At 64.9% G+C, this 57,671-nt stretch carries 48 protein-coding genes and 1 pseudogene (1 of these 49 running past the window's edge); 35 read left to right on the forward strand and 14 right to left on the reverse strand.

The features are described 5' to 3' along the window. The 4 genes and pseudogenes from Q0319_RS04840 to bcsD form a co-directional block, all read right to left on the reverse strand. A pseudogene (locus Q0319_RS04840) lies at positions 1–286 on the reverse strand (UDP-forming cellulose synthase catalytic subunit); the annotation flags it as partial. Then, positions 283–1,056 carry a cellulose biosynthesis protein BcsQ gene (bcsQ, locus tag Q0319_RS04845; protein WP_299451318.1) on the reverse strand — a complete coding sequence of 258 codons (774 nt, stop codon included), beginning with the start codon at positions 1,054–1,056 and terminating at the stop codon, positions 283–285. The pseudogene Q0319_RS04840 and the gene bcsQ, both read right to left, overlap by 4 nt. Next, on the reverse strand, positions 1,053–1,694 hold the full coding sequence (gene bcsP / locus Q0319_RS04850) for a cellulose biosynthesis protein BcsP (RefSeq protein WP_299451320.1): 642 nt from the start codon (positions 1,692–1,694) through the stop codon (positions 1,053–1,055). Before bcsP ends, bcsQ begins: the two co-directional genes overlap by 4 nt. A gap of 46 nt (positions 1,695–1,740) precedes the next feature. Beyond that, the gene (bcsD, locus tag Q0319_RS04855) at positions 1,741–2,199 is read right to left on the reverse strand and encodes a cellulose biosynthesis protein BcsD (protein ID WP_299451323.1); all 459 of its coding nucleotides are present in this window, start codon (positions 2,197–2,199) and stop codon (positions 1,741–1,743) included. 347 nt (positions 2,200–2,546) lie between these two features. Between bcsD and Q0319_RS04860 the strand changes: the two genes are divergently transcribed. Beyond that, positions 2,547–3,827 carry a GGDEF domain-containing phosphodiesterase gene (locus Q0319_RS04860; protein WP_296468299.1) on the forward strand — a complete coding sequence of 427 codons (1,281 nt, stop codon included), beginning with the start codon at positions 2,547–2,549 and terminating at the stop codon, positions 3,825–3,827. Between the two features lie 175 nt (positions 3,828–4,002). On the opposite strand, the gene Q0319_RS04865 is transcribed toward Q0319_RS04860, so the two are convergent. Further along, a complete protein-coding gene (locus tag Q0319_RS04865) occupies positions 4,003–7,035 on the reverse strand; it encodes an Rne/Rng family ribonuclease (protein WP_299451327.1) in 3,033 nt (1,010 codons plus the stop codon). Between the two features lie 712 nt (positions 7,036–7,747). Between Q0319_RS04865 and Q0319_RS04870 the strand changes: the two genes are divergently transcribed. The 3 genes from Q0319_RS04870 (at position 7,748) to sppA (ending at position 10,491) form a co-directional block, all read left to right on the forward strand. Then, positions 7,748–8,743, forward strand: coding sequence for an RluA family pseudouridine synthase (locus Q0319_RS04870; RefSeq protein WP_299451328.1), 996 nt, complete (start codon positions 7,748–7,750; stop codon positions 8,741–8,743). After that, entirely contained in the window at positions 8,740–9,420 is a 681-nt protein-coding gene (locus Q0319_RS04875; protein WP_299451329.1) for an HAD-IA family hydrolase, read from the forward strand. Before Q0319_RS04870 ends, Q0319_RS04875 begins: the two co-directional genes overlap by 4 nt. Positions 9,421–9,504: 84 nt before the next feature. Next, positions 9,505–10,491, forward strand: a complete 987-nt coding sequence (sppA, locus tag Q0319_RS04880; RefSeq protein ID WP_296470375.1) for a signal peptide peptidase SppA — start codon at positions 9,505–9,507, stop codon at positions 10,489–10,491. A 52-nt stretch (positions 10,492–10,543) separates the two neighbouring features. Here the strand turns inward: sppA and Q0319_RS04885 are convergent, their stop codons facing one another. Both Q0319_RS04885 and Q0319_RS04890 read right to left on the reverse strand, forming a co-directional pair. Then, positions 10,544–11,269, reverse strand: coding sequence for an SAM-dependent methyltransferase (locus Q0319_RS04885; protein ID WP_299451330.1), 726 nt, complete (start codon positions 11,267–11,269; stop codon positions 10,544–10,546). Beyond that, complete coding sequence (locus tag Q0319_RS04890; RefSeq protein ID WP_299451331.1) at positions 11,266–11,883, reverse strand: Maf family nucleotide pyrophosphatase; 618 nt, start codon at positions 11,881–11,883, stop codon at positions 11,266–11,268. The genes Q0319_RS04885 and Q0319_RS04890 overlap by 4 nt, the downstream gene beginning before the upstream one ends. Positions 11,884–12,134: 251 nt before the next feature. On the opposite strand from Q0319_RS04890, the gene Q0319_RS04895 reads away from it, so the two are divergent. From Q0319_RS04895 to urtE, 31 genes are all read left to right on the forward strand, one after another. Further along, entirely contained in the window at positions 12,135–12,704 is a 570-nt protein-coding gene (locus tag Q0319_RS04895) for a DUF177 domain-containing protein (RefSeq protein WP_299451332.1), read from the forward strand. A 245-nt stretch (positions 12,705–12,949) separates the two neighbouring features. Continuing rightward, on the forward strand, positions 12,950–13,132 hold the full coding sequence (rpmF, locus tag Q0319_RS04900; RefSeq protein WP_296471142.1) for a 50S ribosomal protein L32: 183 nt from the start codon (positions 12,950–12,952) through the stop codon (positions 13,130–13,132). Between the two features lie 218 nt (positions 13,133–13,350). After that, a complete protein-coding gene (gene plsX / locus Q0319_RS04905) occupies positions 13,351–14,427 on the forward strand; it encodes a phosphate acyltransferase PlsX (protein ID WP_299451379.1) in 1,077 nt (358 codons plus the stop codon). After that, on the forward strand, positions 14,424–15,440 hold the full coding sequence (locus tag Q0319_RS04910) for a beta-ketoacyl-ACP synthase III (RefSeq protein WP_299451333.1): 1,017 nt from the start codon (positions 14,424–14,426) through the stop codon (positions 15,438–15,440). The genes plsX and Q0319_RS04910 overlap by 4 nt, the downstream gene beginning before the upstream one ends. A 22-nt stretch (positions 15,441–15,462) precedes the next feature. Continuing rightward, complete coding sequence (fabD, locus tag Q0319_RS04915; RefSeq protein WP_296471350.1) at positions 15,463–16,404, forward strand: ACP S-malonyltransferase; 942 nt, start codon at positions 15,463–15,465, stop codon at positions 16,402–16,404. A 180-nt stretch (positions 16,405–16,584) separates the two neighbouring features. After that, on the forward strand, positions 16,585–17,328 hold the full coding sequence (gene fabG, locus Q0319_RS04920) for a 3-oxoacyl-ACP reductase FabG (protein ID WP_299451334.1): 744 nt from the start codon (positions 16,585–16,587) through the stop codon (positions 17,326–17,328). 105 nt (positions 17,329–17,433) lie between these two features. Next, on the forward strand, positions 17,434–17,673 hold the full coding sequence (gene acpP, locus Q0319_RS04925) for an acyl carrier protein (protein ID WP_087779058.1): 240 nt from the start codon (positions 17,434–17,436) through the stop codon (positions 17,671–17,673). 141 nt (positions 17,674–17,814) lie between these two features. Continuing rightward, a complete protein-coding gene (gene fabF, locus Q0319_RS04930; RefSeq protein WP_299451335.1) occupies positions 17,815–19,044 on the forward strand; it encodes a beta-ketoacyl-ACP synthase II in 1,230 nt (409 codons plus the stop codon). 46 nt (positions 19,045–19,090) lie between these two features. After that, a complete protein-coding gene (locus Q0319_RS04935; protein WP_299451336.1) occupies positions 19,091–19,594 on the forward strand; it encodes a hypothetical protein in 504 nt (167 codons plus the stop codon). After that, positions 19,591–20,193 (forward strand): RNA polymerase sigma factor RpoE, encoded by a 603-nt coding sequence (gene rpoE / locus Q0319_RS04940; RefSeq protein WP_296471094.1) that lies wholly within the window; start codon positions 19,591–19,593, stop codon positions 20,191–20,193. The genes Q0319_RS04935 and rpoE overlap by 4 nt, the downstream gene beginning before the upstream one ends. A gap of 155 nt (positions 20,194–20,348) precedes the next feature. Then, positions 20,349–20,927, forward strand: a complete 579-nt coding sequence (locus tag Q0319_RS04945; RefSeq protein WP_299451380.1) for a sigma-E factor negative regulatory protein — start codon at positions 20,349–20,351, stop codon at positions 20,925–20,927. A gap of 11 nt (positions 20,928–20,938) precedes the next feature. Further along, entirely contained in the window at positions 20,939–21,958 is a 1,020-nt protein-coding gene (locus Q0319_RS04950) for a MucB/RseB C-terminal domain-containing protein (protein ID WP_296471097.1), read from the forward strand. A gap of 35 nt (positions 21,959–21,993) precedes the next feature. Next, positions 21,994–23,505 (forward strand): DegQ family serine endoprotease, encoded by a 1,512-nt coding sequence (locus Q0319_RS04955; RefSeq protein WP_299451337.1) that lies wholly within the window; start codon positions 21,994–21,996, stop codon positions 23,503–23,505. 223 nt (positions 23,506–23,728) lie between these two features. Beyond that, positions 23,729–25,522, forward strand: coding sequence for a translation elongation factor 4 (lepA, locus tag Q0319_RS04960; RefSeq protein WP_299451338.1), 1,794 nt, complete (start codon positions 23,729–23,731; stop codon positions 25,520–25,522). A gap of 37 nt (positions 25,523–25,559) precedes the next feature. Continuing rightward, positions 25,560–26,462, forward strand: coding sequence for a signal peptidase I (lepB, locus tag Q0319_RS04965; protein ID WP_296463929.1), 903 nt, complete (start codon positions 25,560–25,562; stop codon positions 26,460–26,462). A gap of 186 nt (positions 26,463–26,648) precedes the next feature. Next, positions 26,649–27,548 (forward strand): ribonuclease III, encoded by a 900-nt coding sequence (gene rnc, locus Q0319_RS04970; protein WP_299451339.1) that lies wholly within the window; start codon positions 26,649–26,651, stop codon positions 27,546–27,548. After that, positions 27,545–28,450: a GTPase Era gene (era, locus tag Q0319_RS04975; protein ID WP_296463931.1), complete on the forward strand. Its 906-nt coding sequence runs from the start codon at positions 27,545–27,547 to the stop codon at positions 28,448–28,450. The genes rnc and era overlap by 4 nt, the downstream gene beginning before the upstream one ends. Continuing rightward, complete coding sequence (gene recO, locus Q0319_RS04980) at positions 28,443–29,366, forward strand: DNA repair protein RecO (protein ID WP_296463933.1); 924 nt, start codon at positions 28,443–28,445, stop codon at positions 29,364–29,366. Before era ends, recO begins: the two co-directional genes overlap by 8 nt. A gap of 25 nt (positions 29,367–29,391) precedes the next feature. Continuing rightward, positions 29,392–30,150 carry a pyridoxine 5'-phosphate synthase gene (gene pdxJ / locus Q0319_RS04985; protein WP_296463935.1) on the forward strand — a complete coding sequence of 253 codons (759 nt, stop codon included), beginning with the start codon at positions 29,392–29,394 and terminating at the stop codon, positions 30,148–30,150. Beyond that, entirely contained in the window at positions 30,147–30,581 is a 435-nt protein-coding gene (acpS, locus tag Q0319_RS04990) for a holo-ACP synthase (protein WP_296463937.1), read from the forward strand. The genes pdxJ and acpS overlap by 4 nt, the downstream gene beginning before the upstream one ends. Before the next feature lie 8 nt (positions 30,582–30,589). Further along, positions 30,590–31,678 (forward strand): beta-N-acetylhexosaminidase, encoded by a 1,089-nt coding sequence (gene nagZ / locus Q0319_RS04995; protein WP_296463939.1) that lies wholly within the window; start codon positions 30,590–30,592, stop codon positions 31,676–31,678. Positions 31,679–31,692: 14 nt separating this feature from the next. Further along, positions 31,693–33,633 carry an excinuclease ABC subunit UvrC gene (gene uvrC, locus Q0319_RS05000; RefSeq protein WP_299451340.1) on the forward strand — a complete coding sequence of 647 codons (1,941 nt, stop codon included), beginning with the start codon at positions 31,693–31,695 and terminating at the stop codon, positions 33,631–33,633. Between the two features lie 33 nt (positions 33,634–33,666). After that, positions 33,667–34,239, forward strand: coding sequence for a CDP-diacylglycerol--glycerol-3-phosphate 3-phosphatidyltransferase (pgsA, locus tag Q0319_RS05005; RefSeq protein ID WP_299451341.1), 573 nt, complete (start codon positions 33,667–33,669; stop codon positions 34,237–34,239). 39 nt (positions 34,240–34,278) lie between these two features. Continuing rightward, positions 34,279–35,526 carry an MFS transporter gene (locus Q0319_RS05010; protein WP_299451342.1) on the forward strand — a complete coding sequence of 416 codons (1,248 nt, stop codon included), beginning with the start codon at positions 34,279–34,281 and terminating at the stop codon, positions 35,524–35,526. A gap of 358 nt (positions 35,527–35,884) precedes the next feature. Then, a complete protein-coding gene (locus tag Q0319_RS05015) occupies positions 35,885–39,586 on the forward strand; it encodes an AAA family ATPase (RefSeq protein WP_299451381.1) in 3,702 nt (1,233 codons plus the stop codon). 193 nt (positions 39,587–39,779) lie between these two features. Continuing rightward, complete coding sequence (gene uca, locus Q0319_RS05020; RefSeq protein ID WP_299451343.1) at positions 39,780–43,421, forward strand: urea carboxylase; 3,642 nt, start codon at positions 39,780–39,782, stop codon at positions 43,419–43,421. Between the two features lie 33 nt (positions 43,422–43,454). After that, a complete protein-coding gene (gene urtA / locus Q0319_RS05025) occupies positions 43,455–44,744 on the forward strand; it encodes an urea ABC transporter substrate-binding protein (protein WP_299451344.1) in 1,290 nt (429 codons plus the stop codon). After that, the gene (urtB, locus tag Q0319_RS05030; protein WP_299451345.1) at positions 44,745–46,346 is read left to right on the forward strand and encodes an urea ABC transporter permease subunit UrtB; all 1,602 of its coding nucleotides are present in this window, start codon (positions 44,745–44,747) and stop codon (positions 46,344–46,346) included. Further along, a complete protein-coding gene (gene urtC / locus Q0319_RS05035; protein ID WP_363322240.1) occupies positions 46,343–47,560 on the forward strand; it encodes an urea ABC transporter permease subunit UrtC in 1,218 nt (405 codons plus the stop codon). Before urtB ends, urtC begins: the two co-directional genes overlap by 4 nt. Further along, a complete protein-coding gene (gene urtD, locus Q0319_RS05040; protein ID WP_299451346.1) occupies positions 47,557–48,408 on the forward strand; it encodes an urea ABC transporter ATP-binding protein UrtD in 852 nt (283 codons plus the stop codon). The genes urtC and urtD overlap by 4 nt, the downstream gene beginning before the upstream one ends. A 3-nt stretch (positions 48,409–48,411) precedes the next feature. Beyond that, positions 48,412–49,104 carry an urea ABC transporter ATP-binding subunit UrtE gene (urtE, locus tag Q0319_RS05045; protein WP_296463956.1) on the forward strand — a complete coding sequence of 231 codons (693 nt, stop codon included), beginning with the start codon at positions 48,412–48,414 and terminating at the stop codon, positions 49,102–49,104. 50 nt (positions 49,105–49,154) lie between these two features. On the opposite strand, the gene atzF is transcribed toward urtE, so the two are convergent. The 7 genes from atzF to Q0319_RS05080 form a co-directional block, all read right to left on the reverse strand. Further along, a complete protein-coding gene (gene atzF / locus Q0319_RS05050; RefSeq protein WP_296463958.1) occupies positions 49,155–50,777 on the reverse strand; it encodes an allophanate hydrolase in 1,623 nt (540 codons plus the stop codon). Positions 50,778–50,870: 93 nt separating this feature from the next. Beyond that, positions 50,871–51,596, reverse strand: coding sequence for a fumarate/nitrate reduction transcriptional regulator Fnr (gene fnr, locus Q0319_RS05055; RefSeq protein ID WP_296463960.1), 726 nt, complete (start codon positions 51,594–51,596; stop codon positions 50,871–50,873). Positions 51,597–51,618: 22 nt separating this feature from the next. Beyond that, positions 51,619–52,521, reverse strand: coding sequence for a LysR family transcriptional regulator (locus Q0319_RS05060; protein ID WP_296463962.1), 903 nt, complete (start codon positions 52,519–52,521; stop codon positions 51,619–51,621). Between the two features lie 146 nt (positions 52,522–52,667). Then, positions 52,668–54,608, reverse strand: coding sequence for a response regulator (locus Q0319_RS05065; RefSeq protein WP_299451347.1), 1,941 nt, complete (start codon positions 54,606–54,608; stop codon positions 52,668–52,670). An 18-nt stretch (positions 54,609–54,626) separates the two neighbouring features. Next, positions 54,627–55,091: a response regulator gene (locus tag Q0319_RS05070; protein ID WP_299451382.1), complete on the reverse strand. Its 465-nt coding sequence runs from the start codon at positions 55,089–55,091 to the stop codon at positions 54,627–54,629. A 5-nt stretch (positions 55,092–55,096) separates the two neighbouring features. Continuing rightward, on the reverse strand, positions 55,097–57,397 hold the full coding sequence (locus Q0319_RS05075) for an ATP-binding protein (RefSeq protein WP_299451348.1): 2,301 nt from the start codon (positions 57,395–57,397) through the stop codon (positions 55,097–55,099). A 99-nt stretch (positions 57,398–57,496) separates the two neighbouring features. After that, positions 57,497–57,671, reverse strand: the end of a protein-coding gene (locus tag Q0319_RS05080; RefSeq protein WP_296469958.1) for an ABC transporter permease. Its footprint extends 590 nt past the window's final position; only the last 175 of its 765 coding nucleotides appear in the window; the start codon falls outside the window, past its right edge — the gene reads right to left on this strand; its stop codon occupies positions 57,497–57,499.

Here is a 57,671-nt window from a genome sequence, read left to right on the forward strand (position 1 = left end):
ACCGGAGCGAGGCGGTGACCGACAACACGATCATCGCCAAGGTCGCGAGCCGCCCGGTGGCGGTATTCAATATGAGCGCGAGCGCGAAACAGACGGCTGCGAAAACGAGCTGCTGCTCGAGTTCCAACGGAACCGTGACGGCGAGGGCGAAGAGCAAGGCGCCCAGGATCACGATCGCAAGCCGGGCGACGGGGTGTCGCCAGACTCGCCATTGCGTGACGCGGTCACTCCAACGATCGAGTGTCTCGGAGAGCGTCTTCCGGGGAGGTTGGGGGGCGTCTGTCACGGGGAGGGCCTGAAAGTCGTCAAGGCCTCGGCAATGCTGCGCGCGCAGGCCAAATAGTCTTGCGTCGCCTGGCAGCGCGGGTCGTATTCGAGCACGCTTTGATTGAAAGCCAGCGCTTCGCAAACGGATTGGTCGTGATGGATGGATCCGACGATGCGTTCGCCGAAGTCGGTACGCATGACTTGCGAAACGTCGCGCGCCAACAGCCGCGAGTTGTCCACCTGGTTCAGGACGAACCCGAGGCCGAGGAAGTCCGGCCTGGGGGTGCAGTAAGTCTGGACCAGGTTCTCCATCATGGGCAAGGTGGCGTAGGAGGCCGCGTCCGGCAACATGACGGCGATCGCCAGGTTTGCGGCCGTGAGCGCCGTTTGCATGTAGACCGACGGCCCCGGCGGCGTGTCGACGACGACGAGATCATCTTCGCCCAGGTTCAGTGCCGCCAGCCGTTCGAGCAACCACCCCGGCTGGTTTTCCAGGAGGCTTTCGAAGGCGCGTCGATCTTGCTCGTTGACCGCGCCGTAAGGCATGACCGCAACGCCGGCAGGGCTGAGGATGCCGGCGTTGCGCCAGTCGTCTCCGGCCAGCGTGGCGCGCGAAATGCCCTCGATGCGCTGGGGGTCGCCGCCAAAATGCAGGTGCAGTGCGTTCTGTGGGTCGAGATCCAGGGCCAGGACCTTGTGCCCTTCTTGGGACAGGGCAGTGCTCAGGTTGGCCGTTACTGTGGTCTTGCCGACCCCCCCCTTGGCGGAGAAAACGGCGATGATTTTCACAATCGGTTCAACCTCTGGAGAAGCGAGGCGCTCTTGTTGTTGTCGGTTCCGGTAGCCGCCGGCCGGCCCAGGCGCGCGAAGAGCGCCTGCAGCTCCGTGCCGCCGGCTTCCGCCACGGGAGGTGTGGCCGCGGCGGTCGGGGTTTCGGTCGGCGCAGGAGGAGCGCCGGCAGCTGTCGTCGTGGCGGCGCCCGAGGGGCGGGCAAAGGCCGGCGGCAGGGGCCGTCCGCGCAGCGAACCCGGCCGTGGCGGGATGAATTCTGCCTTGGGCGTTTTTTCTACGGTCGGCGCGACAGGATCCGGGGCCGCCGGAGCGGGAGCCGTAGCAGTCGAAACAGGCGCGGCCGCCGGTACCGGGGCCGAAAGGCGCGGTTCGATGCGCCCGCTGGTGCCGGACGTGCGGAACACGGAAAGGGCTCCGGCCGATGGTTCCGGGCGCGCCGGTTCAGGCGGCGCGCTGCGCTGGGTCGTTCCGACCGGAGGACGCCGTTCGGCCGCACGTTCGGCATCGATGGAAGACAAAAGCGGCCAACGCTCGCGAGACTGGCGGGCCTCGTTGGAGCGGCCGATCTCGTGATATTGCTCGGCCTTTCCTCCGAATTGCTTGAAGAGGTTGGCGATATCGTCGGACTGTTTCATCGTTTTCTTCCTATCGACCGTCACCGCCCGCCAGCGGCTCACGGTATTACCGGCCGAGCCGGAATTCCACGCAGCCCAGAACGTCCAGCTCGGAGGTTTGCCTGACGGTGAGATGCTCTCCCGATCCGAGCTGCTCAAACCATTGCTGATAGGCTCCCTCGAGAAAGGCGGGCGCCCATGACGATGCATGCTGCCCGAAGGCAGCGCGGAGCGGGGAACAATTGTGGTTGAGGCGCAACGAATCGGCCTCTTCTTCTACCGTGACCCACCCCCAATCGTTCGCCATCCATACCTTGCTCATCGCGAACTGGAGGTCGTCCACGGTGCGGCAGGCTTCCAGCGCCGACTGGCCGGCGAATCGACGGCCCACCCGATGCATCAGTGCGCGGAGGTCGGATTCGGAGAGCTGGCTGGCGAATTCCTGAACCAGCGCTGTGAGGAATCCTTTCCATTGCCTGGATGCTTGCCGGTCGCCGAGGTACTCGAGAATTGTCTGGTCCACCATGCTTTTCCCCGCTTTGGGGTGAAAAATAGTGCAGAACTCGAAAGCGACCATGCCTGCATCTACAATTGTTAACATTGTAACGGAAGGGGCGAATGGAGTTGATTCTTGGTCGCGGCGCAATTATGTCGCAATTGGAAGCATTTTGGATGTTGGTAAACACTAACTCGTAAATTCGGTACAAACGAGACAGCCTTGTTCGGAACGCTTGACTATTAGCCATCGCCCATCCTTTTGCGATGCTCGCGCCTATGCGATGATTTCATACCGACCCCTCCGTAGCGTGCAGGCTATGGGCCGGAGAACGAGATTCACGATAGGAACTAGCCTGGTGATTGCCTGTTTCACTGATGTCTATGCCGCCGACGCCTAGAGGGCTCAAGCCTGCCGACACATCCCGAGAGCTTGCCACCGTCGGCAAACGGGCGACTTTGCTTCGCGAGCTGGACGCGCTCATCGCCGACCGCCGGCGAGCCGCCGTGCTGGCCTTGGCCCTCCCCAGCAACGCTGCGCCGCCGGTGCGCAACGAGATCCTGGGCAGGATCCGCCATTTCATCCGGCAGGACGACCTGCTTTGCGTCCTGGACGCCACCAGCCTGGTCATCGTGTTGCGGGATGTCAACGACAGGTCGGGTGCCATCGGCGCTGCCCAACGCCTGTTCCAGCGCTCGTCGCTCTTGCAAATCCTGGGTGCGAGCCGTGGGGGGGCGATGGCGGCGTTCGGCATCGTGATGTTGCCCAGCGATCTTCCCCAGTCTTCCAGCGTGCTGTTGCGCGCCCAGCAGGCGGCCCGATATGCATTGCGCACGCGGGCGCGCTGGGTATGCTGGAGTGACGCCCCGGACGACTTCGACGGCAAGCTGGTCAGCCGCGAAGATTCCTTGGTAACGGAGGTCATGCAAGGCCTGGATCGCGGCGAGTTCGAACTTTTCTATCAACCCCAGCTCGAAACCGGCACCGGCCGGCTGAGGGGGATGGAGGCCCTACTGCGCTGGAACCGCAGGGGCGAGCTGGTCATGCCGAACGATTTCGTGCCCGAGGTCGAGGCGGCAGGACTCAGCACGGTGCTGGGGGCGTGGGTGCTTCGCCGGGCTTGTGAACAGCTTGCCCGCTGGCAGGAGGAAGGGGTTTTCTGCTCGCAGGTGGCCGTCAACCTAAGCGCCGAGCAATTGCGCAGCGATCTGCCGGATGTCGTCTCGGCCGTTCTCAGGGAATACGACGTCGAGCCGGGGCGCCTGGAAATCGAGCTGACAGAGTCCGGGGAGATCGCCGATCACGACGCCGCAATCGACATTACCCGCCGCATCCACGAGATGGGCGTCCGGTTCAGCCTTGACGACTTCGGCAGCGGCTATTCGAATTTCCTTCGGCTGCGCGTGGCACCGTTTACCGCAGTCAAGCTCGACCGGCAGTTCGTCGCCGGCATGCTGCACAACGTTTACGACAAGGAAATGCTGCGGACGGTCATACAGTTTTGCCAGAGCGTCGACATCCGGACCATCGCCGAAGGCGTGGAAACCGCACAGCAGCTCGAGGCCCTCAAGGCCCTGGGATGTGACGCGTGGCAGGGGTTTTTGTGCTCGCCGCCCATGGCGAGCGACGAGGCCGCCGATTTCCTGCGCCGTTTCTGATCCCGCAGCAGTATTGGGGGCGGCGGGCTGGGGCGCAGGCCCCTTTGCCGTTCGGGGGGCGTGAAGCCGGCCGAGTCGCCGGCGCGGCGCTAGGGAACGACAACCGGCATTTGCAGGCGCTAGACGAAAAAATGCCGCACGCCATGCGTGCGGCATTCTTTTTTACTGCCCCACGTCAGGTGCGCAGTTCGGGGCGGGTTTCGACCTGGATCAGCGCTTCGCTCACGACGGGCGGCCGAACGCGGGGTTCGCGGCCCAGCCGGATCGTCGATTCCTGCATGGAATGGCGGGCGGCCGCCAGCTTGGCGCTATCGGTTTCGACCCACTGCATGCCGGCTTGTTCGATGACGCGCAGCAGCTCGTCCCGGGAGGGGTCGGCGTCCGGCTGCGACACAACGATCTGTGTCGGCGTATCGAGAATGGACGCCGCCTGCTCGGCCTTGGCGTTGGCTTCGTCCATGGCGGGAGCCGGCTCGGGTTCGCGCTCGGGCTCGGGAGCCGGGGGCACGTCGGCCACCGCGGCGTCGACCGCCGCAGCGTCGGCCTGGGCGGGCGCCTCCTCCCCTTGGGCCTGGGCCAGCTCGGCCGGCGTTTCGGCTTCCACCGACGCGAAGGCCGCAATGACGGGTGCTTCGTCCACCTCGACCGGAGCCGGAGTGGCTTCCAGGCCCGGCTCACCGGCGGGTTCGGGCGTTTCCGCCGGTTGCGCCGGGGGCTGGACGACCTCGGCCACCACGGGCACGGGCGCATCTACCGGCAGCTCCTCGGCTGCGACGACGATGGGCTCGGAGACGACGGCAGGGGGCTGGGGCGGGACAGCGGCAGCCTCCTGTTGCACGGCTTCGTCGTTGCCCGTGGCCTCGTCGTCCTGCACGGAAGCATCGTCGGCCAATGCGACGCCGGCTTCGCCCTGGCGGCGGCCGCGGCGACCGCGGCGACGGCGGCGTTTGCGCTCGGGTTCACCTTCCTGGGCGCCTTCCGCAACGACGGCCTGGGTTTCCCCCTCATGCTGGGTGACCTCGGCTTGCGCCTCGGCTGCGGCCAGCGTCTGGGGTTCCTCGGCAGGCGCTTCTGGCGCAGGTACGGCGGCCGCTGCCGGAGCCATCGTCGTTGCGGCGGCGGTCACGGCGCCGACGGCTTCCTCGACGGGAAGTTCCTCACGGCGTCCGCCCCTGCGGCGGCGGTTGCGGCCGCGGGTTTCGCCGGACGATTGTTCGGAGTCTTCTACCGGGGCGGGTGCGCTACGCAGCGCGTCTTCTTGTTTGGCGGCACGTGGACGGTCGTCGCGTCGACCTTCGCGGCGAGCGGGGCGGGTGTCTTTGCGCATCTCGTCGCCGTCTTGGCGTTCGCGCTCATCGGCGCGCGGCTCGCGGTTGTCGCGACGGCGGTTGCCTTGCGCATGGCGGCGCCGGTTGCGGGGGTCGCGATCCTCGCGCGCTCCTTCCTTGCGCGGGCGGGCGTCGGTTTCGGCGGGTTCGGGCTGGCCCTTGAACCAACCCATGAGGCGCGAGATGAACCGGGAGAATCCACCGTTCTGCGTTTCGGCCTGCGCAGCTTGTTTCCCACGGCCGTTGGCGCCGTCGGTGGAAGAAGAAACCGGCGCCGGCTGCGCGGGCGTGATGCCCTTGACGATGGCCTCGGGGCGGGGTTTGACCTCGTGCTCCTGGGCCGAGTAGGCGAGGTTGGTCTCGGGGGCCTCGGCAAGCTCGAAGCTGGCCTTGGTGCTCTCCAGGCGCGGATCGTCGTGGCGCAGGCGCTCGATGCGGTGATGCGGCGTATCGAGGTGCTTGTTCGGGATCAGGATGATATTGACCTTCAGGCGCGCTTCCATCTTGGCGATGTCGGTGCGCTTTTCGTTCAGCAGGAAGGTGGCCACCTCCACTGGCACTTGGGCGTGCACGGCAGCGGTGTTCTCCTTCATGGCTTCTTCCTGGATCAGGCGCAGCACCTGGAGGGCGCTGGACTCGGTATCGCGGATGACGCCGGTGCCGTTGCAGCGCGGGCAGGTGATGTGGGACCCCTCGTTCAGCGCGGGGCGCAGCCGCTGGCGCGACAGCTCCATCAGGCCGAAGCGGGAGATCTTGCCCATTTGCACGCGGGCGCGGTCGAAATGGAGGGCTTCGCGCAGCCGCTGCTCCACGGCGCGCTGGTTCTTGCTGTCCTCCATGTCGATGAAGTCGATGACGATCAGGCCGCCCAGGTCACGCAGGCGGAGCTGGCGAGCCACTTCGTCGGCCGCTTCCAGGTTGGTGCGCAGCGCGGTTTCTTCGATGTCGCTGCCCTTGGTGGCGCGGGCCGAGTTGACGTCCACCGCGACCAACGCTTCGGTGTGGTCGATGACGACCGCCCCGCCCGAGGGCAGGGGCACCGTGCGGGCGTAGGCCGTCTCGATCTGGTGCTCGATCTGGAAGCGCGAGAACAGCGGCACGTCGTCGCGGTAGCGTTTCACGCGCTGGACGTTGTCCGGCATGACCACGCTCATGAACGCGCAGGCCTGGTCGGCGATATCGTCGGTATCGATGAGGATTTCGCCGATATCGGGCGAGAAATAGTCGCGAATGGCCCGGATGACCAGGCTGGATTCGAGGTAGATCAGGATCGGGCCGGCGTTCTCCCGGGCGGCGTTGTCGATGGCCGTCCACAGCTGCATCAGGTAGGAGAGGTCCCATTGCAGCTCTTCCACGGTACGGCCGATGCCGGCCGTACGCGCGATGATGCTCATGCCCGGCGGAACCTGGAGCTGCTCCATGGTTTCGCGCAGTTCCTGCCGGTCTTCGCCTTCGACGCGGCGGGAGACGCCGCCCCCGCGCGGGTTGTTGGGCATCAGCACCAGATAGCGGCCGGCGAGCGAAATGAAGGTGGTCAGGGCGGCGCCTTTGTTGCCGCGTTCCTCCTTTTCGACCTGGACGATTAGCTCCTGGCCTTCGTGCAAGACGTCCTGGATGCGGGCGCTACGTACGTCCACCCCCTCCTTGAAGTAGCTGCGGGCGATTTCCTTGAAGGGGAGAAAGCCGTGGCGCTCTTCGCCGTAGTTGACGAAGCAGGCTTCCAAGCTGGGTTCGATGCGGGTGACGACGCCTTTGTAAATGTTGCCTTTGCGTTGTTCGCGTCCGGCGGTTTCGATGTCGAGGTCGATGAGCTTTTGCCCATCGACGATGGCAACGCGCAGTTCTTCCTGGTGCGTTGCGTTAAACAGCATGCGCTTCATGTACGAAGTTCTCCGTGGTCGTGTCGCGCCGAAAAACCGGCGCGCAGCCTCGGGCCGTCAGGAAGATGCGCGATTCGCGGAGCGAGTGGAGAGAACCGGTGCGCGAAGTGCCGCACCACGCCGATTCAGGTCACGATGACCGGCTGGGCGGGTGTGCGCGAGGTCGGGAAAGAGCGCAGGCACCGTGGATGCCGCAGCCATTGCCCTGGAACCGCAGCCTGCGGTGGGGACGATGGACGATTGCGGGATCGAAATCAGGGTTGTTCACGGTTTGTGCGAGCCAGACAGGCACGCCTCATGGGCGAGCCTTTGCGTATACGACGACGGTTTCTCTTCTTACTAGCGTTCGCGGGCGCATATCCGTCGTTGCTTGGCTGGCTCCAGTTCTGGATGCCATTGCGGTGCGACGAGCGGGCGACCATGACGACCCGGAAGAATCCGGCGGGCGGGACGGGTACAATTCCGGCACACCTTGCGACCTGTCCAGACCCGGCGGTGCTGCCAAGGCTGCACGGCCAACCGCGAGACGTCGGCGGCATGCCGCAGCTACACGGGCACCGCGGCCGGGTTTCGGAAAGGTCTCACGCACGTCAGGCGGAAACGCCGCGACAAGCGCGTCTCGACGCCGGAAGTGCGGACTAGGGACATGCGGTCAACGTGTGCGTCAACCCTGTGCTCCAACCCGCCTGATTCCATCAGGCTTCAGGATTATATGTCGCTCCCATTGTTGCGCAAAGCGAAATTCTCTGCCGGTAGATCCCGCCCGGCCCCGCCTTCGGAAACGCCTCCGGCCCCCTCGGTGCGGCTAGTGGAGGTAGACGAAGCGCACGACGGCCAGCGGCTCGACAATTACCTGCTGCGCTTGTGCAAAGGCGTGCCGAAAAGCCACCTTTACAAGGCCATACGCGGGGGCGAGGTGCGCGTCAACCGGGGGCGGGTGGCGGTCGATTACCGGATTGCCGTGGGCGACGTGATCCGCGTGCCGCCGTTTCGCATTCCGGAGGCGCCCGTGCGTTTCGTGCCGCCCACGGAATTTCCCACCGTTTATGAAGACGATGCCCTGCTGGCGATCGACAAGCCCGCCGGCGTTGCCGTGCATGGCGGAAGCGGCGTGGATTTCGGCGTCATCGAACAGCTGCGGCGCGCGCGTCCCCAGGCCCGCTTCCTGGAGCTGGTGCACCGCCTGGACCGAGACACCTCAGGCCTGCTGCTGGTGGCCAAGAAGCGCAGCGCGTTGGTCGGCCTGCACCAATCCCTCAGGGAGGGAAGGTGGAACAAGCATTACCTGGCGCTGGTGGCGGGAGACTGGGTCAATGAGCGGCAGCACGTGCGCAAGCCCCTCACCAAGTGGTCTACCCAGTCAGGGGAGCGGCGGGTGAAGGTAGACCCGGCGGGGCAGCCCGCCCATACCATTTTTACGCTCAAGCGCAGGTACGGCGCCTATTCGCTGCTTGACGCCGAACTCAAGACCGGCCGGACGCACCAAATCCGGGTACATTTGTCCAGCTGCGGCTTTCCCATCGTCGGGGATGACAAGTACGGCGACGAACTCGCGACCGCGGATGCCGTCCAGCGGGGCTTCCGCCGGATGTTCCTGCACGCGCATTCCTTGCGCCTGCCTCATCCGTTGACCGGGGAGCCTCTGGAATTCGAGGCGGCCCTGCCGGAAGATTGCATCAAATTCCTACAGCAACTGGAAAACCCATGACCCGACCCGCCGAGGGCTACTCGCTCATCGTGTTCGATTGGGATGGCACTTTGATGGATTCGACACCGACCATCATTGCCGCGATCCAGGCCGCCTGCCGTGACCTGGGGCTTCCCGCGCCGCCTGACGAGGCGGCTGCGTGGGTAATCGGCCTGAGCCTGCAGGATGCCCTGCTGGCGGCCGTGCCCACCCTGCAGCAGTCGCAGGTGCCCGATTTCGTCGCGCGCTACCGCTTTCATTACCTGACCCGCGACCCGCAACTAAAACTGTTTGACGGGGCGGAACAGGTGCTGGCGTCCCTGGCTGAACGGGGGGCCCGGCTCGCCGTGGCGACCGGCAAGAGCCGGGCAGGGTTGGACCGCGCGCTGAAAGCCACCGGCATAGGCCATTATTTCGATACCACCCGCTGCGCCGACGAAACCTTTTCCAAGCCGCATCCGGCCATGTTGTTGGAAATCATGCGCGAATTGGACGTGGATCCCGCCGGTGCGGTCATGGTGGGGGACACATCGCATGACCTTCACATGGCGCGCAATGCGGGCATCCATGGCGTTGGCGTCACCTATGGGGCCCATGCCCGCGAGGAGCTCGCTAGCTGCGGTCCCCAGGCCCTGGTAGGCAGCGTGCGCGAGCTCGACGCATGGCTGTCAGGCCGCGTCGCAGCGCTGGCGAGATAGGCGCCGCCGGGGGCAGAGTTGCCCTATCCTATGCAACCTCCATCCCCGCCCAAATTCATTCATACCCTATAGCGAGTGTTTTCCATGTCCGACGATGTCCGTCCCGCTCAGCCGACCGACTCCGTGTCACGCGTTCCGGGCGAATGGGAGCGAGAAGTGCTGGAGAAACTGGTCTTCGCGTCACTCAAGGAGCAGCGGGCGAAACGCCGCTGGACCATCTTCTTTCGGCTCGTCATGTTGGCCATCGTGGCCATGATCGTGCTCAGCGTGAGTGGGGTACTTTTCGGCGGATCGGGCTCCGCGCCGGGTCCGCACACGGCCTTGATCGACGTCGAAGGCGTCATCGACGCCGGGGGCGAGGCCAGCGCGGAAAAGATCAATGCCGCGCTCCAAGCCGCGTTCGACGAGGACGCGGTCAAGGGCGTCGTGCTGCGCATCAACAGTCCCGGAGGTAGCCCGGTGCAGGCGGGCATGATTTATGACGAAATCCGGCGGCTGCGCCGCCAGTATCCCGACAAGCCGGTCTATGCGGTGGTCGAGGAAATCTGCGCATCGGGCGGCTATTACGTTGCCGCGGCCGCAGACAAGATCTTCGTCAACCAGGCCAGCGTTGTCGGCTCGATCGGCGTGATCATGGAAGGTTTTGGCTTTACCGGCCTGATGGAGAAGCTCGGCGTCGAGCGGCGGCTGGTGGTGTCCGGCGAAAACAAGGCGCTCCTGGATCCGTTTTCGCCGCGCAATCCTGCCCAGCAGGCTCACGCGCAGGCGCTCGTGGATGAGATATACAAGCAGTTCGTCGCCGCCGTGCGCGAAGGTCGGGGCGAACGCCTGCATGAGACGCCAGACATGTTCACCGGCTTGATCTGGACGGGCGCCAAGAGCGTCGAGCTTGGCCTGGCCGACGAGCTGGGCACGGTGGACAGCGTCGCCCGCGACGTCATCAAGGCTGATGCCGTCGTGGATTACACGGTACGCGAGAACTTCGCCGAACGCGTTGCCAAGCGCGTAGGCGTGGCCTTTGGTGCCGGGCTGGCCAAGACCGGATTGAGCCGCCTCTGGCACTGGCGGTGACCGGGGCCGGCCTTGGCTTTTCCGCGCGTTGCGGGATGTACGCGCAAGTGCATCATTTCCTTGCGAGAAAGAGGAACAACGTCGGCTGCTTGTCGAGCTGGGGCGCCGGCTGCCGTTTCCAATCGGCGATGCTGAGTGTCTTGATCCACTCTCTATCCGTGGTCAGAGAGCGGGCCACGCACAGCAGCGTCGTGGGTCGCAGGGTGGCCAGTAGCGCGGCATGCATGGCGGCGTTTCGATAAGGCGTCTCGATCAGCATCTGCGTTTGGTTGTACCGGGCCGATGCCTGCTCCCAATCGCGTAGCTGGCGCGCTCGCTCGGCGGCGTCCACCGGCGCGTAGCCATGGAACGCGAAGCGCTGGCCGTCGAGGCCGCTGGCCATGAGGCCGAGCAAAAGGGATGATGGGCCGACCCAAGGCTGGACGCGGATGCCCATTTCGTGCGCCGCCCGCGCGACGCGGGCGCCGGGGTCGGCGACGGCCGGGCAGCCGGCCTCGGAAACCAGTCCGATTCGTCCGCCCGCGGCGACAGGCTTGAGCCAGGCCGCTATGTCACGCTCGTCGGTCTTCGCATCGAGCGTGTGAATCGTGATTTCCTGTATGGGCCGCACGGTGCCGATGGCTTTCAGGAATGCGCGGGCGGTTTTCGCGTTTTCGGCGATGTAGGTGTCCAATTGTCCAGCGAGCGTGCGCGCCTCGGCCGGCAGCCAGCGCTCAGGAGGCGCGTCGCCCAGGGAGACAGGGATGAGATGCAGAGTGCCTGGTGCAGGTGCGTTCATGCGCGCGGCGCCTCCAGCGCGTCGAGGGGGTCAAGGCCGAATCCGGCCAGCAGCCGTGTCAGGGCGATCAAGGGCAGTCCGATCAGCGCGGTGGGGTCGTCGCTTTCAATGCGTTCCATGAGCGCAATGCCGAGCGATTCGGCCTTGGCGCTGCCGGCCGTATCGAAGGGCCGTTCGGCCGCGAGATAGGCGCGCAGGGCGCGGTCGGGGACATCGCGCAGCCTGCAGCGGGTCTCGACGGTGGCGCATTCGACGCGCTCGCCATCGTCGACGGCCACGGCGGTGTAAAAAGTCACCGTGTTGCCGCGCATGGCGCGCAGTTGCGCCAGCGCGCGATCGAAATCGCCCGGTTTGCCGATTACGCCTTCTCCCAGTGTGGCGACTTGGTCCGACCCGATCACCAGCGCGCCGGGGTGGAGCCGCCCGACCGCGCGCGCCTTGGACTTGGCAAGGCGCAGGGCCAGCGCGGCCGGCGCTTCGCCGGGTTGCGGCGTTTCGTCGACGCCAGGTGCCACCACGGCGAACGGCAGGCGCAAGCGCTCGAGCAGCTCGCGCCGATAGGGTGAGGTAGAAGCGAGGATCAGCGGCCGCAGGCCGGTTGGGTGTTCGGACATGAAAGCAGCAGGACGGGGTAAGTGATTGACTTGTTTGACTGTTTTTGAATTTTCGCGCTATTATCCACTGTTTTCCCGAGCTACCTTTTCCTTTTGGCGCTTGCGCGACTTTCCGGCGCGAGAGAGGGGCTGGTTAATCCGGTCGGTTTCCTTTTGAGCTTTCGGCCCAGTGTTTTTTTGGGGTTGGCGCGCTTTGAGGTGGATGGTTGTGGTTCGGGGAGCGTAGCGGAATTCATTCCGGGAAGCATGTCGTGAAAGACGTCAGCGAAGCCGGCGCGGTGCGCCATATCGACGCGTTCGAGTTCGTCAGGCTCGGCCGCAAGGTCGAGGGTCGTGCTCCCCTGGTTCGATTCGTGCGCCTTCTCGAGGGGTTTCCCGAGCAGGATCCCGCGGCGCAGGTGCACTGGTCGGCGGCGGCCGATCGCGGCCCGCTCGGCGAGCCGTTGATCCGGCTCGGCGTTGAAACGGTACTCACCCTGCAATGCCAGCGGTGCCTCGGGCCCCTGGCGATGCCTATTGCGTCCCAGGTGGCATTGCAGTTGGTCGAGAGCGAGGCTGAGCTCGACGCTCCCGATGTCTTCGACGAGTCCGATTTGGAAGAAATCGGGACGGAGCGGGATTTCGAAAAGGTGCTGGGGTCGCGCAAGTTCGACCTGCTCGAGCAGGTCGAGGATGAATTGATCTTGAGCGTCCCTTATGTGCCTCGGCACGACGTGTGCCCCGCCGAGGGCGGCAAATCCGGCGAGGAGCCGGAGAAGCGGCCCTCGCCGTTTGCGGTGCTGGCCGAGCTGAAGGCTCGGTCGGGAGATGTCGGCAAATAAGCGACATTTTTTTTGTGTATAGTCGCAGCGGGCGTGTCCTCCGGGTTGTTGGGCGGGCAAGCGCGATGCGGGCGAATGCGTGCTTGATGCAAGCGCGTTCGTAGTAATTAGGGTTTTTGGACGGCGTTTCGGGCAAGCCTGCGCAGGCCGCCGTCATTCAATTGAAAAAGCAGGTTTCAGAACTCGCGGCGGTTACGCGTAGGCTTCTGGCTTACAATGCGCGCCGTTCCTAGGAGTCTAGTCACATGGCCGTTCAGCAAAACAAGAAGTCGCCCTCCAAGCGTGGTATGCATCGCGCCCACGATTTCCTTACCAATCCTCCCATTGCGGTGGAGCCCACCACGGGCGAAACGCACCTGCGCCACCACATCAGTCCCAACGGCATTTATCGCGGTCGCAAAGTCCTCAAGACCAAGAACGACGAGTGATACAGGCCGACCCTGGGCAGTCGCTTGCGCTGGGGTCGTCACTCAGTGGTGGAATGCGGGCGCCGATGGGTCGGCATTCCACCCCTGGGCACTTGCGGAACCTTTTCTCCGGTCTTGTCTGTCCCGCCGAGCGATTTGCCGATGACTGATGCAGCACTCGTCTGTAGCGGTTCGGGCGATCGTCGCGGTCGCGGATGGGCGTCTCTGCGTCCATGGCTATGATCCGTATCGCGATCGATTGCATGGGGGGCGATTTCGGCCTTCCTGTGACGATTCCCGCTGCCCTGACGTTTGCTGCCCGCCATCCCGGCACCGAATTGCTGCTGGTCGGCTTGGCCGACCAGATCGAGGCAGGCTTGGCTCGCGCCCATGCGTCCGCCGCACAGCGCGAGCGGCTGCGCATCGTGCCCGCCTCGGAAGTCGTCACCATGGACGACAAGGTCGAGGTCGCACTGCGCCGGAAGAAGGATTCCTCCATGCGCGTTGCGGCCGAGCTCGTTCGCGACGGGAAAGCCGACGCGTGCGTGTCTGCCGGCAATACGGGCGCATGGATGGCAATCTCGCGCTATGTACTGAAGACGCTCGACGGCATCGATCGTCCCGCCATCGCCAAAGCCATTCCCAATCAATTGGGAGGCATGACCGTCATCCTCGACCTGGGGGCCAACGTCGATTGCACGGCGGATCACCTGCTGCAGTTCGCCATGATGGGGTCTGCGCTGGTGTCGAGCGTGGGGCACCAGGAGCGGCCTTCCGTCGGGTTGCTCAATATTGGCGAAGAGGCCATCAAGGGCAACGACGTCGTCAAGCAGGCGGCGGAGCTGCTGCGCAGCAGTCCGTTGAACTTTTACGGCAACGTCGAAGGCAACGACATCTTCAAGGGTACGGTGGACGTCGTCGTCTGCGACGGCTTTGTTGGTAACATCGTACTCAAGTCCACGGAAGGCCTGGCCAAGATGCTGGGCGTCTTCATCAAAGAAGAATTCAAGAGAAACCTGTTCACGTTGTTGATGGGCGCCATCGCCACGCCGGTGTTGAATCGTTTCCGCCAGCGCGTGGATCCTCGCCGCTACAACGGGGCGGCGCTGCTAGGGTTGCGCGGCGTCGTCATCAAGAGCCATGGTTCAGCCGATACCTATGCGTTTGAGTGGGCGTTGCAGGACGCTTACGACGCTGTCGAAAGCGGTCTGCTCGCCAGGACGTCGCAGACCATTGCGCAGATGACGAGCATGCCGGCCGGCGGAACCCAGCAGGAGGCCGGCATAGCGCCGGCCTCGCATGGAGAAAGTGCATGAGTGCAACAGTGACGCGTCCGTCGGGCAATCCCACTACTGCGGTTTGGTCGAGAATCATCGGATCCGGCAGTTGCCTGCCCGAACGCGTGGTCAGCAATGATGAACTCGCCGCCGAGCTCGCTCAACGCGGAATCCAAACCTCGGATGCCTGGATCGTCGAGCGGACCGGAATTCGCCAGCGCCATATCGCGGCGCGCGGGGTGACTTCCAGTGAGCTGGGCGTGCAGGCTGCTCGGCGCGCGCTTGCCGACGCGGGCATCGAGGCCGCCGACCTCGACCTGATCGTGGTGGCCACCTCCACGCCGGATTTCGTGTTTCCCAGCACGGCTTGTCTGATCCAGGCCCAGCTTGGAGCTTCGCGTGCCGCGGCATTTGACGTCCAGGCCGTGTGCACGGGCTTCATCTATGCGCTGACCACCGCCGACAGCTTTGTGCGTGCAGGGCGCGCCCGTACCGCTCTGGTCATCGGCGCGGAGGTGTTCTCCCGCATTCTCGACTGGAATGACCGTTCTACTTGCGTGCTGTTCGGCGATGGCGCCGGCGCCGTGGTGCTCCAGGCTTCGCCCGAGCCCGGCGTGATGGCGGCCAAGCTGCATGCCGACGGTTCGCAGACCAAGATTCTTTGCGCTGCCGGCAACGTCGCCTATGGTGAGGTGACGGGCGATCCCTTCCTGCGCATGGAAGGGCAGGCGGTCTTCAAGCAGGCGGTCACGGTGCTGGAGCGCGTGGCGCACGAGGTGGTCGACGAGGCAGGCGTGCCGCTGTCCGACGTGGATTGGCTCATTCCCCACCAGGCGAATGTCCGCATCCTCAATGCCACCGCCAAGCGCCTCGGCATTCCTCTCGAGCGCGTCATCTCGACTGTCGACCTGCATGCCAATACCTCGGCGGCGAGCGTGCCCCTGGCCCTCGACGTGGCCCGGCGCGACGGGCGCGTCAAGCGGGGGGACTTGGTGATGCTGCAGGGGGTGGGCGGCGGATTTACCTGGGGCGCCGTGCTCGCACGCATGTGAGCGCCCGGAAACAGAGGTACCCATGACTAAAATCGCATTCGTCTTTCCCGGCCAGGGTTCGCAATCCGTCGGCATGCTCGACGGCTTCGCCGGCAATGCCGCCGTGGCCGATGTCGTGGCGCGCGCCAGCGCCGCCCTGGGCGAGGACCTCGCCGGCCTGATGGCCAACGGCCCCGCGGAAAAACTCAATCTCACCACGCACACGCAGCCTGTCATGTTGACGGCAGGCGTCGCTGCCTATGCCGCCTGGCAGGCAGCGGGCGGACCGGCCCCGGCGGTGGTGGCCGGGCACAGCCTGGGCGAATATGCCGCGCTGGTCGCCGCCGGTGCGCTGACACTCGAGGATGCCGTGCGTCTCGTCCGCATTCGCGCCGATGCCATGCAGTCCGCGGTGCCGGTCGGCGCAGGCGGCATGGCGGCCATCCTCGGCCTGAGCGACGACCAAGTGCGGGAAGTATGCGCCGCGTCGGCCCAGTCGGAAGTGGTCGAGGCAGTCAATTTCAATGCGCCCGCCCAGGTCGTGATCGCCGGCCACAAGGCGGCCGTGGAACGCGCATGCGAAGCCGCCAAGCAGGCCGGCGCCAAGCGCGCGTTGCCGCTGCCCGTTTCGGCCCCGTTTCACTCCAGCCTCATGCAGCCGGCCGCCGACACCTTGGCCAAGGCGCTCGAGGCCATCGATATCCAGTCGCCCCGCGTCCCGGTCCTGAACAACGTGGACGTGGCCGCGCCCACGGAGCCTGCGGCGATCTCGGATGCGCTGGTGCGGCAGGCCTGGCATCCGGTACGATGGGTAGAAACCATACAAACCATGCAGGCCAAGGGCATCACCCATGTCGTCGAATGCGGGCCCGGCAAGGTCTTGACCGGATTGACCAAGCGTATCGCGCCCGGGTTGACGGCATTGGCCGTCACCGACGAGGCGTCGCTGAAGGCCGCCTTGGAGGCAGTAGCCGGCGGGGCTTGAGTCGCTTTTCGTGTTCCGCGGCTTCCGAGGTTCGGGGCGGTGGACAGGCCTGGGCGCCGTTCGGTGCCTGGGGGCGAGCCCCCGCGCATAGGCCGCGGGTGGGATCGCGCAGGTAACGGAAGGAAAGGTTGAACCGGCGCGGAGCGGGTGGCCGCGCCAGTCGGATAGAAGGAAGAAACCATGGAATTGCAAGGCAAAGTCGCGTTGGTGACGGGAGCGTCGCGGGGGATAGGCAAGGCAATCGCGGCTGAACTGGCCGCGCGGGGCGCGACGGTGATCGGTACCGCCACCACCCAAGCCGGCGCCGAGGCCATTACCGAAGCGCTTGCCGCCTATCCGGCCAAGGGCCGCGGCGCGGTGCTGCAAGTCAATGATGGCGCGGCCGTGGATGCGCTGGTGGACCAAATCGGCAAAGCCGAGGGCGGCCCGCACATTTTGGTGAACAACGCCGGCATTACCCGGGATACACTCGCGATGCGCATGAAGGACGAGGATTGGTCGGCCGTGATCGACACCAATCTGACGGCGGTATTCCGCTTGTCGCGCGCCGTCATGCGGGGGATGATGAAGGCGAAATGGGGCCGCATCATCAACGTGACGTCCGTGGTCGGTGCCAGCGGCAACGCCGGTCAGGCCAACTATGCGGCGGCCAAGGCGGGCGTGGCGGGCATGACCCGTGCTCTGGCTCGGGAACTGGGTAGCCGCAACATTACCGTCAACTGCGTTGCTCCCGGGTTCATCGACACCGACATGACCCGGGCTCTTGGAGAGGATCAAACCGGCGCCCTGCTGGGACAGATTCCGCTGGGCCGCCTCGGTAGTCCCGAAGACGTCGCTCACTGCGTGGCTTTTCTGGCCTCGCCCGGGGCGGGGTACGTTACCGGCGCCACGTTGCACGTCAACGGCGGCATGTTCATGAACTGATTTCCGCGTATTGCGACCGCGATATGCATTCGTCCGGCTGGGGCGCTTTAGACAAGCGAGCTTGGCTATAATTCACTTAGATATAGACCCTTTTGGAGGATCTCCATGGATAGCATCGAACAGCGCGTGAAGAAGATCGTCGCTGAGCAACTCGGCGTCAACGAAGCCGAGATCAAGAACGAATCTTCTTTTGTCGACGACCTCGGTGCCGATTCGCTCGATATGGTTGAGCTCGTGATGGCGCTCGAGGACGAGTTCGAGACCGAGATTCCCGACGAAGAAGCAGAGAAGATCACGACCGTGCAACAAGCCATCGATTACGTTGGCGCGCACATCAAGAAGTAAAGAGTCGCTATGCGATGACGCAGGCGGCTCATCGGCCGCCTTCATTTTTTACGTTCGGCGCGGCCATGCGCGACCTTGCCGGAAGCGGCGGGAGGGCAGCTGCCGGATTCGCTTTTTCTGCGCGCACTTGAGGAGTAGTCAGTGAAGCGACGCGTCGTCATCACCGGTCTCGGTATCGTTTCCCCCGTGGGCAATGACATCGCCTCCGCATGGGACAACATCGTCAACGGCCGTTCAGGCATCGACCGCATCACGCGCTTCGACCCGACTGATTTCAACTGCCACATCGCTGGTGAAGTCAAAGGATTCGATGCTACCCAGTACATCCCCGCCAAAGAAGTGCGCCAGATGGATACCTTCATCCATTACGGCATTGCTGCCGGCGTGCAGGCGATACAGGACAGCGGGCTGGAAATCACCGAGGCCAATGCTGAGCGCATTGGGGTCATCATCGGTTCAGGCATAGGCGGCTTGCCGCGCATCGAAGAAACCGAGGCCGAATATCTGCAACGCGGCGCTCGCCGCATTTCGCCTTATTTCGTTCCTGCATCACTGATCAACCTGATCTCCGGCCAGCTCTCGATCCGCTTCGGCATGAAAGGTCCGAGCTATGCCGTGGTGTCCGCGTGCACGACCGGTCTGCACAGCATCGGCGACGCCGCCCGCTTGATCGAGTACGGGGATGCCGACGTCATGGTGGCCGGCGGTGCGGAATCGACCGTTTCACCGCTGGGCATCGGGGGGTTCGCTGCCATGCGGGCGCTGTCCACCCGCAACGATGATCCCAAGACCGCATCGCGTCCCTGGGACCGCGACCGCGACGGTTTCGTGCTCGGTGAAGGCGCCGGGGTGCTGGTGCTCGAGGAGTATGAACATGCCAAGAAGCGCGGCGCGCGCATTTATGGCGAGTTTGCCGGCTACGGCATGAGCTCCGATGCCCACCACATCACCGCCCCGGACCGCGAAGGGCCTTGCCGCGGGATGGTTAACGCCCTGCGCAACGGCGGGATCAATAAGGATGAGGTCCAGTACGTCAATGCCCACGGCACGTCCACCCCGCTGGGCGACAAGAACGAGACCGAGGCGCTCAAGCTGGCGTTCGGGGACCATGCCAAGAAGCTGGTCGTCAGCTCGACCAAGTCCATGACCGGGCACTTGCTGGGCGCTGCCGGCGGCATCGAGGCCGTTTTCACGACGCTCGCGGTGTATCACCAAATTGCGCCGCCTACGATCAATATCTTCAATCAAGATCCCGAATGCGATCTCGATTACTGCGCCAACGAGGCGCGGCAAATGAAGATCGATGTCGCGCTGTCGAATTCCTTCGGGTTCGGCGGCACCAACGGCACCATGATCGTACGCAAGGTCTGATTTGAGTGACGTCAGGGTATCCGGGGCGCAGTTTTCGGGCTTGGCCATGCTGGCGAATCTCCGGCGTTCGCGTCGCGCCGGCGTGGCGGGACGCTGCATAGCGGGGTCTGCGGGGCTGGCCGCGGCCTTGGCCGCGTATTTCGCGCTGGCCGGAGGGGGCCTCGCCTCGATGGCGGCGGCCGCCATCGGGCTGCTTGCGTTCCTGGTCTTTGATGCACTGCAACGCCGGTCTTTGGCACCCGGTTACCGCGCGGTAGCCGTAGATGCTGGCGGGAATTGGATGTTGGCCGATGCCGAGGGCTGGCGGCGTTTCCGTTTGCAGCGGATCTGGCGCTCGCCCTTGGGGTGGCTGACATTGGAAGGAAGCCTGGCCCCCGCACCGGGGCGCGCCGGCATGCCGCGCACTGCCCGCCTCACGATCTGGCCTGACAGCCTCTCCGCAGGCGAGTGGCGTGCCGTGCGCATTGCCGCCGCCTGGACCGAGCAGCGGGAAGACGGGCTGCTGGTGAGGCCGCAGGCCCGCGATCCACGCCTGGGGTACCCAGCATGACGAGCGAGCGCGACGTCGATGCCGAGCTGGTCTCCCGGGTGCAGCGGGGCGACAAGAAAGCTTTCGAACTGTTGATGCTGAAGTATCAACGGAAGATCTTGCGCTTGCTTTCCCGGTTCATTCGCGACCCGGCCGAGGTCGAAGACGTCGCCCAGGAAGCCTTCATCAAGGCATACCGCGCGCTGCCCCAGTTTCGCGGCGACAGCGCTTTCTATACCTGGCTGTACCGCATCGCCATCAACACGGCGAAGAATCATTTGTCGGCTTCGGGGCGGCGCCCCAGCTCACCGTCTGAATACGAGAACGAAGACGGTGAAACTTTCGACGAAACCGATAACCTAAGCGATATCAACACGCCAGAATCCATGATGGCGACGCGCGAAATTGCCGAAACGGTCAATTTGGCAATCGAGGCGCTGCCTGAAGAGCTGCGGACGGCTATCGTGTTGCGTGAAATCGAAGGAATGAGCTATGAGGACATCGCGCAGTCGATGGGATGCCCCATAGGTACCGTACGCTCCCGTATATTCCGGGCGCGTGAGGCGATAGCGGCCCGGCTCAGGCCCCTATTGGGCACCCAGGAAGACAAGCGGTGGTAGCCCCAAGGGGTGCTGGTCGGCAGGAAGTTTAGGCAAAATGGCAAGTTACCGGGCTATCGGCAGCCCCGGAGGTTATGGAAATGCAGGTGACATCTCATCGGAGTGAGTCCGTCGGTTCAGTCTCGGCGACGGCCGCGCCGGGTGTCCAGGACGGACTGCAGCAGGCCCAAGTGGAAGAGTGGCTGTCTGCATACATGGACGGTGAGCTCGACGTTTCCGACTCTGCCGCCTTCGCGGCCGGCTCCGCCCGCCTGTCGGAGCATTTGGCGAGTGCGAAAGGCCAGTCCGATTGGGACCTCTACCATCTCATCGGCGACGTGGTGCGCACCCCGGACCTCGCGTTGCCCGTTTCGGCGCAATTCCATCGCCGTTTGGCCGAAGCACTCGAGCGGGAGCCCGCCATCGTTGCCGCGCCCAAGCGGACCTCCCGCCGGTTCATGGTCCGCTATGGCTTTCCGGGGCTGGCGGCGGCTGCGGCCGTCGCCTCGGTCACCTGGATCGCCCAACCCTATTTCGGCGGGCAGGGCGTTCCGGTCGAATTTTCCGCCAGCACGCAGCCGGTGGCTGCGCCTGCGGTGGTTCCGGTAGCGGCGCAAGCGCGTCCGCGCAGCGTCGATCCCCAGGTGGACGTCGTGCTGGGCGAGTATCTCGACGCCCATAGGCAAATCGCCGGTCGCGGCGCCATTCGCCAGGTTTCTGCCACCACGGTCGATTCTCCCGTAGGACAACGTTGAAGGAAGGTCGCGTGTCGGAGGTCAGTCGTTCGGTCGTTGGGACGCCCATTCGTTTCCTGATGTTCGCCGCGATGTGCTTGCTCCCCGTTGCGGCGCAAGCGCAGGTCGCGCCCCCTGCGGTGCTGGTCGACGATATCGAGTTGTTGCAACGCATCCAAACGTCGGCGCGCGAGCTCGACTATGCGGGGGTGTTCGCGTACCAGCAGGGCTCCTCCATGCAGTCGTCGCGCATCACGCATGTCTTCGATGGCAAGAACGAGCGCGAGCGGCTGGAGCTGCTTGATGGCCAGCCGCTGGAATTCCTCCGCCAAGACGACGAAATCCAATGCCTGTTGCCTGAAAAGCGGGCCGTCCTGATCGAAACCCGCACCGCCCGTGATCGCTTTCCCGGCCTGATGATAGGCAGTGCGCGGCAGTTGACCGCCCATTACCAAGTGAGCGTCGACCCAGAGCCCCAGCGGGTGGCCGACCGCGATTGCCAGGTTATTACGCTGCGCCCCCGGGACAACGACCGCTACGGGTATCGCCTGTGCACGGACGTCGATTCGGGGCTGCTGCTGCGCGCCCAGACGCTGTCCCCCGAAGACGAGGTCGTCGAGCAGGTCGCTTTCCTCGCGTTGCAGATTGGCGCGGAGGTCGATCGCAAGCAGCTCAAGCCGCGTTGGAAGACGGACGGTTGGCGGGTGGTGCGCACGCACCTGAACCCGGTCAAATTGTCAGAGCTGGGCTGGAAGGTGGGAGAGCCAGCCGGTTTTCTCAAAATGCTGGAGGTCCAGCGTTCAATGGGCGGCAAGCCCGACGTCAAGCAGGTCATGCTGTCGGACGGCCTGGCGGCGGTATCCGTTTTCATCGAGCCGTACAGTGAAGGGCACCCGCGCCAGGCCGGCCCGGGCGCGCGCGGCGCCATCCACGTCGTCGGGCGCAGATTGGGCGACTACTGGATTACTGTACTCGGCGAGGCCCCCCTGGGTACCATTCAACAAATCGCCGATTCCGTCAGCTATACGCCGGCGCCTGCGCGCAAGCCCTGATGCGGCCGGCATCGTTTTCTTAACCCGGAGCTTACATGTCAGCAGTTTTTTCCTTGGCTGCCCGCCAGCCGTACGACATGAATTCCAGAACGCCCGCAGCCCCTGAAGCCACCTCCCGGCGCGGGTGGGGTTGGGCGTGCAGGGTCGTCGTTGCGCTGTGCGCCGCTGCAGCCCTCTTCGTGGGACAGGGGGAGGCCCGGGCCCAGAGCCGCGGCTTGCCGGATTTCACGGACTTGGTTGCCAAGTCCGAGCCTGCGGTGGTCAACATCCGCACCACGGCCCGCGCAGTGGTGCGCAGTCCGTTCGGGGGCGGCCAGGATCCTTATGAGCTGTTCCGCTGGTTCTTCGGGCCGGATTTCGTGCCCCCGGGGCGCAACCCCCGCGCGCAGCCCGAGGAAGAGGGGCGCGAGGTGCCCCGCGGCGTGGGGTCGGGGTTTTTCATCTCGTCAGACGGTTACATCCTGACCAATCACCACGTTGTCAGCGGCGCGGACGATATTTACGTCACATTGACGGACCGGCGGGAATTCAAGGCCAAGGTGATCGGCTCGGACGAGCGCACCGACGTCGCGCTGATCAAGATCGACGCGACCGGCACCACCGCGTTGAAACCGGGCGACCCCAATCAGCTGCGCAAGGGTGAATGGGTGCTCGCGATTGGTTCGCCCTTCGGGTTGGATTCCACCGTCACGGCGGGCATCGTCAGCGCCACCGGCCGCGATACGGGGGACTACCTGCCCTTCATCCAGACCGACGTGGCCGTCAACCCCGGCAATTCGGGCGGTCCGCTGCTCAACATGCGTGGAGAGGTGGTGGGGATCAACTCCCAGATCATTTCCCGCAGCGGCGGTTTCATGGGCATCTCGCTGGCCATTCCCATCGACCAGGCCATGCGCGTGGCAGAACAATTGCGCACGTCGGGGCGGGTCATCCGCGGCCGCATCGGGGTGCAGATCGGCGAGGTCAGCAAGGAAGTCGCGGACGCCATTGGCCTGGGGCGTACGGCGGGTGCCTCCGTGGGCATGGTCGAGCCGGGCAGCCCGGCTGAGAAGGCCGGCATCGAACCGGGCGACGTCATCCTGAAATTCAATGGCAAGACCATCGAGCGTTCGTCAGACCTGCCGCGCACTGTTGGCGAAACCAAGCCGGGCACCAAGGCGACCGTGCAGGTATGGCGGCGCGGCAGCCTGCGCGAGCTGACCATCACAGTGGGCGAGATGGAGCCCGAGAAGAGCGCCGCCCAGGCCGAAGAGGGGGGGCAAGCCCAGAAAACCAATGCGCTCGGCCTGATCGTGTCCGACCTCTCCGCAGCGCGTCGCCGCGAATTGCGCGTCCGTGGGGGCGTGCAGGTGGAGGCGGCAGATGGTCCGGCCGCCCGCGCCGGCATCCGCCAGGGCGATGTGTTGCTTGCACTCGACAATATCGAGATCACCAACGCGGCCCAGTTCAACGCCCTGGTGGCCAAGCTGGACCGCAGCCGGAGCCACGTCGTGCTCGTCCGTCGGGGTGATCTGACGCAATGGGTACCGATCCGTCCGGCGAGGTAATCGGCAGACATTCGCGCTCGGCGGTAAAATGCCGGGTCGCGACAAATGACACCGGCTGCGGGACGAGTTTTCCGCGCGGCCGGCCATAGGAGGGGCGCGTTGCGCCCCCTTTTTTTGCAAGTCCCGAGGGCGCCGGGGCCGGGTTTCGCCGGCTCATCGCGCCGCCCCCCCGTGGGGGAGCGGCGCCGGGCCGCCTGGGAGTGGGCTCATTACTTCGGATCGCATGCAGCACATACGCAATTTCTCCATCATTGCCCACATCGACCACGGCAAATCGACGCTTGCCGACCGCATCATTCATCGCTGCGGCGGCTTGTCCGATCGCGAGATGGAGGCCCAGGTGCTCGACTCGATGGACATCGAGCGCGAGCGCGGCATCACGATCAAGGCTCAGACGGCGGCGCTGCGCTACCAGGCGCGGGACGGGAAGGTTTACAACCTGAACCTGATCGACACCCCGGGGCACGTCGATTTTTCCTATGAGGTCAGCCGTTCGCTCTCGGCGTGCGAGGGCGCCTTGCTGGTGGTCGATGCCTCGCAGGGCGTCGAAGCCCAGACGGTGGCGAACTGCTATACGGCGATCGAGCTGGGCGTGGAAGTGGTGCCCGTCCTGAACAAGATGGACCTGCCTCAGGCAGATCCGGACGGGGCCAAGCAGGAGATCGAGGAGGTCATCGGCATCCCCGCCGATGACGCCATTCCCGCCAGTGCCAAGACCGGCATGGGCATCGACGACATCCTCGAGGCCGTGGTTGCCCGCATTCCTCCCCCGAAAGGGGATGCGACGGCACCGTTGCAAGCCCTCGTCATCGATTCGTGGTTCGATAACTACGTCGGCGTGGTGATGCTGGTGCGCGTGGTCAACGGCGTGGTCAAGCCCAAGGACAAGCTGCTGCTGATGGCCACTGGCGCGACCCATTTGTGCGAGCAGGTGGGGGTGTTCACGCCCAAGTCCGAGGCGCGGCCGCAGCTCTCGGCCGGGGAGGTCGGGTTTGTGATCGCCGGCATCAAGGAGCTCAAGCACGCCAAGGTGGGCGATACCATTACGCATGCCGCCCAGCCTGCACCCGCGCCGCTGCCCGGCTTCAAGGAGGTCAAGCCCCAGGTGTTCGCCGGCCTCTACCCAGTGGAGTCGAGCGAATATGACGCGCTGCGTGATTCGCTCGAAAAGCTCAAGCTGAACGACGCCGCCCTCATGTACGACCCTGAGGTGTCGCAGGCGCTGGGCTTCGGCTTCCGCTGCGGGTTCCTGGGGCTGCTGCACATGGAAATCGTGCAGGAGCGCTTGGAGCGCGAGTTCGACATGGACCTGATCACCACCGCGCCGTCGGTGGTCTATGAGGTCGTGTTGCGCGACGGTTCGGTGGTGATGGTCGACAGCCCGTCGAAGATGCCCGAGGTCGGGCGCATCGCCGAGGTCCGCGAGCCCATCGTGACGGTCACGTTGTTCATGCCCCAGGAGTACGTGGGGCCGGTCATGACGCTGTGCACCTCCAAGCGCGGCATCCAGACCAACATGGCCTACCACGGCCGCCAGGTGCACCTGACGTACGAGATGCCCCTGGCCGAGATCGTGCTCGATTTCTTCGACAGGCTGAAGTCGGTCTCGCGCGGTTATGCGTCTATGGACTATGAGTTCAAGGAATACCGCAGCGCCGATGTGGTGCGCGTGGACTTGCTGATCAACGGCGACAAGGTCGATGCGTTGTCGCTGATCGTGCACCGCGCCAACGCCCGGGCCCGCGGGCGGGAGATCACGGCCAAGATGCGCGAGCTGATACCCCGCCAGATGTACGACGTCGCGATCCAGGCTGCGATCGGCGCAGAGGTCATCGCCCGCGAGAACGTCAAGGCCTTGCGCAAGAACGTGCTCGCCAAGTGCTATGGCGGCGACATCACCCGCAAGAAGAAGCTGCTCGAGAAGCAAAAGGCGGGGAAAAAGCGCATGAAGCAGGTCGGCAGCGTCGAGATTCCCCAGGAGGCGTTCCTGGCCATTCTGCAGGTGGAAGACAAATGACTAACAGTATGTTGAACCTGGTTGGGGAGAGGGCGACATGAGCCTGAATTTCGCGCTGATTCTATTCGTGCTGCTGATCGTGACCGGCGTCGTGTGGGTGGTCGACCGGGTATCGCTGCGGCCACAGCGCAACCAGCGCATGGCGCGCGCCGCAGCCGAGTTCGATGCTGGCCGGGCTCACTCGGTGCGCGCTGCCAGTGGCGAAGCGGAAGCAGCGCGCCAGCGCCAGGAGGCCGTCGACCGAGCAGGGAAAATGCCGTGGTGGGTGGAATACTCGGTCAGCTTTTTCCCGGTGATCCTGTTTGTGTTCGTGCTGCGCTCCTTCGTGGTCGAGCCGTTCCGCATCCCATCCGGGTCCATGATGCCCACGCTGCAGATCGGCGACCTGATCCTGGTCAATAAATTCTCTTACGGCTTGCGCCTGCCCATCGTCGACAAGAAAGTGGTGCCGCTGGGTGATCCGCAGCGGGGCGACGTCATAGTCTTTCGCTACCCCGTGGATCCCCAGGTCGATTACATCAAGCGGGTCATCGGCCTGCCCGGCGACGAAGTCGCATACATCAACAAGCGGTTGACCATCAACGGCGTGGAAGTACCAATAACGCAAAAAGGGGAATACTTTGATCCGGACCGAGTTTCTTACGCGACCCTTTATTCCGAAAAGTTAGGCGAAGTTGAGCACAATATATTGATAGATAGCCACAGATCGCCGGAGGTTGAGCCGTTTGGCAGCTTTCCGCACCGGGATGCGTGCCAGTACTCGCGGGAGGGCGTGCGTTGCAAAGTGCCCGCAGGCAACTATTTCGTCATGGGCGATAATCGGGACAATAGCGCGGACAGCCGGTATTGGGGCTTCGTGCCCGATTCGCATATCGTGGGCAAGGCGTTCTTCGTCTGGATGAATTTCGGGAACCTGAAACGGATTGGCCGCTTCCATTGATTTTTTTCGCCATGCGTCCTATTGCATGAAACAGACGTCGATCTCGCTTGGCGCCGGGGCATGGGCAGCACCGTCCGCCCGCTGGCCGGGCGCAGCGGTAGGCGGAAGGCGGGCCCCAGGTCGGCTCGGCCGGTTCGTTAGCGCCAACCCCCGGGGGGCGCGTGAGGCGCACGAGGGAGAGTGGTCTTGAACGCTCTGGAAACCAGCCTGGCCTATAGCTTCAAGAACAAGAGCCTGTTGGAGCAGGCTTTGACGCATCGCAGCCATAGCAGCAAGCACAACGAGCGGTTGGAGTTCTTGGGCGACAGCGTGCTTAATTGCGCGGTTGCTTCCTTGCTCTATGAGCGTTTTTCCAGGATAGACGAGGGCGATCTTTCGCGCCTGCGCGCCAATCTGGTCAAGCAGGCTTCGCTCGCCGAAATCGCTCAGCGCGTGGAGCTCTCCCGCTTCTTGCGCCTGGGAGAAGGTGAGCTGAAGAGCGGGGGCTTTCGCCGCCCCTCGATCCTGGCCGATACCCTGGAGGCGATCTTCGGCGCCATCTTCCTGGACGGTGGGTTCGATGCGGCAAGCGCGGTGATCGCCCGGCTGTACAAACCGGTGCTCGAGACCGTGGACCCCAAGACTTTGGGCAAGGACGCCAAGACCCTGCTGCAGGAATACCTGCAGGGGCGCAAGATTGCGCTGCCCGTCTATACGGTGGTGGCGACGCACGGGGCCGCGCATAGCCAGGAATTCGAGGTGGAGTGCGCCATCCCTAAGCTGGAAGTCCAGGTCGTCGGGGTGGGCGGGAGCCGGCGTGCCGCCGAGCAAGCCGCCGCCAAGCAGGCGCTCGAGGCCGCGCTTGCGGCCAATCCTTCCCCCGCCAAGCGGGCGCCGCGTGCCCGCAAGACGGCCCAGCTGTCCCTGCCCGTCGCCGTCGTCCAGGAGGTGACCGACAGTTCGAGCGGCAATCCGCAGCCGGCCGAGCCCGCGCCTGCGGCAAGCGACGGCACCAAGGTGGATTCCGGGGCCGATGCGGTCCAAGTTCCACCTTCGACGGCGACCGCATCCAAGGCTGCACTTTCGGCCCCGGTACCCAAGAAATGAACACTCCGCCCGCATCCCAAGCCGGCAGCCGTTGCGGTTTCGTCGCCATCGTCGGCCGCCCCAACGTCGGCAAATCCACCTTGCTGAACGCCTTGATCGGCGCCAAGGTGAGCATCGTTTCGCGCAAGGCCCAGACCACCCGCCACCGCATCCACGGCGTCTATACCCGCGGCGCAGAGCAATTCGTGTTCGTCGATACGCCGGGCTTCCAGACCCGTCACGGCGGCGCGATGAACCGCATGATGAATCGCGTCGTGACGCAGGCCCTGGCGGATGTCGACGTGGTCGTGCATGTAGTGGAGGCGGGCAAGTGGTCGGAAGGGGATGCCAACCTGCTTCCGCTCCTGCCTGCCCGGGCGCGCCGGATCCTGGCGGTGAACAAGATCGACCAGCTTAAGAACCGTGATTTGCTGTTTCCCTACGTGGCCCGGGTCACGCAGCTGCATCCCTACGACGCCGTGGTGCCGATCAGCGCGGCCAAGTCCCGGCAGCTCGACGAATTGCTGGACGAAATCGCGGCAGGCCTGCCCGAAGGCGAGCATATGTTCGAGGAAGACACGCTGACCGATCGTCCCGTGCGCTTCATCGCGGGGGAGTTGATCCGCGAGAAGATCTTCCGCTTGGTGGGCGACGAGCTGCCCTACGGCTCGACCGTTGTCATCGAACAATGGGAAGAGAAACCCCGCGTCACCCGCATTGCGGCCTGCGTCATCGTCGACCGCGAGAGTCACCGCCCCATCCTGCTGGGCGCGGGGGGGGAGCGCATGAAGCGCATCGCCACCGAGGCCCGGCAAGATATTTCCAAGTTGATCGACCGGCCCGTGCATCTCGAGATCTACGTGAAGGTGCGCAAGGGTTGGGCCGAGCGCGAAAGCGCGCTGCGCGATTTGGGTTATGAATAAATCGCGGGATCCCGCGACGTCTGACCAAGCCTGGGAGGGTGCTGCAGGGTCGCTGTTCCGGCGGGCGCCGGCGCCCGAGGCTGCGGCGCCCAAGCGGGTGCGCAGCCGGGGCCATCGCGTGGACGAGGTGCCCGCGTTTTTGCTCCACAGTTATCCTTACCGAGAGAGTTCGCTGATCCTGGACGTGTTCACGCGCACGCACGGCCGGCTTGCGCTGGTGGCCAAGGGCGCCAAGCGGCCTCATTCGGCGCTGCGCCCGGTGCTGGCCGTCTTCCAGCGGCTCAAGTTGTCGTGGAGCGGCGCCGGCGAGGTCAAGACGCTCACCCGCGCCGAATGGTCCGGCCCGCCGCAGCGCCTCGAGGGTGCGGCGGCGATGTCGGCCTGGTACCTGAACGAATTGCTGCTGCGGCTGCTCGTCCGCGAAGATCCGCACGAAGCGCTGTACGACGCGTATGCGCAGGCGCTGGCGCGCCTGACGGTCCAGCCCCAGCTGTCGGCCACGCTACGCGAGTTCGAGTGGCGCCTGCTGTGTGAAATCGGCTATGGATTCGATCCTGCAGCAACCGGCGACGGCACGCCCGTACAGGCCGGTGCGCGGTATCGCGTGCCCCTCGAGGCCGGTCCCGAGCTCGAGGAAGGGGGGACGTCGTTGGGTACGCCCATGTCGGGCCGGGCATTGCTGGCCTTGGCCGAAGGCCGCTTCGACGATGCCACCGCGGAGCCGGAGCTGCGGCGGCTGTTGCGCGAGCGGCTGGACTATCATATGAGCGGTCGGCCTCTGGCAACGCGGCAAGTGCTGCGCGATCTCCAGTTTTTCCTGCCTTCGCGCGCTGCCGGAAGGTCCCCAGAGAGTGAAGCGGGCGGACCGGCCGAGCCGGCGCCTTCCATTCGGGACGGCAATGGCGGCAGAGCGTGATGCGAATATATGAGCTGCTTTCACCATGATTGATCTGGGCGTCAACATCGACCACGTCGCAACCCTGCGCCAACAGCGCCACGTTTCCTACCCCGATCCGGTCCGGGCCGCGTTGATCGCGGAGGACGCGGGCGCCGACCTGATTACCCTGCATTTGCGCGAGGACCGGCGGCACATCCAGGATGCCGACGTCGAAGCCTTGCGCGGCAAGCTGCGCACTCGCATGAATCTCGAATGCGCGATCACGCCCGAGATGCTGGAGATCGCCTGTCGCATCCGGCCGCACGATGTCTGTCTCGTGCCCGAAAAGCGGCAAGAGTTGACCACAGAGGGTGGGCTGGACGTGTTGAACCACTTCGAGGAAGTGCGCACGGCCGTGTCGCGGCTCCACGATGCGGGCGTGCGCGTGTCGCTCTTCATCGATCCGGAGGCCGCGCAGATCGAAGCGGCCGCGCGCACGGGGGCGACGGTCATCGAATTGCATACCGGCGCATACGCCGAGGCCGCGGCCGAGGCGGCCGCGGCGGAGCTTGCGCGCATACGGGAGGCCGTTGCCGAAGGGCTGAGGCAGGGGTTGCGCGTGAATGCCGGCCATGGGTTGCATTACGAAAACGTGCAACCGGTGGCGGCGCTCGAGGGCATTGCCGAGCTCAACATCGGTCACGCCATCATCGCCCAGGCCGTATTCTGCGGGCTGGAAACCGCGGTGCGGGACATGAAGGCCTTGATGATCGCTGCGCGGAGCAAGGCCCAGCAAGGCGCCACGTCGAGGCCGGTGCGTTGACGCTGCACGCCTCTTCCGCCGTGCCGGCTGCGATCGCCGGAGTGGGCATCGATTTGCTCCGCGTCGAGCGCATCGAGCGCGCGCTGGCCCGCCATGGCGACCGTTTTGCCCAGAAGGTGTTGGGAGGGGAAGAATATGCCAAGTTCCTCGCCCGCCGAAGCCGGGATCCGCGGCGCGGGGTGCGGTTCCTTGCGACGCGCTTTGCCGCCAAGGAGGCGTTTTCCAAGGCGATCGGGCTCGGCATGCGCATGCCCATGAGCTGGCGGCGCATGCAGGCCTTGAACGCGCCGGGCGGTCGCCCCGTCGTCGTGTTGGCCGAGCCGCTCAAGTCCTGGTATGAGGCGCGTTTCGGCGCCGCCCATGTGTCGTTGACGGACGAGCATGACATGGTCGCGGCCTACGTGATCGTCGAAACTCGCCGTACACCGTGATATCCCAGATGACCAAGATAACGAAACCCTCGCCTCCATCCAGCCGTACCCGGCTTCCTCCCGGCCCCGTCATGGTAGACGTGGCCGGTACCGCATTGACCAAGGCCGAAACGCGGCGCTTGCGCCATCCCATGGTGGGCGGGGTGATTTTGTTCGCCCGTAATTTCCACAGCCGCGAGCAACTGAGCGAACTGACTGCGGCCATTCATGCGGTGCGCCGCGAGCCTCTCCTGATTGCGGTGGACCACGAAGGAGGCCGGGTGCAGCGATTCCGCAGCGACGGTTTCACGAAGCTGCCGGCGATGCGGACCTTGGGCCGTCTCTGGGAGCGCGATCCGCTCGCCGCCATGCAGGCTGCCACCGATGTGGGGTGCGTGTTGGCCGGCGAGCTGCGCGCCTGCGGCGTGGACCTTAGTTTCACGCCCGTGCTGGACCTGGATTTCGGAGAAAGCCGCGTCATCCGGGATCGTGCATTTCACCGGGATCCGCGCGTGGTGGCCATGCTGGCGCGCGCCTTGGTCCAGGGAATGGCGACGGCAGGCATGGCGGCCTGCGGCAAGCATTTCCCCGGGCATGGTTACGCCGCAGCCGACTCTCACTTTGAGATTCCCGTCGACGAGCGCACGCTGGACGAGGTGCTGAACGAGGATGCGATGCCATATCAGTGGCTGGGCGACGCGATCCTGGGCGCGGTCATGCCCGCGCATGTGATTTATCCGAAGGTGGACAAGGCGCCTGCGGGATTCTCGCGCAAATGGGTAGGCTCCGTGCTGCGCAAACGGCTGGGCTATGGTGGCGCGGTTTTCTCGGACGACCTCTCCATGGAAGGAGCAGCCGTTGCGGGAGACATCCACGGACGCGCGCTTGCCGCGCTGCGGGCGGGCTGCGACATGGTGCTCGTGTGCAATCATCCCGATTGGGCGGACGACCTGCTCGCGCGCCTGGACTGGACGATGGACGAAACTTCCGTAGAGCGCATCCGTTCGCTCAGGCCTAGATTCGCTGCGCCGACATGGGGCGCTTTGCAGAACGATCCCCGCTACAGGAAGTCCCGTAAGGTCGTCCGGGAACTGGTGCGCGGCGAAATAGCGAGCTGAGGGAAATCATCGTCATGGCCAGGAGCAGGAAGAACCCGGCCACGGGGCAATCCGACGCGCAGGCGGTACAACAGTTCGACCAGGCGCCGCCGGCGGATGCGCGGACGCCGGCCCGCGAGCGTGACGAGCCGGGCACCGGCGCGGAATTCGACATCAAGGCGTTTCTCGCCCAACTGCCGCACTTGCCCGGCGTCTATCGCCACATCAATGCCGAGGGCGAGGTCATGTACGTCGGCAAGGCGCGCGACTTGAAGCGACGCGTCTCGTCGTATTTCCAGAAGCAGGTGAGCAGTCCCCGCATCGCCCACATGCTGGCGCGCGTGGCACGCGTGGAAGTGACGGTCACCCGCTCCGAGGCCGAAGCGCTGCTGCTCGAAAACAATCTCATCAAGTCGCTGGCGCCGCGCTACAACATCTTGTTCCGGGACGACAAGTCCTATCCGTACCTGAAGGTCAGCGGGCACGCGTTCCCGCGCATTGCCTATTACCGCGGCGCGACCGATCGCGCCAATCAGTACTTCGGGCCATTTCCCAACGTGTGGGCGGTGCGCGAGAGCATACAGGTCCTGCAGAAGGTTTTCCGCCTGCGTACTTGCGAGGACACGGTTTTCGCCAATCGCTCGCGCCCATGCCTGCTTTACCAGATCCATCGCTGTTCGGGGCCGTGCGTAGGCCTGATTTCGCAGGAAGACTACGGCCGCGACGTCGAACGCGCCACGCAGTTTCTGCGCGGCCAGACCCAGGCGGTCCTGAAAGACATCGAAACGCGCATGTTCGCCGCGTCGGCGGAAATGCGCTTCGAGGAAGCGGCCGTGCTGCGCGATCAACTGTCGGCGCTTTCCCGCGTCCTGCACCAGCAGACGATGGAAGGCGGCAGCGGGGATACGGACGTGATTGCCGTCGCCATGCAGGGGGGCAAAGCGTGCGTGAACCTGGCGATGATACGCGGCGGCCGGCACCTGGGCGACAAGGCTTTTTTCCCCGCGCACACCGACGGCGATTCGCCGGCCGACGTGCTGGAGGCTTTCATGTCCCAGCATTACATCGATCGCGCGCTGCCTGGGACCATCGTGGTGTCGCATGCGCTGCCCGATCCGGACTTGGTCGACATGCTGGCCGAACAGGCCGGGTCCAAAGTCAATCTCGTCAAGCAACCCCAGGGCGTGCGCAAGAGCTGGCTGGAGCAGGCGAGGAAGAACGCGGAGCTGGCGTTGGCGAGGGTGCTCGCCGAAGCCGGATCGCAGCAGGCCCGCACGCGGGCGTTGGCCCAGGTGCTGGGGATAGAAGGCGACGAGGCTGCGCTCGAGAGCCTGCGGATCGAATGTTTCGACATCAGCCATACGGCTGGCGAGGCCACCCAAGCCTCCTGCGTGGTCTATCACCATCACGCCATGCAGCCCAAGGAGTACCGTCGCTACAATATCGATGACATCACGGGCGGCGACGACTATGCAGCCATGCGCCAGGTGCTGACGCGCCGCTACGAAAAAATCGCCGACGGCGACGGCATCATGCCCGACGTCGTGCTGATCGACGGCGGCAAGGGCCAAGTAGAGGTGGCGCGCCAGGTTTTCGCGGAATTGGGCCTCGACATCGGTCTTCTGGTCGGCGTCGCGAAAGGCGAGGGGCGCAAGGTGGGCCTGGAGACGCTTGTCTTCGCGGACGGCAGGGAACCCCTGGCCCTTGGCGGCGAGTCGGCGGCCTTGATGCTCGTCGCCCAGATCCGCGACGAGGCCCACCGATTCGCCATCACTGGCATGCGGGCGCGGCGCGCGAAGGCGCGTAACGTATCTCGCTTGGAAGAGATCGAGGGCGTGGGCGCCAAACGCAGGCAACGGCTGCTAGCGCGCTTCGGTGGACTGCGCGGCGTCATGGCGGCCAGCGTCGAGGACCTCGCTTCCGTCGAAGGCATTTCACTTGAACTGGCCGACCGGATCTATCGGCAGCTGCATTGAGAACTTTTCCCCAGAGCCTGTTAGCATTCGACCATGCCTCCTCTGAATCTGCCGATAATCCTGACTTGGTTGCGGATCGCCATGATTCCGCTGATCGTCAGCGTGTATTACGTACCGGAGCACGTCTTCTCCTTGGTTGTACGCGATGCGCTGGCAACGGGCATGTTCATCTTCGCCGCATTGACGGATTGGCTCGACGGCTGGCTCGCCCGGCGGCTGAACCAGACTTCTTCGTTCGGCGCCTTTCTCGATCCCGTCGCTGACAAACTCATGGTGAGCGCTGCACTACTGGTGCTCTTGAACTTGGGGCGGATCGACGCGATGGTTGCCCTCATCATCATCGGCCGCGAAATCACGATCTCCGCGTTGCGCGAGTGGATGGCCAAACTCGGTGCCAGCACGAGCGTGGCTGTACATTGGCTCGGCAAATTCAAGACGGCGGCGCAGATGACCGCCATACCATGCTTGTTATACGGCCGTTCTGTGCTTGGCATCGATCTTTCGTGGTGGGGATCTCGCTTGATCGAGATCGCTGCGGTGCTGACGGTCTGGTCGATGATGTATTACCTACAGCGTGCATGGCCCGTCATCAGGAAATCAACCTAGGCGGACCAAGGGCATGCGGCAGTAAAAAAGGGAGACGACGTGCAGCAGGTGTTGGTTGCGCCAGGCTTGAGATTTGCCCGGCGCAGGCAAGATTGGAAAGTCATCGGGCTGGTGGGCGTTGCCCATGCGAGTTCCCATTTCTTCCAATTGGTGATCCCGTCGCTATTCGTGCCTCTGGCGGCGGAGTTCGGCTATAGCTATGCCGAGTTGGGCGTACTCGTCGCGGTCTTCTATGCCATGTCCGGCATCGGGCAGGCCTGTTCCGGCTTCGTCGTGGACCGGGCCGGTGCGCGTCCGGTGCTCTGGTTCGGATTGTCGTGTTTCGTCGTTGCCGGCGTGATGTTGGGCGTCGCCCCCGGCTACGCCTGGTTGCTGGCGGCGGCTGTCGTGGCCGGCGTGGGCAATTCCGTTTTCCACCCTGTGGATTTCTCCATCCTGAATCAGCGCGTCAGCGCGCCGCGGCTCGGCCATGCGTTCAGCGCGCACGGCATTACCGGCAATCTCGGCTGGGCCGCGACGCCGGTATTCATGACCAGCCTCACCCATCTCTTCAACTGGCGCGTGGCCGCGTTCGGCGCGAGCCTCGCGCTGGGGGTGGTGCTCGCCTTGACCATCCTGGGAAGGCGTTTGTTGGCCGTGGGCATCGTCCGCAAGCTGAAAGGCGCCGCGCGGAACGCCGGAGCAGGCAACCCCGGCAGTGCTTCGCCGCTGCGCCTGCTCGCCAATCCGGTGGTATGGGGCGCCTTTCTGTTCTTCACGTTTTCGTCGATCGCGATCTCCGCAGTCCAGAACTACACCTTGCCCATTTTGACGGCAACCTACGACATCTCGAGCGTGGCGGCCAGTACGGCGTTGTCAGGGTATATGGTGGCAGGCGCGATAGGGATGGTGATGGGCGGCTTCCTGGTCTCGAGCAGCCCGCACAGCGAGCGCATCGTGGGCATGTCCTTTATCGCCGCGGGGTTTTTATTGGCAGTCCTTGCGATGGGATGGCTCCCCGCCGCCGCGGCCGTGCCCGGCGTGGCCTTGGCCGGGTTGTGCGCCGGCGTGGCGGGCCCGTCCCGCGACATGCTGGTGCGCCGCGTGACGCCGCGCGGTTCCACGGGCTCCGTTTACGGGCTGGTGTATTCCGGCATGGATACCGGGTCCGCGGTGGCCCCGCTGGCGTTTGGCGTCCTGCTCGATGCCGGGTTACGCCAGGGGCCTTACCTCGGGGCATGCCTCGCATTCTTGCTATCGGCGGGGTTTGCGGCCTTGATCGCCGCCCGTGCGCGCCGAGCGCACTGACCCGCCGCGCCGGCATCCGTGAATCGGGGCTATAGTGGTTCCACGGTGCCGGGTTATTCCGCATCCGTCGCGGTGGAACGCGTCTTTCAACCTGTCATAATCACAATATCGTGACAATCTTTTCGTTTCGATAACATTTGTTTTGAATTTGCCCCTTTGCTTTGCGCGAATAAAGACGTATTTAAATCACGTTAGAAAGGATGGGGGCTGCTTGCCTGCGGCGCGACCTGCTCATTGGAGCTCGAGGTGTCGAAAGACTGGTGGCGGATAGGCTGGTTGGCCATCTCGATCTTCATTGGGCAACACCTCGGAAGCTATGCAATCGTCGCTGTCTTTGTATCTATTGGGCCCGTTAGTGATGGAAAGCGCTCGGGGGCCGCTTTCCATACGCTACAACAAGGCGCGAGCATTGCTGGCGTATCTGGCCATCGAGAGTGGATTCCACACGCGTGAGTCCCTCGCTTTCCTGCTATGGCCGGACGCCTCCGCACAGGCGGGGCGTGAAAACTTGCGCCGCATGCTGTTCCAGTTGAAGGACGCCTTGAGCGCCGACCTCATGGAAAGCAATCGAGAGGTCCTGCGGCTGCGAGCGGAAAACGGCCTGTGGACCGACGTGGCCGCATTTACGGGCGTACTCGATGCGGAACAACGCACGGCGGCCGCCGGCGCGCCTGTCAATTGCGAACGCGTGGCGTACGCAGTCTCGCTGTATCGCGGCGAATTCCTGCAAGGACTCGAACTCGACGATGCGCCCGAGTTCTGCGATTGGGTGGCACTGCAGCGCCACCAATACCAGCAGCGCTATCTGCAGGCTCTCGGCATGCTGGTGGATGCGTACGAACAGGAAGGCAATCTCGCGGCTGCCATCGAGCGCGCCCAGCAATGGACCGTGCTGGCACCGCTGGACAACGCTGCATGGCACAGGCTACTGCGTTTGTTGATCGATACCGACCAGCTCGAACGCGCCCGGCAGGAATTTCAACGCTACCGGCAAGTGCTGGACACGGAGCTGGGCGCCCCGCCGGATGCAAAGATTGCCCGCTTGCTGGATGCTGCTGCAGCCCAGCATGGCGTGCCTGCCTCGAGGCGGGCGGGCTCGGGCGAGCGCCGCCAGCTCACGGCTTTGTCGTGTGAATTCTATGTCACGGGCGAGCCGGAAGACGTCGCCGAGACCCTGTTGGAACTCATCGCGCGCTGCGAATCGGTGCTGCGCGGGGTCGGCGGTCACGTCACGCGCACCCCCGGGGGCTTGGTCACCTATTTCGGCTATCCGGTGGCGCAGGAAGACGCGGCCCGCCGGGCGGTGACGGGCGCGCTGGCTTGCCGGCAGGCGCTTGGGGAGTTGCAGGCGTCTGGCGCCTTGGCCGGGCCCTTGCCGGTGCAGATCGGCCTGGGCGTGCACACGGGCATGGTGCTGAGTTCTGTCGATGACGACATACCCGATGCCGGCGGCAGGGTTGCCCGCTTGGCTTTGCTGTTGGGGGCGATGTCGGGCGCATCCGGCGTCGTGGTGAGCGAAACGATCTTGCGACGCCTGGGTCCCGCCTTCTGCGCCGAAGCCATCGGAGAACTGGACGACCGCGCCGGCGGGTTGAAGATGCAGGCCTTCCTGGTGAACGCGGCGACCGTGCAGGAGCGCGCAGACTGCGAGCGCGTGTTGTGTGGGCGCGAGCGAGAGCTCGCCGTCCTCGGCGAGATTCGACGCAAGCGCCCGGGGCGAGCTTGCCTGGTGCGGGGAGAGGCAGGCCTGGGCAAGTCCTTCCTCGTCGAGCATTTCTGTGCCGAGAATAAGCTCGAGCGGGTCGTGCTGCGTTGCGTGTCCGAATTGCGGCAAATGCCGCTGCATCCTTTCGTCGCCTGGATGCGGGCGCTGCGCGAGAAGTATGGAAGCGGGCCTTCCCAGCTTACGGGCGAAGTCGCGCGCCTTTTGGAGGCCATCGAACAGCGGATGTTGCCCGGCGAGCATCCCGCCTGGGGCGTGGCGCGGTTCCGCGGACGCGAAGAGCTGGGCTCTTTGTTCCATGACTTGCTGGCCTTGCTCGTTCCTCCCGGTGGCGTGATTTATTTCGATGACGTGCACTGGGCCGACCCGTCTACCCGAGAGGTGCTTGCGCTGCTCGTGGAGCGGCCATTGCCGCGTCGCATGCTGGTTATTACGGCGCGTCCGGAATTCGTGCCGCCGTGGAAGCGTACGGCGGCGGTGGAGGTGCTCGAACTTCAACCGCTGGACGACTTGGCCATCGTGGACCTGGTCCATTCCATCGTGCAAGACCAGCGAGTCGATGCCGAGATGCTGCGCGAAATCGTCAAGCTCTCGGAAGGCATTCCGCTCTATGCCGAGGAGCTGACGCGGGATCTGTTGGCGGGCGATCGCGAATCGGGCGGGCCGCATGTCCTGCCCGGGTCTTTGCACGACCTGCTGATGGCCCGCATCGACAGCGTAGGGCGGGCACGCCGCGTGGCGCAATTCGCTGCCGTGGTAGGGGGTGAGTTCACGCTGGACTTGCTGGCAGAAGCCATGGGCGAGCCGCGGGCGAAACTGGCCGAGGCCATTGCAGTCATGCTCCGGCAGAACATCGTCGTGCGCCGCGGCGACCAAACCTATGCATTCCGGCACGCATTGCTGCGCGAGGCTGCCTACCAGTCGCAGACTCGTTCCGCGCGCGCACAGGCCCATGCAAGGCTGGCCCATGTGCTCGAGGCAAGTGAGGGCGACCGCAATCCGGCAGTCCTTGCCTGGCATTATGCCGGCGCGGGCAACCGTCCCGCGGCGGTGAAGAATCTCCTGGATGCGGCGCGCCATGCCGCAGCGCAGTGCGCCTATCGGGAGGCCGTGGGTTATTACCGTAGTGCGCTGGAATGGTTCGAGCGCGAGGGCGATGGTATCGACGCCATCATGGAAGAGCTCTGCATACGCATGGAGCTCGGCATCCAGTTGAGTGCGCTGTACGGGTTCGGATCCGAGCAGGCGGTCGATTCCTTCCGCACGGCGCTCACCCTGGCCAAACCGCTGGGCGATGATCCCAGGCTATTCCCGATTTACTGGGGGCTGTGGACGAGCTCGAGTTCCTGGGCCAATTTCTCGATGACGATGGCGCTTGCCGAGACCCTGTTGCGCATGGCCGAAAGTGCCGGCGACGCGCACTTGCTGTCTTATGCGCACTATGCGCGGGGCTATAGCCACTTCTTCCTGGGCAATTTCGCTGATGCGGTGGCATGCCTGGAAGCTGCCGTGCGGGTCTACCAGCCGCCGCAGCGCCCGGGGATGATGCTCGGACAGGACGCGAAAGTGACGAGCTTGGGGTTGCTCTCGCTTGCCTATTGGTACGTCGGGCGGTTTGACGATGCACTGCGGGCTTCTCGCGAATCGTTGGTGCGCGCGCGAGAAGCCGGACATCGGTATTCGCTGCTCTACGCCCTGGTGCTGGCCACCGATCTGCAGCGTCTGAACCGGAACATCGACCAGATGGCCGTCTTCTCTGACGAGGCCTTGCAAGTGGCCCGCGAAATGGATGCGCCGATGCTGACACTGTGCGCGGAAACGACCGCGGCCTGGGTGGATGTCGCACGCGGCCGGGTCGATAAGCTGGACTATATCGCCGCCTGCATCGAGCGCCTGCAGGACATCATGAAAGGGTTGACGCTTTTCCTGATCTCGCGCTGGGCCGATGCCTGCGAGATGGCGCAAGATGCGGAGCGGGGCTTGCATGCGACGGAGCAGGGGTTGAAGGAAGTCGAGAGCGCCAATGCCCGGTTCGTGCAATCCGAGTTTGAGCGCATCAAGGGCGAACTGCTGTTCGTGCAGGGCAAGCCCGTCGATGTCTTCCTGCCCTGGCTCGACAGGGCGCTCGATACCGCCTGCTCCCTGGATTCCCCGCCGCTCGTGTTGCGGGCGCTGGCGAGCCGCATGCGTTTCGGCAAGCGCCGACCCTGCGCCGCGCAGCTGGCGCTCATGGCCAACATGCTGGCGCGCGTGCAAGGAGGCGATGGCCTGCCCGAGGTCCGGGCTGCCCAGGATCTCCTCGGCCGCTACCAAGCCGTCCCGTCCATCAAGCCCTGACCGCCCGCCGCCTCGTCCCCATGCACCAAGGCGGTACCGGCGTGCGTGCTCCATGCTGGTGCCATGGGCCTCGAAACGGCTTCACTTCGGTGCCTGCATCGACCTTGTGCGTCGTTTCACGCATGGCACAGCGATTGCTAAATCCTCTTCCGTGGGCCTGGCAACAGGCCGTTCATCTCAGCCGGAAGAGGTCATGTTCCACACCGTTCTCATTGCCAATCGCGGCGAGATCGCCGTACGCATCATCCGTACTTTGTCCCGCATGGGCATCCGAAGCGTCGCTGTTTACTCAGAAGCGGATCGCGACAGTGCCCATGTCCGGTTGGCAGACGAAGCGGTGGCGATCGGCAAGGCGGCGCCTTCGGAAAGCTATCTGTGCGGAGACCGGATCATCGAGGCGGCGCTTCGCACCGGTGCCCAGGCCATTATTCCCGGCTACGGTTTTCTCTCCGAGAATGCGGATTTCGCTGAGGCATGCGAGGCGGCTGGGTTGAGCTTCGTCGGGCCGACCGCGCAGCAGATGCGCGACTTCGGTTTGAAGCATGCGGCGCGCGAGCTCGCGCACCGCGCAGGCGTGCCGCTCGCGCCGGGCTCCGGATTGCTGGCCGACCTGGAGGAAGCCCGGCAGTGGGCGGCGCGCATAGGTTATCCCGTGATGCTCAAGAGCACCGCGGGCGGCGGCGGCATAGGCTTGATGCGATGCCAGGACGAAGCGGAGCTGGTGGCCGCATTCGAGTCGGTGCAGCGGCTGGGCAAGAATTTTTTCAGCGACGCTGGCGTGTTCGTCGAGCGTTTCGTCGACCAGGCGCGCCACGTCGAAGTACAGATTTTCGGCGATGGCCGTGGCCGGGTCGCCGTGCTGGGGGAGCGCGATTGCTCCATCCAACGCCGGAACCAGAAGGTCATCGAAGAAACGCCTGCTCCGGGTCTGCCGGTCGCAACGCGCGAGCGGTTGCTGGAAGCGGCACGCCGCTTGGGGCAGTCCGTGAACTATCGCTCGGCGGGGACCGTGGAGTTCATCTACGACGCCGGGCGTGACGAATTCTATTTCCTCGAGGTCAATACCCGCCTGCAGGTCGAACATGGCATTACGGAAGCCGTGACGGGCGTGGACTTGGTCGAGTGGATGGTACGCACCGCTGCCGGCGAACCGCCCGATCTCGACCAGCCGTATCTCGCCGCGGGGGCGGCCATCGAAGTCCGGCTGTATGCGGAAGACCCGCTCAAGGGGTTCCAGCCCTCGCCGGGCGTACTGACGGAAGTGGCATTCCCCGCCGACGTACGGGTGGACGGCTGGGTCGATACCGGAACCGAGGTCTCGCCGCATTACGATCCGATGCTCGCCAAGCTCATCGTACACGGCAGCGATCGCGCGCAGGCCATTGCCCGGTTGCAGTCCGCGCTTTCGGCCACGCGGTTGGGCGGGATTTCAACCAATCTCGAATACCTGCGCCAAGTCGCGGCCAGCGCGGAGTTCCAGGACGGGCGCTTGTCCACGCGTTTCTTGGAAGGCTTCGTTTTTCCCGCGCCGACCATCGAGGTCCTGGAGCCGGGTACCTATACCACCGTGCAGGATTATCCAGGGCGCGTCGGCTATTGGGACATCGGCGTACCCCCTTCCGGGCCCATGGACGATTGGGCGTTCCGCCTGGCCAACCGCATCGTCGGCAACCACGCATCCGCGGCCGCGCTGGAGTGCACGGTCATCGGGCCGAGCATGAAGCTCCACAGCGCTACCGTTGTCGCGCTGACCGGGGCGCCGTCCGACGCCACGCTAGACGGCGTGCCGGTGCCGTTCTGGCAGCCGGTGCAGGTGGCCGCAGGCCAGGTGCTGAAGGTCGGCCGCGTCTCGAGCGGCTGCCGTACCTATGTCGCGGTTCGCAACGGCATCGACGTTCCCGATTATCTCGGCAGCAAGTCGACTTTTGCACTGGGGCAGTTTGGCGGACATGCCGGCCGACCGCTGCGCAGTGCGGACATGCTCACCATCGCCAACCCGGCGCTGGCAGGCAGCACGACGCCGCCTCCCGTTGCCGAGCCAGCACCATTGCCTGCATCCCTGGTGCCGGCTTACGGAACGCGGTGGGAGATCGGTGTGCTCTACGGCCCGCACGGCGCGCCGGATTTCTTTACCGAGGAATCCATCGCCGGCTTTTTTGCGGCCGACTGGGAGGTGCACTACAACTCCAACCGGCTCGGCATTCGGCTGATCGGCCCCAAGCCCACGTGGACGCGCACGGACGGTGGCGAGGCCGGGCTGCACCCGTCCAATATCCATGATTGCGAATACGCCATCGGCAGCGTCAACTTTACGGGCGATATGCCGGTCATCCTCACCCGCGATGGGCCGAGCCTGGGCGGTTTCGTCTGTCCGGTCACGATCGTCAAGGGCGAATTGTGGAAGGTCGGCCAGGTCAAGCCGGGCGACAAAATTCGTTTCGTGCCGATCTCATTCGAGCAGGCGCTGGAGTTGGAGCGCACTCAGGATCGCATCGTCGAGACGCTGGAAGACCTGCCGTTGCCCCCGTTGACCGCGGTCCATGCGCCGCTCACGCCGGTGCGGGGTACGCCTGCGTCGCCAACCATCCTGGCGGAGGTCGCCGGCGATGGTGCCACGCCCAAGGCCGTCTATCGGCAGGCCGGCGACAAATACGTGTTGATCGAGTACGGGGAGAACGTGCTCGACTTGAACCTGCGCTTCCGTGTCCACGCGCTGATGGAGGCCTTGCGCGCCGATCCCATACCGGGCGTGCTGGAAATGTCTCCGGGCGTGCGTTCGCTGCAGATCCATTACGACAGCCGCATCATCCACCAGCGCGACTTGATCGAAGGCTTGCTCGCGCGCGAGGCCAGCCTGCCGGCCGTCGAGGACATGAAGGTGCGCAGCCGCATCGTGCATCTGCCGCTGGCATTCGAAGACAGCGCCACGCTGGACGCCGTGGCGCGCTATCGCCAGTCGGTACGGGACACGGCGCCGTGGCTGCCCAGCAATACCGAGTTCATCCGCCGCATCAACGGCCTGTCGTCGGTCGAGGAGGTGCGCGACATCGTCTACGCCGCCAGTTACATGGTGCTGGGCCTGGGCGACGTCTACCTGGGAGCACCCTGCGCCGTTCCCATCGATCCGCGCCATCGGCTGCTCACGTCCAAGTACAACCCCGCGCGCACGTATACGGCCGAGGGCACGGTCGGCATAGGCGGCGTCTACATGTGCATTTACGGCATGGACTCGCCGGGAGGCTATCAACTGGTCGGCAGGACGCTGCCGATCTGGAACAAGTTCCTGAAGAACAAAGTGTTCATCGACGGCCAGCCGTGGCTCTTGAAGTTCTTCGACCAGGTACGTTTCTACCCCGTCGATGAGCCCACGCTTGATCGCATGCGGGAGGATTTCCGCGCCGGCCGCACGTCGGTGGAGATCACCGAGGAACTGTTCGACCTGCGCGAGTACAACGCGTTCTTGAAGTCCATCGAACCCGAGCTGGCGGACTTCCGGGCGCGCCAGAAGCAGGCCTTCGAGGCCGAAGTCGCGCGCTGGCAGGCCGAGGATGAAGCCGCGCAGGCGGAAACGGCAGCCGCGGGGCCGCTCGAGGTCGAGCTGGCCGAGCCCGATGCCCACGTGGTGTCGGCAGACATCAGCGGCAACGTTTGGAAACTGCTGGCCGAGCCAGGCAGCGTCGTGAAGGCCGGCGATCCGTTGCTCATTCTCGAGGCCATGAAGATGGAGTTCCACATTTCGGCGCCTCGCGACGGCGTCGTGTCGACCTTTCACTGCAGGACGGGCATGTTGATCAACGCCGGGGATCCCCTGGTGTCGCTCAAGCCTGCCGCCTGATTTTTCAGCCACTGCACCACCCGAGGAAAGCAAATGAACAGACGCGAGGTTCTCAAACTGGGTTCGTTGGCAGGCGCCATGTCGCTGGCGGGCGTATCGATGCGTGCCTGGGCGCAGGACAAATCGCCCATCAAGGTCGGCATACTGCATTCCTTGTCTGGCACGATGGCGATCTCGGAAACGTCGCTCAAGGACGTGGCGCTGATGACCATCGACGAGATCAATCGGTCGGGCGGCGTGCTGGGGCGCAAGATCGCGCCCGTGGTGGTGGATCCTGCCTCGAACTGGCCTTTGTTCGCCGAGCGTGCGCGCCAGCTGCTGACGCAAGACAAGGTCGCGGCAGTCTTTGGCTGCTGGACCTCGGTCTCGCGCAAGTCGGTGCTGCCGGTGTTCGAGGAGCTCAACGGATTGCTTTTCTACCCGGTACAGTACGAAGGCGAGGAAATGTCCCGCAACGTCTTCTATACCGGAGCCGCACCCAACCAGCAGGCCATTCCCGCGGTGGAGTACCTGTTGAGCCAGGAAGGCGGTGGCGCCAAGCGCATCTTCCTGCTCGGCACCGACTACGTCTACCCGCGCACGACCAATCGCATCTTGCGTGCTTTCCTGTTGAGCAAGGGCATCAAGGAATCGGACATCGAAGAGGTGTACACGCCGTTCGGCCATAGCGATTACCAAACCATCGTTGCCAATATCAAGCGTTTCGCGCAGGGCGGCAAGACGGCGGTGGTGTCGACCATCAACGGCGATTCGAACGTGCCGTTCTATAAAGAGCTCGGCAACCAAGGCCTGAAGGCCTCTGACGTACCCGTGATCGCGTTCTCGGTTGGCGAAGAGGAGCTGCGGGGCATCGACACCAAGCCTTTGGTCGGGCATTTGGCGGCATGGAACTACTTCATGTCGGTGCGCAATCCCACCAATGACAAGTTCAAGAAGCAATGGGCCGAATGGGCCAAGTCACAGAAGCTTCCAGGCGCCGACAAGGCGGTGACCAATGATCCGATGGAAGCGACCTACGTCGGGCTGCACATGTGGAAGCAGGCCGTGGAGAAGGCGGGAAGCACCGATGTCGATAAAGTCCGCGCCGCGATGATCGGCCAGAAGTTCGTTGCCCCGAGCGGCTTCACGCTGACGATGGACGGTAACCATCACCTGCACAAGCCTGTCATGATCGGCGAGGTCCGCGCGGACGGGCAGTTCAACGTCGTCTGGCGCACCAAGGGGCCCATCCGCGCACAGCCGTGGAGTCCGTATATCGAAGGCAACAAGGGCAAGCCGGATGTCGTGTCCCTGCACGAAGATCTCCGTGCGCGAGTTGCGTGAATGCGTATCCCGGCTCTCCGGTGGCTGGTGTGCGGCCTGTTGTGCTGGCACGCCGGCGCGGCTGCTCTGACGGCGGAAGACCTCCAGGCCCTGGCCGGGGACGACTACGCGTCCAAGGAGCAAGCGCTGGGCGCGTTGGCGACCGACCCGGATCCCCGCGCGGCTGCATTGCTGCAAGCCTTGTCTGATGGGGACGCGGCGGTCGATGCAGCCGGGCGCATCATCATCGGCTCGGGCGCGGCCAGCGCCGACACGCTGGCCGGGATGCCGGTCTCCGAGGGGGAAGCGGCGGCCGCCGAGCCGATCATGCTGAACAACCGCTTGCGCAGTTTGGTCGAGCGGGGCATCGCGGCGCGCCGCCTGTTTGATCAGGACCTGGCCCAGCGCCGCGCGGCCGCCGAGGCGCTCTTGGCCAATCCCGATGCTCGATTCCGGCCCCTGGTCGAGCGGGCGCGGATGACCGAGGCTGATCCGGACATCAAGTCCCGGCTGGACGCCCTGTGGGCGATGTCTGCGCTGAATGATCCGGATCCCGAAGTGCAGCTGGCCGCCATCGACCTGGTCGTCGCCCGCCGGCAGCCCGAGCTGCGTGACCTCCTCCGGCCGTTGGCAGAGCCGTCCGGGGGGCACGAGACGGACGCCCGAGTCCGCGCCGCCGCGCGCGCGGGCATCGCGTCGCTGGACCGGTGGCAGTGGTGGGGAGACCTGGCGGCGACCCTGTTTTCCGGCCTGAGCCTGGGCAGCGTCTTGTTGTTGGCAGCGCTCGGCCTGGCCATTACGTATGGCCTGATCGGCGTGATCAACATGGCCCATGGGGAGTTCCTCATGCTCGGGGCCTATGCCACCTATGTCGTCCAGCAAGCCGTGCAGCGGTACGCGCCCGGATGGTTCGACTGGTACCCCTTGCTGTCGGTGCCTGCCGCGTTCGCCGTGGCGGCGCTGGCAGGGCTGCTGATCGAACGCCTCGTGCTGCGCCATTTGTACGGCCGCCCGCTAGAGACGCTGTTGACGACCTTCGGGCTGAGCCTGCTGATGATCCAGGCCGTGCGCATGATCTTCGGCGCGCAGAACGTGCAGGTAGCCAACCCGGGCTGGATGACCGGCGGGATCGCGATCTTGCCGGGCCTCATCCTCCCGTACAACCGCCTGATCATCCTTGCTTTCTCGCTTGCCGTCGTTGCACTTGCCTGGGCGGTGCTCAACCGTACCCGGCTCGGGCTATTCGTGCGTGCGGTGACGCAGAACCGCGACATGGCTGCCTGCGTGGGCGTCAAGACGCGCAAGGTCGACAGCTATGCATTTGGGTTCGGCGCGGGGGTTGCCGGCTTGGGGGGCTGTGCGCTCGCCCAGATTGGCAACGTCGGGCCGGACCTCGGGCAGGGATACATCATTGATTCGTTCATGGCCGTGGTCCTCGGTGGCGTGGGCCAACTCGCCGGAACGGTCGTCGGCGCGCTCGGCCTGGGCATGGCCAGCAAATTGATCGAGCCCTTCTGGGGCGCGGTCCTGGCCAAGATCGCAGTGCTGGTGTTGATCGTCCTGTTCATTCAAAAGCGTCCGCAGGGCATCTTTGCCTTGAAAGGGCGCAGCGCGGAGGCATGATGGCGTATCGGCAGGTTCTGGACGAAGCGGCGCCGCAGTGGCAGAAGGATCGCCGGGAGCGCGGCGCGCAGGCGGGTACCCTGCCCGCCGGGAGCGACGGGCCTGCGCGATTCGAGCTGGCGCTGCCGGAGCGGCCGGCCTTGCTCGGGCGCCGCGCCTGGATCGCCTTGGCCGTGCTGGTGGCGGCGGTGGGCGTGGGCGTGCCGCTTTGCGCGCTCGTGCTTCCGGCCGGGCATCCGCTGCATTTGTCGGCCTACGGCATGACGCTCGTGGGCAAGTTGATGTGCTATGCCATTGCTGCGCTGGCCCTCGATCTCGTCTGGGGCTACTGCGGCATCCTCAGCCTGGGGCACGGTTTGTTTTTCGCGCTGGGTGGCTATGCCATGGGCATGTACCTGATGCGCAGCATTGGCCGGGACGGCCACTACCAGAGCGACTTGCCAGACTTCATGGTTTTCCTGGACTGGAAAGAATTGCCCTGGTTCTGGCACGGCACCGAGCATTTCGCCTATGCCCTGTTGCTCGTGATCCTGGTGCCGGCTGCCGTGGCCTGGGTATTCGGATTTTTTGCCTTCCGTTCGCGCGTCAAGGGCGTTTACCTATCCATCATCACGCAAGCCATGACCTTTGCCGCGATGTTGCTCTTTTTCCGCAACGAGACAGGGTTCGGCGGCAACAATGGCTTTACCGACTTCAAGCGCATCCTGGGTTTCGGCATCACGCAGCCTGAGACGCGCACGGTATTGTTCCTGACGACCTTCGCGGCGTTGGTGCTGTCTTTCCTCGCGGCGCGCGCCGTGGTCACCTCCAAGCTGGGGCGCGTGGCGACGGGCATACGCGATGCGGAGTCGCGCCTCATGTTCCTGGGGTACAGCCCACTGGGCTATAAGCTTTTCATCTGGACTTTGTCGGCCGTACTGTGCGGCATCGCCGGGGCGTTGTACGTGCCGCAGGTCGGCATCATCAATCCGAGTGAGATGTCCCCGGTCAATTCCATCGAGATGGCAATCTGGGTTGCCGTGGGCGGCCGAGGCACGTTGTTCGGGCCCATCGTCGGCGCATTCGCGGTCAACGGCGCCAAGAGCGTATTTACGACGCATTTCGCCGAATATTGGCTGTTTTTCCTCGGCGCGATATTCGTGCTGGTGCCGCTATTCCTGCCGCGCGGCATCGTGGGGCTGCTTCGGCGTGGCCGGGCGGGGGATGCCGCATGAGCGCCCGGGCGACTGTCGACGACCTGCAGGCCGGCACGAATGCAAGCGGGTCGGTCACCGGCCTGGGGCATTTGGCGCGTGCCGGGGAGATCGACGTATCCCACGGGCCCATCCTCTACCTAGAGGCTGTTACCGTCATGTTCGACGGCTTCAAGGCCCTCGACGACTTGACGCTTTCGATAGACGAAGGGGAACTCCGCTGCGTGATCGGCCCCAATGGCGCCGGCAAGACCACCATGATGGACGTCGTCACGGGCAAGACCCGGCCCACTTGCGGCAAGGTCTTTCTCGGACAGACCATGGATTTGTCGAAGATGGACGAGCCGTCGATTGCGCGGGCCGGGATCGGGCGCAAGTTTCAAAAGCCCACGGTGTTCAGCCAGCACCCGGTTTGGGAGAACCTCGAGCTGGCGATGAACACGCGCAAGGACTGGTGGGCGTCATTGCGTGCGCGGTTCGATCGCCAGGCGCAGCGGCAGGTCGAAGAGGTGCTGTGCATGCTGCACCTGGAGTCCGAGGCCTATCGCCTGGCGGGCGACCTCTCGCACGGGCAAAAGCAGCGCCTGGAGATCGGCATGCTGCTCATGCAACAACCGCGTCTATTGCTGCTCGACGAGCCCGTGGCGGGCATGACCGATCACGAGACCATGGAGCTGGCCGGACTGCTGGCGCGACTCAAGGGCTCATGTTCCATCGTGGTGGTCGAACATGACATGGATTTCGTCGCGGCGCTGGCCGGCGAGACTGGCCGCGTGACCGTGATGGCCGAGGGCAGGGTACTGGCCGAGGGCACGCTGGCTTCCGTCCGCGCCGACGAAGCCGTCATCGAATCCTATCTCGGGAGATGACGCATGCTGGAAGTCTCGGGCCTCAATCAGTTCTACGGCGGCAGCCACATTCTCCGCAACGTCTCTTTCACCGCAGAGGCGGGGCGGCTGACGGTTCTCCTGGGGCGTAACGGCGTAGGCAAGACGACCCTGCTCAAGACGCTGATGGGCCTGGTGGCGCCGCGCAGCGGGCACATCCGCTGGCACGGGCATGCCGTGGAGGGATTGCCGCCTTACGCCAGAGTGGAGCGCGGGTTCGCCTACGTGCCGCAAGGACGCGAGATTTTTCCCCGCCTGACGGTGGAAGAAAATTTGCTGATCGGGGCGGCCAGCCGCAAGGCGTCGAGGCAGGTGCCGCAGCGGATTTACGATCTTTTCCCGGTGCTCGCCTCGATGAAGCGCCGGCGAGGGGGAGATTTGTCTGGCGGACAGCAGCAGCAATTGGCCATCGGACGCGCGTTGATGAGCGAGCCTTCGCTGCTCATCCTGGATGAACCCACGGAAGGCATCCAGCCGTCCATCATCAAGGATATCGGCCGTGCGCTGCGCAGCTTGGTGGATGAGGAAGGGCTGACCGTACTGCTAGTGGAGCAGTATTACGACTTCGCGGAAGAGCTCGCGGACCATTATTGGGTCATGCGTCGCGGCGAGATCATCGACGGCGGCGAGGCCGCCTTGATGTCCCAGCGCGACGTCAGGAGCATGATCGCGGTCTGACGCGGCGCGGGCGCCGAACGCCAAGCTTCCTGCGCCGCGTTCCCGTGTTCTTATCCGAGGCTTTGCACATAGCGGCGCCAGCCGCCGTATTCGGAGACGTCGCGAGCATCCGCCACGGCCCATGGCTCGCAGACGAACCCGTGGACGAGCGTGCCGTCCTCGAGGGCGACGCTGCCTATGCCCAGTGGCGAGGCAACCTGTTTCAGAAAGGCGCCCACGTGATGTAGCGGAAGGTTCCAGACTTCGACCACGATCGCCGCACCGCCCGGGCCGACGCGCACCAGGCCCGGCTTGGGGGGCGTGGTGCCAGGCAACGCATACAGGCGGTACTCGGGGGCGGTACGAGTTTCGCACAGCTTGCGCGCCCCGAGCTCGGTCAACTGCCAGTTCAGGGGCATGCCGCTCAGGTGGGCGCCGACCACTGCGATGGGCAGGGCGTCTTTCAGGGGGGGAGCGATCTCTCGCGGCGCAGGCAGGGGCGTTCCCAGCGCCCCCTGGGGCAGGCCCGTCGCGTGATGGAAGCGCTGGCCAAGCTGCGCCAGGCGCCAGTCGGATCCGGACGGTCCGATCAGCGTGATGCCGAACGGCAGGCCGTCGGGGCGCATCGCGGCCGGCACGGCGAGTGCCGCCCAGCGCAGCAGGTTGACGAAATTGGTGTAGCGGCCGAGCGTCCGGTTCAGGTCCACGGGATCGGCCAGCATGGCGGCGATCGTGGGCAGCGTGGGAGCAGTCGGGACGGCGAGCACGTCGATGTCGCGCCAGGTCGCCGCCAGCCGCTCGCGTGCTTCGTCCAGCCGGACTTGCATGGCCAGGACGTCGGCCGCACTGTACTTTCGGCCGCCGCCTATGATGGTGCGCACGGGTTCGATGACGGCCTCGGGGCGGGCATCGAAAAAGTCGCGGATCGCTTCATACCGCTCAGCCACCAGCGCGCTTTCGTACAGCCAGGAGGCGACTTCGGCAAGCGGCGCATCATCGATGGGCACGGCGGTGCCGCCCAGCGACTCGAGCCGGCGGCAAGCCGCCTCGTAGGCCTCGGCAGCCAACACGTCCCCGGCGAACTCGGGACGCATCGGCACGCCGAAGCAGAAATTCTCCGGCATCGCGCGCAGGTCTGGCGTGACCGCACCGGTGTCGGCCAGTACGTTGAGCACGTCTACGGCCTCGGCCACGGTGCGGGCAAAGATGCTGACGGTGTCGAAGCTGCGCGAGGCGGGAAACACCCCTTTGGCGCTGAGCAAGCCGATGGAGGGCTTCAGGCCCACGATATTGTTGAAGCCGGCCGGAACCCGACCCGAACCGGCGGTGTCCGTGCCTAGTGCCACGTCGGCCTCGCCGGTGGCCACGGCCCACGCCGAGCCGCTGCTCGAGCCGCCGCTGACGTATTCTGGGCGCAAGGCGTTGGGAACCGCCCCAAAAGGGGAGCGCGTGCCGTTGAGTCCGCACGCGAATTGGTCGAGGTTCGTCTTGCCGACGATGGATGCACCGGCATCGAGCAGTTTTTGCACCACGACGGCGCTCGTCGCGGGCGTATAGGCGAAGTCCGGGCAGGCACAGGTGGTGGGTACCCCGGCCACGTCGATATTGTCCTTGACGGCCACGCGGACGTTGGCGAGCGGCCCCGAGGCTTGGGTTGCGAGAGCGGGGGAGATACGGCGAATCCAGGCTGACATGGCAATCCCTGAGAGAAGACGACCCTGCTCAAGCAAAGGATGTACCACCGCCGCCCGGGCGGAGCCTCCGGAAGGGTGAGACGGGCACGGCGTTTAGCAGGGAAGGCCAGCGACGCGGCGCAGACCCTCCATGTCGACGATCTCGATCTCCTTGCGCCTGATGCGCAGCAGCTCCGCCTTGGTGAAGCGGGAAAACAGGCGGCTGACGGTTTCCAGCGTCAGGCCGAGGAAGTTGCCGATTTCCTGCCGGCTCATCCTCAGCACGAACACCGAGGATGAGTAGCCGCGGGCAGCCAGGCGCTCCGACAGGTTGAGCAGGAACAGGGCCAGGCGTTCCTCCGCCCGCATGGCGCCCAGCGACAGCAGCATCTGTTGGTCGCACTCGATTTCGCGGCTCATCAACCGGATGAGCTGGCGTTGCAACGAAGGCAGGCGATGGGCGACGGACGACAGGTCGCGCACCGGTATGACGCAGACTTCGCTATCTTCCAGGGCAACGGAGGTGGAGGCGTGCCGCGCGCCCGCCAATCCGTCCAAGCCGACGATTTCGCCGGCGAGGTGAAAGCCCGTGATTTGCTGGCGTCCGTCGGCGCGTTCCAGGAAGGTTTTCAACGTGCCGAAGCGGATGCCGTAGACGGCGTCCAAGGTGTCGCCGGTGTGGAAAAGCGCTTGCCCCTTCGGGATCCGGATGCGTTCCTGTACGAGCTCGTCCATCCGGCTCGCATCTTCGGGCTCCATGCCGATGGGCAGGCAGAATTGACCCAGTCCGCAGGTCGAACAACGGACAGCGTCGGCGGTGAGGGGGATGCGCTTGTTCATGGGAGGAATCTTTATAAGCGGGCTAGGCCCCGGGGAGGCGTTCGGCGTATTGCTGCCGCAGCATGTCGATGAAGACCCGTACGCGCAGCGGCAGGTGTTTTCGTTGTGGATAGACGGCATAAATGCCGTTGGGCGGGGCAGCGAAATCGTCGAGCACGGTGACGAGGCGGCCTTGCTTTAGATCGTCCGCGACTTCCCAGAGCGAACGCCACGCCAAACCCAGGCCTGCCAGCGTCCAGGCGTGAAGAACGGCGCCGTCGGTGCATTCTAGCGTGCCATAGACCCGTTGCGGCGTCACCTTCCCGTCGATCGTGAACAGCCAGCCGCGTGTCTGGCTGCCGCTGGCTCCCAGCGACAGGCAGTTGTGCCTGGCCAGGTCCGACGGATGCCGGGGCGTGCCATGGCGCCGCAGGTATGCGGGCGCGGCCACCACCATGCGGCGGTTGTCCGCCAGGCGCACGCTGACCAGGCTGGAGTCGGCTAGATCGCCGATGCGGATGGCACAGTCGTAGCCTTCGTTTACCAGGTCGGCCAGCCGGTCGTTCAGGTCCAGCGTCACTCGGATGCCCGGATGCGCTTCCAGCAGTTGGGGCAGGAGCGGGGCGACGTGGCGCCGCCCGAATCCGGCCGGGGCCGTGACGCGCAGATGCCCCTTGGGGGAGGCACCGCCCGCGGCGACGCCGTTCTCTGCGTTTTCCAGGGCCTGCAGGATTTGCTGGCACTCCTCGTAGAACTCTGCGCCTTCCGGGCTCAAGGAGATCTTGCGCGTGGTGCGTATCAGCAGCTTTACCCCGAGACGGGCTTCGAGCGCGTCGATGCGCCGCCCAATGACCGCTGGCGCGACGCCTTCGCTGCGGGCGGCCGCGGAGAGGCTGCCTCTCGCGACGGCCGAGACGAAGGATTCGATCTGCTTGAAGCGGTCCATGGGAGCAAACGGGTGCCCCCCGGCGCGCGGGGCGCCGCGGCGGTTCGCCGGGCGGGGGGCACAGTCATTTGTGCAAATTAGTAAATAATTTGCAGCTCATTCTAGCCGAATCCTAAACAACTCATGCGCCGTCCGGGCCGCGCAGGTCAGGACCGGCGGCCATGCCGCAAGACGTTGAGCAGGTGGTCGATGTCCAGGGGCTTGGTCAGGTGTATGGCGAAGCCCGCGTCGAGGCTGCGCCGCACGTCGGCCTCCATGCCGTACCCCGTCAGCGCGATCGCCATTTGGTCGGCAGCCGGCGCGTAGTGCCTGAGCACGTCGATGCCGTCGCCGTCAGGCAGGCCCATGTCGCTCACGAGCACGTCGTAGCGCTTGCATTCGATGCGGGCGCGGGCGGCGGCAACGTTCTCCGCGATGTCTATGTGGTACCCGTACTCGGCAAGCAGGAATTGCATGGCCTCGGCGGTGTCGACATTATCTTCCACCAGGAGGATGCTGGGCGGGCGCACCGCGGAAGGCGAGTCGGGGCGTTCTTCGGGTGCGGGCGGGTGCGGCACGCTGCCGGAGGGGTCGTCCAGGGTGAGGGTGAATGTCGAGCCCTTGCCCTGTCCTTCGCTGTGCACGCTCAGCGTGCCGCCGTGGCGTTGCGCGAGCGAGCTGGCGATGGCCAGTCCCAGTCCCAGCCCGCCGCGCGCCCGCGATGAATCTTCATCGCCCTGTTCGAAGGCCTCGAAAATCCGCTTGAGGGCGTCCGGGGGTATGCCGATGCCGGTGTCCGAGACGTCCACGGCGATCTTGCCGGGCGCGGGCTGGTACATGGTGACGCTGATCCGGCCTGCCCGCGGTGTGAATTTGATGGCGTTCTTGAGCAGGTTCCAAATGATTTGCTGCAACCGCGCCGGGTCGGCCTGCACGATGACGGGATAGGGCAGGGGGGTGTAGCGCAGGTCGATGTGCCGCGCCGCGGCTTCCTCGCGGAAAATCTCGACGATGCCGTTGAGGATGGCGACCAGGTCCGTGGGTTCCAGGTGCAGGCTCAGCTTGTCGTTGACGATCTTGGAGATGTCCAGCAGGTCGTCGATGAGCCGCGCTTCGACCTCCACGTTGCGCTTGATCAGTTCGATGCTGCGGCGGCACTCGGGGGGGAGGTCCTGGCGCAGGTCCAGCGCTTGCGCCGCTGCGTAGATGGGGCCGAGCGGCGTGCGCAATTCATGCGACAACACGGCCAGGAAGCGGTCCTTGGCGCGATTGGCGGCTTCGGCCTGTTCTTTTGCCGCTTGCAGTAGGTCAGCCGCGATGCGGCTGTCGGTCATGTCGCGCACGATGCGCGAGTAGCCGCGCACCGCGCCGCCGTTGCCGAAGATGGCAGTCGTCACGACCGAAGCGTAGAAGGTGGCGCCGTTCTTGCGCATCAGCCAACGTTCTTCGGCCAAGCTCGACCCCGAGCTGATTTCCGCCAGCTGCTCGACGAGGGGGCGTTCTTGGGCCTGGCCCGGCTCCGGCGGGAGGTTGAACATGTCGCCGGGCCGTCCGATCACTTCTTCGGCCGGATACCCGAACAACCACTCCGAGGCGCGGTTCCAGCTTTCGATGGTGCCGTCCAGCGCCAGGGTGGCGACGGAGTAGTCCCGCAGCGCGTCGATCAGCTGGCCAAAATAGGTTTCGCTTTCGCGCAGGCGCCGTTCGGCATCGTGGCGGGACTTGCGCTCCCGGGCTTCGTCCAGGGCGCGGCGTACGACGATGGGAAGCCGGTCCAGGCGCTGCTTGAGCACGTAGTCGGTCGCTCCCTCCTTGAGCATGTCCACGGCATGCTCTTCCCCGAGTACGCCGGATACGAAAATGAACGGCAGCGCGGAGGGGTGGCTGCGCGCAATGCGCAACGCCTCGCTGCCGGAGAATCCGGGCATGTGGAAGTCGGACAGGATGAGGTCGAAGCCACCGCTGTCCAAGGCCTTGATGAAGTCGGCCTCGTTATTGACGATGACGCTTTCGACGTCCAGCCCGGCCCGGGCCAGCCGCTCTAGGGTCAATTCCGCATCGTGGGGATCGTCTTCGGCCAGCAGCACTCGCATGACGGGCAAGTTCACTTCGGCAGGCTCCGGGCGTTATTCCTGTGTCAGGTTGCGGGCACGTCGCAAGGATCCCGGAGGCGGTTCATTGAGCACGGCCCAGAATACGCCCAGATCGCTGATTGCGCGCACGAAATCGGGGAAGTCCACGGGCTTGACCACGTAGGCGTTTACGCCCAGGGCATAGGCACGCACCAGGTCGCTTTCCTCGTTGGAGGAAGTCAGCATGACCACCGGCACATTGCGCAGGTCCGCACTGGCCCGGATGAGCCTAAGCAGCTCCAGCCCATCCATCTTGGGCAGTTTCAGGTCGAGGAGAATGACCGCCGGATTGCCCGCCGGACGCTCCTGATAGGGGCCGCACCGGGTGAGATAGTCCAGAGCTTCGGCGCCGTCCCGGGTGATGACGACGTCGTTGGCCAGTTGGCTTTTTTCCAGGGCGATCAGGGTCAGTTCCAGGTCCCGGGGGTTATCTTCGACCAGCAGGATAGGCTTGAGCATCATGATCAGCTTCGCGAGTTCTTATGGCTTGCGGACGGTGCTGCGGCGGCGCCGGAGTCGGCTCCGGGGAGGAACAGGTAAAAGGTCGCGCCCCGGTCCGGGACGCCCTCGGCCCAGACGCGACCGCCGTGCCGTTCCACGATGCGACGGACATTGGCGAGCCCGATGCCGGTGCCTTCGAAATCTTCCATGCGGTGCAGGCGTTGGAATACGCCGAAAAGTTTGCCCGCATATTTCATGTCGAAGCCGACGCCGTTGTCCCGGACGTAGATGACGTGCCCACCGCCCTGCGGATGGGCACCGACCTCGATGACGGCCGGCTCCCGGTCGCGCGTGTATTTGATGGCGTTCGACAACAGGTTGCGCAGCGCCAGGTGGATGTAGCCTGCATCCGCATACACCTCCGGCAGTTCGTGGGACACCCAGTCCACCTCGCGGCCCTGTAGGTCCGGGGCCAATTCCCTGCGGATCTGTTCCATCGTCTGCGTCAGATTGACTTGCGTGGGCTTGAGTGCCGAGCGGCCCATCTGGGAGAAGGTGAGCAGCGCGTCGACCAGGCGCCCGGCAAAGCGTGCGGAGTCACCGATGTTGGCCAGGTAGCGGGAGGCTCGCGCGGACAATTGCGCACCTTCGTACTCCTGGAGCAATTCCGCATAGCCGGCTATATGGCGCAGCGGCGCGCGCAGGTCGTGGGAAACGCTGTACGAAAACGCCTCTAGCTCCTGGTTGGTGCGGCCTAGCTCGTCGGCCAGGCCTGCCAGTTCTTCGGCCTTGCGCAGTACGACGCCGGTGATGGCAGTGCGCAGTTCTGCCGCGCTGTCCAGTTCCCAGGGTTCCCAGGGAAGCGACTGTCCGCGTATCTCCTGCGGCCACGGACGAAAGGTGCGTTCGGTGGCCCTGGCTGCCGCTTCCGCGTCCGGTATGGGCCCGCGCCCGGCCCAGTTGATGCTCCGTATCCACTCGGGCCTGAACCAGAGGACGTAATTGGGATGCAGCTCGGAAATCGAAATGGCGAGCACTCCGCAGGCCTGCTTGCGGACGGACGCGAACTCGGGCGCGACCGCGGGCAGGTCGCGCGTATGGAACAGTCCGGACTTGGCCATGCCCGGGAGCCGGGCGCACAGCGCCAGGATGTCGTCCCGCTCCGGTGTCTGGCCGACGGTCAGGCATTCGCCGCTGTGTACCACGGCGGCCCCCCCGGCCCGGGCGAATTCCAGCAGGGCCTGGGGCACGCTGATGAGGCCGGCCGGGACATTGTCGTGCTCGGCCATGGCGGACAGCAGCATGCCCGTCAGGTGCTGCAGCTCATGACGGCGCGCAGCTTCGCCTTGTGCCCGCCGCGCTTCAATCTGCAGCGACACGATCTGCGCCAGCAGGTTGGTCTGGGTCCGGACGGCGAGCGGCACCGTGCGGGGCTGGGCATGGTGGCACGAGATCATGCCCCACAGCCGTCCTTGGACCACGAGCGATATCGACATGGAGGCCATCGTGCCCATGGCTTCCATGTAGCGCAGATGAGACGGCGAGATGCTGCGCAGCTCGGCGAAGCTTAGGTCCGTCGGTGCTCCAGTCAGGGGGTTGTCGCGCGGCACCAGCGGGGACGGCTCATATCGGGCGTCCGGGATGCAGCGCAAGCGGTTGACGAGGTAGAGTCGACGGGCTTGCTCCGGTATGTCGCTGGCCGGGAAGTGCAGCCCCCGGAAGGACACGTACCCGGGGTCGTGGCGCTCCGCGTTGACCCGGCCGTGCCCTTCGCTATTGAACTCATAAGCGACGACTCGCCCATACCCGGTGAGCTTCTTGATTTCCTCGACGGCGAGTTCGCAAAGGTCGTCTACCGTCTCGCATTGTTGCGCGCGGCCCACGAAATCGCCCAGGCCGGCCAATTGCGAGGCAGGCGCCGCCGGTTCGAACTCCGCGAGAATCGCCTCGCCGCTGCGGTGCACCACCAGGTCGAAATCACCGGAGCCGCTCAAGAATGTGAGCGAACCGAGGTGAAACGGAGCGTGTTCAGCTTGGGTGGCCGCTTCCAGCCGTTGAGGAAATTCGCCATCGGGGTCGCGCACTAGTTCGGCCAGCTTGGCGCCGAGCAGCGCGGATGCGGGAATGCCAAGGTGGCGCAGGACCGACTCGCTGGCTTGCAGGATGGTGCCATTGGCTCGATCGAGCACGAATAGAAAGCCGTGCGGCTGGATGCTGCCCGGAATGTGGATCGGCTCGCTAGCGCACGAGTCCGTAACCTTCGTGATGGGCGCGGAGCGGGGAGAAGGCACCTGGTGATCGCGGCTGGAGGATACGTTGCCCAATAGTACGCAATCTCTGTCGCGATTCCCAGGTTTTCCGGGGATTATGTAGCGACACTTACAGGCAGTCTCATCCCGGGCGCGCAAGCGCCCGGTGCGGCGCTATGCCCCGTGGGTGCCACGATGGGCCCATGCCGTGGTGCGTTTCTCGATGTAAGCGAAGAGCTCGTACATTGCCATGGCCATGATGCCGATCACCACCAGGCCCGCGAAGGCAAGCGGCATTTTCATCGCAGAGCCCGCGGAGACGAGCAGGTAGCCGATGCCCTCGTTCGAG

This window comes from uncultured Pigmentiphaga sp. (assembly GCF_937950555.1).
GTDB lineage: Bacteria > Pseudomonadota > Gammaproteobacteria > Burkholderiales > Burkholderiaceae_B > Pigmentiphaga.

Bases quoted from the DNA above. Each gene is read 5' to 3' on its own strand.
- Q0319_RS04910 (WP_299451333.1), top strand. From the start codon at position 14,424: ATGAGTGCAACAGTGACGCGTCCGTCGGGCAATCCCACTACTGCGGTT.
- uvrC (WP_299451340.1), top strand. From the start codon at position 31,693: ATGGCCAGGAGCAGGAAGAACCCGGCCACGGGGCAATCCGACGCGCAG.
- urtD (WP_299451346.1), top strand. From the start codon at position 47,557: ATGAGCGCCCGGGCGACTGTCGACGACCTGCAGGCCGGCACGAATGCA.
- acpP (WP_087779058.1), top strand. From the start codon at position 17,434: ATGGATAGCATCGAACAGCGCGTGAAGAAGATCGTCGCTGAGCAACTC.
- uca (WP_299451343.1), top strand. From the start codon at position 39,780: ATGTTCCACACCGTTCTCATTGCCAATCGCGGCGAGATCGCCGTACGC.
- Q0319_RS05060 (WP_296463962.1), bottom strand. From the start codon at position 52,521: ATGGACCGCTTCAAGCAGATCGAATCCTTCGTCTCGGCCGTCGCGAGA.
- fnr (WP_296463960.1), bottom strand. From the start codon at position 51,596: ATGAACAAGCGCATCCCCCTCACCGCCGACGCTGTCCGTTGTTCGACC.
- urtC (WP_363322240.1), top strand. From the start codon at position 46,343: ATGATGGCGTATCGGCAGGTTCTGGACGAAGCGGCGCCGCAGTGGCAG.
- Q0319_RS04875 (WP_299451329.1), top strand. From the start codon at position 8,740: ATGACCCGACCCGCCGAGGGCTACTCGCTCATCGTGTTCGATTGGGAT.
- Q0319_RS04860 (WP_296468299.1), top strand. From the start codon at position 2,547: ATGTCTATGCCGCCGACGCCTAGAGGGCTCAAGCCTGCCGACACATCC.
- Q0319_RS05070 (WP_299451382.1), bottom strand. From the start codon at position 55,091: ATGCTCAAGCCTATCCTGCTGGTCGAAGATAACCCCCGGGACCTGGAA.
- Q0319_RS04885 (WP_299451330.1), bottom strand. From the start codon at position 11,269: ATGAACGCACCTGCACCAGGCACTCTGCATCTCATCCCTGTCTCCCTG.
- Q0319_RS04865 (WP_299451327.1), bottom strand. From the start codon at position 7,035: ATGAAGCGCATGCTGTTTAACGCAACGCACCAGGAAGAACTGCGCGTT.
- pdxJ (WP_296463935.1), top strand. From the start codon at position 29,392: ATGATTGATCTGGGCGTCAACATCGACCACGTCGCAACCCTGCGCCAA.
- sppA (WP_296470375.1), top strand. From the start codon at position 9,505: ATGTCCGACGATGTCCGTCCCGCTCAGCCGACCGACTCCGTGTCACGC.
- nagZ (WP_296463939.1), top strand. From the start codon at position 30,590: ATGACCAAGATAACGAAACCCTCGCCTCCATCCAGCCGTACCCGGCTT.
- pgsA (WP_299451341.1), top strand. From the start codon at position 33,667: ATGCCTCCTCTGAATCTGCCGATAATCCTGACTTGGTTGCGGATCGCC.
- atzF (WP_296463958.1), bottom strand. From the start codon at position 50,777: ATGTCAGCCTGGATTCGCCGTATCTCCCCCGCTCTCGCAACCCAAGCC.
- era (WP_296463931.1), top strand. From the start codon at position 27,545: ATGAACACTCCGCCCGCATCCCAAGCCGGCAGCCGTTGCGGTTTCGTC.
- rpoE (WP_296471094.1), top strand. From the start codon at position 19,591: ATGACGAGCGAGCGCGACGTCGATGCCGAGCTGGTCTCCCGGGTGCAG.
- Q0319_RS04890 (WP_299451331.1), bottom strand. From the start codon at position 11,883: ATGTCCGAACACCCAACCGGCCTGCGGCCGCTGATCCTCGCTTCTACC.
- bcsD (WP_299451323.1), bottom strand. From the start codon at position 2,199: ATGGTGGACCAGACAATTCTCGAGTACCTCGGCGACCGGCAAGCATCC.
- Q0319_RS04870 (WP_299451328.1), top strand. From the start codon at position 7,748: ATGTCGCTCCCATTGTTGCGCAAAGCGAAATTCTCTGCCGGTAGATCC.
- urtB (WP_299451345.1), top strand. From the start codon at position 44,745: ATGCGTATCCCGGCTCTCCGGTGGCTGGTGTGCGGCCTGTTGTGCTGG.
- Q0319_RS04955 (WP_299451337.1), top strand. From the start codon at position 21,994: ATGTCAGCAGTTTTTTCCTTGGCTGCCCGCCAGCCGTACGACATGAAT.
- lepB (WP_296463929.1), top strand. From the start codon at position 25,560: ATGAGCCTGAATTTCGCGCTGATTCTATTCGTGCTGCTGATCGTGACC.
- Q0319_RS05015 (WP_299451381.1), top strand. From the start codon at position 35,885: ATGGAAAGCGCTCGGGGGCCGCTTTCCATACGCTACAACAAGGCGCGA.
- fabG (WP_299451334.1), top strand. From the start codon at position 16,585: ATGGAATTGCAAGGCAAAGTCGCGTTGGTGACGGGAGCGTCGCGGGGG.
- Q0319_RS04935 (WP_299451336.1), top strand. From the start codon at position 19,091: ATGCTGGCGAATCTCCGGCGTTCGCGTCGCGCCGGCGTGGCGGGACGC.
- recO (WP_296463933.1), top strand. From the start codon at position 28,443: ATGAATAAATCGCGGGATCCCGCGACGTCTGACCAAGCCTGGGAGGGT.
- rpmF (WP_296471142.1), top strand. From the start codon at position 12,950: ATGGCCGTTCAGCAAAACAAGAAGTCGCCCTCCAAGCGTGGTATGCAT.
- plsX (WP_299451379.1), top strand. From the start codon at position 13,351: ATGATCCGTATCGCGATCGATTGCATGGGGGGCGATTTCGGCCTTCCT.
- bcsP (WP_299451320.1), bottom strand. From the start codon at position 1,694: ATGAAACAGTCCGACGATATCGCCAACCTCTTCAAGCAATTCGGAGGA.
- urtE (WP_296463956.1), top strand. From the start codon at position 48,412: ATGCTGGAAGTCTCGGGCCTCAATCAGTTCTACGGCGGCAGCCACATT.
- fabD (WP_296471350.1), top strand. From the start codon at position 15,463: ATGACTAAAATCGCATTCGTCTTTCCCGGCCAGGGTTCGCAATCCGTC.
- lepA (WP_299451338.1), top strand. From the start codon at position 23,729: ATGCAGCACATACGCAATTTCTCCATCATTGCCCACATCGACCACGGC.
- urtA (WP_299451344.1), top strand. From the start codon at position 43,455: ATGAACAGACGCGAGGTTCTCAAACTGGGTTCGTTGGCAGGCGCCATG.